The 57,671-nt window shown below is 29.7% G+C and carries 55 protein-coding genes and 2 tRNA genes (1 of these 57 running past the window's edge); 17 read left to right on the forward strand and 40 right to left on the reverse strand.

What is annotated here, in order from left to right; all coding sequences use genetic code 11:
* Window positions 1–49: 49 nt before the first annotated feature.
* The 3 genes from B4A23_RS11830 to B4A23_RS11840 are packed head-to-tail and all read left to right on the forward strand — an operon-like array spanning window position 50 to window position 2,787.
* A complete protein-coding gene (locus B4A23_RS11830) occupies window positions 50–409 on the forward strand; it encodes an MBG domain-containing protein (protein ID WP_422653358.1) in 360 nt (119 codons plus the stop codon).
* Between the two features lie 35 nt (window positions 410–444).
* On the forward strand, window positions 445–1,464 hold the full coding sequence (locus B4A23_RS11835) for a T9SS type A sorting domain-containing protein (protein ID WP_414647089.1): 1,020 nt from the start codon (window positions 445–447) through the stop codon (window positions 1,462–1,464).
* An 18-nt stretch (window positions 1,465–1,482) separates the two neighbouring features.
* Window positions 1,483–2,787: an OmpA family protein gene (locus B4A23_RS11840; RefSeq protein WP_291120280.1), complete on the forward strand. Its 1,305-nt coding sequence runs from the start codon at window positions 1,483–1,485 to the stop codon at window positions 2,785–2,787.
* A 645-nt stretch (window positions 2,788–3,432) separates the two neighbouring features.
* On the opposite strand, the gene B4A23_RS11845 is transcribed toward B4A23_RS11840, so the two are convergent.
* The 4 genes from B4A23_RS11845 to B4A23_RS11860 are packed head-to-tail and all read right to left on the reverse strand — an operon-like array spanning window position 3,433 to window position 9,415.
* Window positions 3,433–5,319, reverse strand: coding sequence for an HsdM family class I SAM-dependent methyltransferase (locus B4A23_RS11845; RefSeq protein WP_291120283.1), 1,887 nt, complete (start codon window positions 5,317–5,319; stop codon window positions 3,433–3,435).
* A gap of 3 nt (window positions 5,320–5,322) precedes the next feature.
* Window positions 5,323–6,033 carry a hypothetical protein gene (locus tag B4A23_RS11850; RefSeq protein WP_291120286.1) on the reverse strand — a complete coding sequence of 237 codons (711 nt, stop codon included), beginning with the start codon at window positions 6,031–6,033 and terminating at the stop codon, window positions 5,323–5,325.
* 3 nt (window positions 6,034–6,036) lie between these two features.
* Window positions 6,037–7,089 (reverse strand): hypothetical protein, encoded by a 1,053-nt coding sequence (locus tag B4A23_RS11855; protein ID WP_291120289.1) that lies wholly within the window; start codon window positions 7,087–7,089, stop codon window positions 6,037–6,039.
* Window positions 7,079–9,415 carry a sensor histidine kinase gene (locus B4A23_RS11860; RefSeq protein WP_291120292.1) on the reverse strand — a complete coding sequence of 779 codons (2,337 nt, stop codon included), beginning with the start codon at window positions 9,413–9,415 and terminating at the stop codon, window positions 7,079–7,081. The genes B4A23_RS11855 and B4A23_RS11860 overlap by 11 nt, the downstream gene beginning before the upstream one ends.
* A 322-nt stretch (window positions 9,416–9,737) precedes the next feature.
* On the opposite strand from B4A23_RS11860, the gene B4A23_RS11865 reads away from it, so the two are divergent.
* Both B4A23_RS11865 and B4A23_RS11870 read left to right on the forward strand, forming a co-directional pair.
* Complete coding sequence (locus B4A23_RS11865) at window positions 9,738–10,247, forward strand: hypothetical protein (RefSeq protein ID WP_291120296.1); 510 nt, start codon at window positions 9,738–9,740, stop codon at window positions 10,245–10,247.
* Window positions 10,248–10,257: 10 nt separating this feature from the next.
* Window positions 10,258–10,812: a hypothetical protein gene (locus tag B4A23_RS11870; RefSeq protein WP_291120299.1), complete on the forward strand. Its 555-nt coding sequence runs from the start codon at window positions 10,258–10,260 to the stop codon at window positions 10,810–10,812.
* A gap of 27 nt (window positions 10,813–10,839) precedes the next feature.
* Here the strand turns inward: B4A23_RS11870 and B4A23_RS11875 are convergent, their stop codons facing one another.
* The 10 genes from B4A23_RS11875 to mce all read right to left on the reverse strand — a co-directional run bounded on the left by B4A23_RS11875 (window position 10,840) and on the right by mce (window position 18,842).
* Window positions 10,840–12,279: a relaxase/mobilization nuclease domain-containing protein gene (locus tag B4A23_RS11875; RefSeq protein WP_291120301.1), complete on the reverse strand. Its 1,440-nt coding sequence runs from the start codon at window positions 12,277–12,279 to the stop codon at window positions 10,840–10,842.
* Between the two features lie 37 nt (window positions 12,280–12,316).
* The gene (locus tag B4A23_RS11880; RefSeq protein ID WP_291091261.1) at window positions 12,317–12,613 is read right to left on the reverse strand and encodes a plasmid mobilization protein; all 297 of its coding nucleotides are present in this window, start codon (window positions 12,611–12,613) and stop codon (window positions 12,317–12,319) included.
* 210 nt (window positions 12,614–12,823) lie between these two features.
* Window positions 12,824–13,681, reverse strand: coding sequence for a toprim domain-containing protein (locus B4A23_RS11885; RefSeq protein ID WP_291120304.1), 858 nt, complete (start codon window positions 13,679–13,681; stop codon window positions 12,824–12,826).
* Window positions 13,682–13,932: 251 nt separating this feature from the next.
* Window positions 13,933–14,856 (reverse strand): AAA family ATPase, encoded by a 924-nt coding sequence (locus B4A23_RS11890; protein WP_291120306.1) that lies wholly within the window; start codon window positions 14,854–14,856, stop codon window positions 13,933–13,935.
* Between the two features lie 159 nt (window positions 14,857–15,015).
* Window positions 15,016–15,312: a helix-turn-helix transcriptional regulator gene (locus tag B4A23_RS11895; RefSeq protein WP_291120307.1), complete on the reverse strand. Its 297-nt coding sequence runs from the start codon at window positions 15,310–15,312 to the stop codon at window positions 15,016–15,018.
* 76 nt (window positions 15,313–15,388) lie between these two features.
* Window positions 15,389–16,087 carry a hypothetical protein gene (locus B4A23_RS11900; RefSeq protein ID WP_291120309.1) on the reverse strand — a complete coding sequence of 233 codons (699 nt, stop codon included), beginning with the start codon at window positions 16,085–16,087 and terminating at the stop codon, window positions 15,389–15,391.
* A gap of 30 nt (window positions 16,088–16,117) precedes the next feature.
* Entirely contained in the window at window positions 16,118–17,302 is a 1,185-nt protein-coding gene (locus B4A23_RS11905; RefSeq protein WP_291120311.1) for a site-specific integrase, read from the reverse strand.
* A gap of 256 nt (window positions 17,303–17,558) precedes the next feature.
* Window positions 17,559–17,632, reverse strand: a tRNA-Ile gene (locus B4A23_RS11910).
* Between the two features lie 661 nt (window positions 17,633–18,293).
* A tRNA-Ile gene (locus tag B4A23_RS11915) sits at window positions 18,294–18,367 on the reverse strand.
* 76 nt (window positions 18,368–18,443) lie between these two features.
* A complete protein-coding gene (gene mce, locus B4A23_RS11920) occupies window positions 18,444–18,842 on the reverse strand; it encodes a methylmalonyl-CoA epimerase (protein WP_180906086.1) in 399 nt (132 codons plus the stop codon).
* 78 nt (window positions 18,843–18,920) lie between these two features.
* Between mce and B4A23_RS11925 the strand changes: the two genes are divergently transcribed.
* Together B4A23_RS11925 and B4A23_RS11930 are read left to right on the forward strand one after the other, a co-directional pair.
* A complete protein-coding gene (locus B4A23_RS11925) occupies window positions 18,921–19,673 on the forward strand; it encodes a tetratricopeptide repeat protein (RefSeq protein ID WP_038337013.1) in 753 nt (250 codons plus the stop codon).
* Between the two features lie 114 nt (window positions 19,674–19,787).
* Window positions 19,788–20,126 carry a hypothetical protein gene (locus B4A23_RS11930; RefSeq protein ID WP_180906084.1) on the forward strand — a complete coding sequence of 113 codons (339 nt, stop codon included), beginning with the start codon at window positions 19,788–19,790 and terminating at the stop codon, window positions 20,124–20,126.
* Window positions 20,127–20,176: 50 nt separating this feature from the next.
* Here the strand turns inward: B4A23_RS11930 and B4A23_RS11935 are convergent, their stop codons facing one another.
* The 9 genes from B4A23_RS11935 to B4A23_RS11975 all read right to left on the reverse strand — a co-directional run bounded on the left by B4A23_RS11935 (window position 20,177) and on the right by B4A23_RS11975 (window position 28,055).
* Window positions 20,177–20,557, reverse strand: a complete 381-nt coding sequence (locus tag B4A23_RS11935; RefSeq protein WP_291120314.1) for a hypothetical protein — start codon at window positions 20,555–20,557, stop codon at window positions 20,177–20,179.
* A gap of 236 nt (window positions 20,558–20,793) precedes the next feature.
* Window positions 20,794–21,666 carry a tetratricopeptide repeat protein gene (locus B4A23_RS11940; RefSeq protein ID WP_291120316.1) on the reverse strand — a complete coding sequence of 291 codons (873 nt, stop codon included), beginning with the start codon at window positions 21,664–21,666 and terminating at the stop codon, window positions 20,794–20,796.
* Between the two features lie 60 nt (window positions 21,667–21,726).
* A complete protein-coding gene (locus tag B4A23_RS11945; RefSeq protein WP_291120318.1) occupies window positions 21,727–22,425 on the reverse strand; it encodes a LytR/AlgR family response regulator transcription factor in 699 nt (232 codons plus the stop codon).
* 2 nt (window positions 22,426–22,427) lie between these two features.
* Window positions 22,428–23,591, reverse strand: coding sequence for a sensor histidine kinase (locus B4A23_RS11950; protein WP_291120320.1), 1,164 nt, complete (start codon window positions 23,589–23,591; stop codon window positions 22,428–22,430).
* Window positions 23,592–23,604: 13 nt separating this feature from the next.
* Window positions 23,605–24,738 carry a DUF4932 domain-containing protein gene (locus tag B4A23_RS11955; RefSeq protein WP_291120322.1) on the reverse strand — a complete coding sequence of 378 codons (1,134 nt, stop codon included), beginning with the start codon at window positions 24,736–24,738 and terminating at the stop codon, window positions 23,605–23,607.
* Window positions 24,739–24,881: 143 nt separating this feature from the next.
* On the reverse strand, window positions 24,882–25,904 hold the full coding sequence (locus B4A23_RS11960) for an AMP-binding protein (RefSeq protein WP_291120324.1): 1,023 nt from the start codon (window positions 25,902–25,904) through the stop codon (window positions 24,882–24,884).
* Window position 25,905: 1 nt separating this feature from the next.
* Complete coding sequence (locus B4A23_RS11965; protein ID WP_286513176.1) at window positions 25,906–26,517, reverse strand: DUF1684 domain-containing protein; 612 nt, start codon at window positions 26,515–26,517, stop codon at window positions 25,906–25,908.
* Window positions 26,514–27,554, reverse strand: a complete 1,041-nt coding sequence (locus tag B4A23_RS11970) for an o-succinylbenzoate synthase (protein ID WP_291120326.1) — start codon at window positions 27,552–27,554, stop codon at window positions 26,514–26,516. Before B4A23_RS11970 ends, B4A23_RS11965 begins: the two co-directional genes overlap by 4 nt.
* A 75-nt stretch (window positions 27,555–27,629) precedes the next feature.
* Window positions 27,630–28,055 (reverse strand): VOC family protein, encoded by a 426-nt coding sequence (locus B4A23_RS11975; RefSeq protein ID WP_291120328.1) that lies wholly within the window; start codon window positions 28,053–28,055, stop codon window positions 27,630–27,632.
* Window positions 28,056–28,156: 101 nt separating this feature from the next.
* On the opposite strand from B4A23_RS11975, the gene B4A23_RS11980 reads away from it, so the two are divergent.
* From B4A23_RS11980 to B4A23_RS11990, 3 genes are all read left to right on the forward strand, one after another.
* Entirely contained in the window at window positions 28,157–29,398 is a 1,242-nt protein-coding gene (locus B4A23_RS11980; RefSeq protein WP_291120330.1) for a MutS-related protein, read from the forward strand.
* 54 nt (window positions 29,399–29,452) lie between these two features.
* Window positions 29,453–29,815, forward strand: a complete 363-nt coding sequence (locus tag B4A23_RS11985) for a hypothetical protein (RefSeq protein ID WP_286513164.1) — start codon at window positions 29,453–29,455, stop codon at window positions 29,813–29,815.
* Between the two features lie 128 nt (window positions 29,816–29,943).
* Window positions 29,944–32,346, forward strand: coding sequence for an outer membrane beta-barrel family protein (locus tag B4A23_RS11990; protein WP_291120333.1), 2,403 nt, complete (start codon window positions 29,944–29,946; stop codon window positions 32,344–32,346).
* Between the two features lie 58 nt (window positions 32,347–32,404).
* Here the strand turns inward: B4A23_RS11990 and B4A23_RS11995 are convergent, their stop codons facing one another.
* Window positions 32,405–32,902: a MarR family winged helix-turn-helix transcriptional regulator gene (locus B4A23_RS11995; RefSeq protein ID WP_291120335.1), complete on the reverse strand. Its 498-nt coding sequence runs from the start codon at window positions 32,900–32,902 to the stop codon at window positions 32,405–32,407.
* Window positions 32,903–33,007: 105 nt separating this feature from the next.
* Here B4A23_RS11995 and B4A23_RS12000 point away from each other — a divergent pair, with 105 nt between their 5' ends.
* The gene (locus B4A23_RS12000; RefSeq protein WP_291120338.1) at window positions 33,008–33,385 is read left to right on the forward strand and encodes a RidA family protein; all 378 of its coding nucleotides are present in this window, start codon (window positions 33,008–33,010) and stop codon (window positions 33,383–33,385) included.
* A gap of 2 nt (window positions 33,386–33,387) precedes the next feature.
* Window positions 33,388–34,323, forward strand: a complete 936-nt coding sequence (locus B4A23_RS12005) for a pyridoxal-phosphate dependent enzyme (RefSeq protein ID WP_291120341.1) — start codon at window positions 33,388–33,390, stop codon at window positions 34,321–34,323.
* Between the two features lie 77 nt (window positions 34,324–34,400).
* Here the strand turns inward: B4A23_RS12005 and B4A23_RS12010 are convergent, their stop codons facing one another.
* From B4A23_RS12010 to B4A23_RS12040, 7 genes are all read right to left on the reverse strand, one after another.
* Entirely contained in the window at window positions 34,401–35,060 is a 660-nt protein-coding gene (locus B4A23_RS12010) for a YggS family pyridoxal phosphate-dependent enzyme (RefSeq protein ID WP_291120344.1), read from the reverse strand.
* Between the two features lie 3 nt (window positions 35,061–35,063).
* On the reverse strand, window positions 35,064–36,311 hold the full coding sequence (locus B4A23_RS12015; RefSeq protein ID WP_291120347.1) for a DUF1015 domain-containing protein: 1,248 nt from the start codon (window positions 36,309–36,311) through the stop codon (window positions 35,064–35,066).
* A gap of 33 nt (window positions 36,312–36,344) precedes the next feature.
* Window positions 36,345–37,295: a D-2-hydroxyacid dehydrogenase gene (locus B4A23_RS12020; protein ID WP_291120352.1), complete on the reverse strand. Its 951-nt coding sequence runs from the start codon at window positions 37,293–37,295 to the stop codon at window positions 36,345–36,347.
* A 72-nt stretch (window positions 37,296–37,367) separates the two neighbouring features.
* On the reverse strand, window positions 37,368–38,438 hold the full coding sequence (serC, locus tag B4A23_RS12025) for a 3-phosphoserine/phosphohydroxythreonine transaminase (protein WP_291120356.1): 1,071 nt from the start codon (window positions 38,436–38,438) through the stop codon (window positions 37,368–37,370).
* Between the two features lie 162 nt (window positions 38,439–38,600).
* Window positions 38,601–39,860, reverse strand: a complete 1,260-nt coding sequence (locus B4A23_RS12030) for an aminotransferase class I/II-fold pyridoxal phosphate-dependent enzyme (protein WP_180906155.1) — start codon at window positions 39,858–39,860, stop codon at window positions 38,601–38,603.
* Between the two features lie 93 nt (window positions 39,861–39,953).
* Complete coding sequence (locus B4A23_RS12035) at window positions 39,954–40,991, reverse strand: PLP-dependent cysteine synthase family protein (RefSeq protein WP_038336998.1); 1,038 nt, start codon at window positions 40,989–40,991, stop codon at window positions 39,954–39,956.
* A gap of 129 nt (window positions 40,992–41,120) precedes the next feature.
* Window positions 41,121–42,275: a GlmU family protein gene (locus B4A23_RS12040; RefSeq protein WP_291120359.1), complete on the reverse strand. Its 1,155-nt coding sequence runs from the start codon at window positions 42,273–42,275 to the stop codon at window positions 41,121–41,123.
* A gap of 161 nt (window positions 42,276–42,436) precedes the next feature.
* On the opposite strand from B4A23_RS12040, the gene aroB reads away from it, so the two are divergent.
* The 5 genes from aroB to B4A23_RS12065 all read left to right on the forward strand — a co-directional run bounded on the left by aroB (window position 42,437) and on the right by B4A23_RS12065 (window position 46,496).
* On the forward strand, window positions 42,437–43,489 hold the full coding sequence (gene aroB, locus B4A23_RS12045; protein WP_084106957.1) for a 3-dehydroquinate synthase: 1,053 nt from the start codon (window positions 42,437–42,439) through the stop codon (window positions 43,487–43,489).
* Window positions 43,477–44,013, forward strand: coding sequence for a peptide-methionine (R)-S-oxide reductase MsrB (msrB, locus tag B4A23_RS12050; RefSeq protein ID WP_414647086.1), 537 nt, complete (start codon window positions 43,477–43,479; stop codon window positions 44,011–44,013). Before aroB ends, msrB begins: the two co-directional genes overlap by 13 nt.
* Before the next feature lie 45 nt (window positions 44,014–44,058).
* A complete protein-coding gene (locus tag B4A23_RS12055; protein ID WP_147279964.1) occupies window positions 44,059–44,445 on the forward strand; it encodes a hypothetical protein in 387 nt (128 codons plus the stop codon).
* Between the two features lie 9 nt (window positions 44,446–44,454).
* Window positions 44,455–45,789: an MATE family efflux transporter gene (locus B4A23_RS12060; protein ID WP_291120362.1), complete on the forward strand. Its 1,335-nt coding sequence runs from the start codon at window positions 44,455–44,457 to the stop codon at window positions 45,787–45,789.
* 95 nt (window positions 45,790–45,884) lie between these two features.
* Window positions 45,885–46,496 (forward strand): hypothetical protein, encoded by a 612-nt coding sequence (locus B4A23_RS12065; RefSeq protein WP_291120366.1) that lies wholly within the window; start codon window positions 45,885–45,887, stop codon window positions 46,494–46,496.
* Window positions 46,497–46,676: 180 nt separating this feature from the next.
* Here the strand turns inward: B4A23_RS12065 and B4A23_RS12070 are convergent, their stop codons facing one another.
* The 9 genes from B4A23_RS12070 to B4A23_RS12110 form a co-directional block, all read right to left on the reverse strand.
* Window positions 46,677–47,951, reverse strand: coding sequence for a TolC family protein (locus tag B4A23_RS12070; protein ID WP_291120369.1), 1,275 nt, complete (start codon window positions 47,949–47,951; stop codon window positions 46,677–46,679).
* A gap of 1 nt (window position 47,952) precedes the next feature.
* Window positions 47,953–51,060, reverse strand: coding sequence for an efflux RND transporter permease subunit (locus B4A23_RS12075; protein WP_291120372.1), 3,108 nt, complete (start codon window positions 51,058–51,060; stop codon window positions 47,953–47,955).
* A 13-nt stretch (window positions 51,061–51,073) separates the two neighbouring features.
* Window positions 51,074–52,204, reverse strand: a complete 1,131-nt coding sequence (locus tag B4A23_RS12080; protein ID WP_291120375.1) for an efflux RND transporter periplasmic adaptor subunit — start codon at window positions 52,202–52,204, stop codon at window positions 51,074–51,076.
* Window positions 52,205–52,245: 41 nt separating this feature from the next.
* On the reverse strand, window positions 52,246–52,923 hold the full coding sequence (locus B4A23_RS12085) for an MgtC/SapB family protein (protein ID WP_260392420.1): 678 nt from the start codon (window positions 52,921–52,923) through the stop codon (window positions 52,246–52,248).
* Between the two features lie 265 nt (window positions 52,924–53,188).
* Entirely contained in the window at window positions 53,189–54,556 is a 1,368-nt protein-coding gene (locus B4A23_RS12090) for a HAMP domain-containing sensor histidine kinase (RefSeq protein WP_291067970.1), read from the reverse strand.
* Window positions 54,540–55,229, reverse strand: a complete 690-nt coding sequence (locus B4A23_RS12095) for a response regulator transcription factor (protein WP_114999365.1) — start codon at window positions 55,227–55,229, stop codon at window positions 54,540–54,542. Before B4A23_RS12095 ends, B4A23_RS12090 begins: the two co-directional genes overlap by 17 nt.
* A 120-nt stretch (window positions 55,230–55,349) precedes the next feature.
* Complete coding sequence (locus B4A23_RS12100) at window positions 55,350–56,039, reverse strand: SDR family NAD(P)-dependent oxidoreductase (RefSeq protein ID WP_114999363.1); 690 nt, start codon at window positions 56,037–56,039, stop codon at window positions 55,350–55,352.
* On the reverse strand, window positions 56,008–56,997 hold the full coding sequence (locus B4A23_RS12105; protein ID WP_291120378.1) for an ABC transporter ATP-binding protein: 990 nt from the start codon (window positions 56,995–56,997) through the stop codon (window positions 56,008–56,010). The genes B4A23_RS12100 and B4A23_RS12105 overlap by 32 nt, the downstream gene beginning before the upstream one ends.
* Window positions 56,994–57,671, reverse strand: the 3' portion of a protein-coding gene (locus tag B4A23_RS12110; protein WP_291120381.1) for a FecCD family ABC transporter permease. 327 nt of this gene lie beyond the right edge of the window; only the last 678 of its 1,005 coding nucleotides appear in the window; its start codon lies beyond the right edge, outside the window; its stop codon occupies window positions 56,994–56,996. Before B4A23_RS12110 ends, B4A23_RS12105 begins: the two co-directional genes overlap by 4 nt.

Genomic DNA, 57,671 nt, shown 5'->3' on the forward strand with positions numbered 1-57,671 from the left:
AACAGGTGCATTAACACGTGACGCCGGAGAAAACGTTGGGAACTATACAATAAATCAAGGGACTTTAGCTGCTTCCACAAACTATGACTTTACATATCAAAAAGCGGACTTTGAAATTACTAAAGCTAATTTAACTGTAACTGCTGATCCACAATCTAAAGTTTATGGAACAAATGATCCAACATTAACTTATCAAATTACATCAGGAAAATTAATCGGAAATGATAAATTAACAGGTGCGTTAACACGTGATGCCGGAGAAAACGTTGGGAACTACACAATAAATCAAGGGACATTACTTGCTTCAACAAACTATGACTTTACATATCAAAAAGCAGACTTTGAAATTACTAAAGCTAATTTAACTGTAACTGCTGATCCACAATCTAAAGTNNAACAGGTGCATTAACACGTGATGCCGGAGAAAACGTTGGGAACTATACAATAAATCAAGGGACATTACTTGCTTCAACAAACTATGACTTTACATATCAAAAAGCGGACTTTGAAATTACTAAAGCAACGATTGCTGGAATTACTTTCAGTAACGACAGTTTTGTATATGACGGAAGCGTGAAATCACTTTCTATAGCAGGAACACCACCAACAGGAGTAAGTGTATCTTATGTAGGAAATAATAAAACTGAAGTAGGCAATTACACTGTTACAGCTACTATTAATGGAGGTAATAATTATGAGAATAATACGCTAACAGCACTATTAGAAATTACCAAAGCTACACAATCCATTTCATGGGACCAAACGTTGACAGTAGGTTGTGACGGTGTGACAACAATACAATTAACTGCAAAATCATCAAGTGGTTTACCAATTGTCTACCATTCTTCAAACGAGTCGGTCGCTAAAATCAGTGGAAACGAAGTTGTTCTTTTCTCAAGTGGTTATACAGAAATAACAGCTTCAATAGCTTCAAACCCTAATTTCATAGATGCTGCTACAGTTTCCAAAGTATTGAACCATAAACTAACAGGTATGGTAAAACAAAAATGGGATGATGTCTTGATTTTCGACAACTCATCAGATGAATTTGTGAACTGGCAGTGGTACAAAGATGGACAAGCAATTGTAGGAGCTCAAGGACAATATTATACATCACCTACTCCGCTTAATGGCAGCTATATGGTAGTTGTAAAAGACAAAAATGGAAACACAATGGAAACATGTCCATTGGTTATTGTTGCAGGACAACACAAAGGAGGTGTAAAAGTAATTCCAAATCCAGCTCGACAAGGAACAACATTTACAATTAAAGCAGATTATCCATCAGAAGAATTGAAAGGTGCTAAAATTATGATAACGGATATCACAGGTAAATTGTACAAAGAGATCAACCAAGTATCACCAGAAGTGGTGACTCAAGTACCTATGGTACCAGGGGTTTATATCATTTATTTGTTTTTAGAAAATGGTAAACGTGAATCTGTAAAATTATTAGTGAATTAACTTTTGAACCTCAAAATAATGAAGAAAAAACAATTTATATTAGGCCTTGTAATGGCTGTAATAGGAAATATCGTACAAGCCCAAGAATGGAGTATTACTTTGAATGGTGGACCTCAAGGGTTAAATTATAATGTTTCTAATGGAAAAACGATATTAAAAACAAGTGGAAAAGTAGGTGTTGGTTACACCTACTTTCTCCACCCAAATTGGAGTCTGATAACAGGAGCAGAACTTTCGCTCTTTCGTAATACAACTCGCTTAAATGATGAAATAACCCGTACATATCAAGTCGATAGTGAGGGAGATGCTTTCGAATACCGAGTTCAAACAAAAGGTTATAAAGAAAAAAGTAGATTTTATGGCGTAAGTATCCCATTAATGATACAATACCATACCAATGGAACAACACAGTTTTATATCAATGCAGGAGGAAAAGTAGTGTTTCCTTTTAGTCAAAAATCTACAATTAATATAAATGAAATTAAAACAAGTGGTTATTATGAAGACATTAATGTAGAGTTAATAAACTTACCACAACATGGCTTTGGAACATTAAATAATTGGAAAGCTGAAAACTCAACAAAGCTAAAAACAGGCTTTACTTTGAGCACTGAAATAGGCATTAGTTTCAAATTGTCGAACAAGACTAGACTTTATACAGGAGTTTATGTAGATTATGGATTGAATGATATGGTTAAGCCAGTTTCAGCTAATAGTCCATTAGTAAACTACGAAATAGAAAGAGTTACTCAACTTGCAAATGGTGTTTTAAGCTCATCAAACATGATTGATCAATCGAAACTATTGGCATATGGTATACAAATCAAATTTGGTATTGGAAAGCCTAAAATACAATCACTTTCACCACCTCAAATAGAAGAAGCTAGTTTGGAAGAAGAGGTTTCTACTTCAATAGTTAAATCGCAAAAAGAACCGATAATAGAAAAAATACCAGAATTAAAACCTTTATCAAATAGTGATAAAAAAGAAATAGAAAAGCCGATAATTTTTGATCATTTAGGTGTTACAACTATTTCTGTAAATCAAGAAGAACAATTGAGTAGAATTGCTGAGTTACTAAAAAAATATGATTGGCAATCTATTCAAATAATTGGGCATACGTGTGATATAGGTACTGAAGATAGAAATATACAAGTTGGGATGAAACGCGCGCAAGCTGTTTCAAATTACCTTATTGATAAAGGTATTCCAATAGAAAAGATAGAAACAATTTCGAAAGGTAAAACATCTCCGCTTTATCCAAATGTAAACAATACTAATCGTCAGAAAAATAGACGAGTTGAAATCAATTTAAAAGAATAATCTTGTATTGTATTTTATTCATAAATTATAGATATAATTCAAATAAATCCCTTTGTCTTTTTTAGATAAAGGGATTATTTTTAAATATAGATTTTGTCAAAATATATTTATTGTTTATTAGCCATTATGAAAGCATAAACTGAACTTATCAAAATTATTTCTATTACTTTTTATTTACAAGAAACGCTTGTCTTTGATTTTCACCGATCAAAATAAGCTTCAGCCATTCAATATTATAAATCTTTTTCTACACAAACAGTAAAATATTTTAACCATGACTTTCAGTTTTTTGACACTTATCTACAAATCATTTGACATTTTTAAAATCTTTTTTTAATACATATTTCTGAAAACCTCAAAAACTACTAATAGGCTCATCGTTAAATAAAATAAGAAAATAAAATTAGTATTACTTTATAAATGAAAACCTTTCAAGTCTACTTAAAAAAAAAGAAAAACTTGATTTTTAATCAATTATAAAAAATAAAGGACACTAAAAATTGTAGACATAAAAAAGCACCTTTTAAAAAGGTGCTTTTGTGGTCCCACTTGGTCCAATTATATTTTTAATAAATGCTTATGTATAAAGCTTTTGAAAAGAAAATGAAAATTTGGGTATCAAAATAGTATCAAAATTAAGTATATTTAAAATTCTATATCTGTAATATTATATTTATTCATTAGAAATCGATTAATACTATTTTTAGAAGTTAATCTCATAAATTGTCTTTTTTCAATATTTGTAAAATGAGGGATACTAAAATTTTTTATATAATTTTTTGCAAGAGCAAAGTAATTACTGGCATATGGTTTACTAGTCTTTTTGATATAATACCAGAAAATATCACTTTTTAAAATCTTTTGGATAAACAAAAGATCCTCTTCATTATTAGAAACTATAGCATATCCATTGTAGAATAATAAATCTTCATTATTTGTAAATACAAAATATGGAGCATCCGACATATAAGGAAATAATAATTTTAATCCTTGAATATTAATTGCTTGTGAACGACCATATGCATACCATTTTTCATATAATCTATTCCCTTTATCTCTTTTAGATAACTCTATTCTACAATTAGATAAATAATCATAAGCTCGTGGGAAATTATTTTCAAAAAACTCTTCATCTATAATTCGAACTGATCTAATCAATTGATCATTGAATAAACCACTATTATTTTCAAAATAATATTCATAGGGAAAAATTATCTTTTCAGAAATTACCTCGATTTCATCCTCTGTTTTTAAAATGTTAGGTTTTATAGCATCTCTACAAATTAATCTTTCAATATGAAATTCTTGACCATCTTTAGTGAAATAATAATACAGTTCATCCTCTCTAGTTGGTTGAAATAAATATATTTTATTTCTTAGCGTTGCAAATCCATTTTTAATATTATAAATATTACCTAACTTATCTCCAGAGTTTTCTAACTTATTAATGTTTAATTTAACTCTTACCTCTTCTAAATGCCAACCATCTTTATGATTTAAACTTGAATAATTAAAACTTATGAAATCTTCATTTTGAATATCCTGAATATGCAAAGGATTTGAATTTGTATAATTTAATAAACCACGATATTTATTAATTAAACATATACAAGTATAAGTTAGTCTAGACTTAAATACTTGTTCTCCTCCAAAATCAATAAGCTTAAATGCAAAACCATTATCGGATAAATATGATCTTAATGCTCTACCATTAAGACTTCTATAAAAATTATTTACCGTTATATAACCCAGAATACCATTTGGATTAATTAATTCTAAACCTATTTGAAAAAATGGGATATATAAATCTAATTTACCAGTGGAAGAAACTGACCAACTTTTCATTTTTAGTTTTGTTTCTTTATCTAAATTTACTGAACCTACATATGGAGGGTTACCAACTATTGCATCAAACCCAGCATTTAATTCTATTTGTGGAATATTATTCCAATTAAAATTCAATGCATCACCGACAAATAAATTAAATATGAATTCCTCTCTATCTTCTCCATTTAATATAGCGTGTAAGGACAACAAAATTTTAGTACGAATAATGCTATATTCCTGAATATCTAAACCGAATATATTTTCACGGTAAATATCATAATATGTTTTATTAAAATTATTCGATAATTTATCTGCAATTGTTTTAAAAAAGCCACCACATCCACAAGCTATATCCCCAAATTTTAAATTATATATTTCAATATTCCTATCCGTGAAATTTCTAAAAACATTTTCAATAATAAAATCTCTAATATTTACAGGAGTAAAAACAGCACCATTAACTTCTTTATCTTCAGGAGAAATTACAAACTCAAATAATTCAAGTAATAATTCTATAGTAAATTTTTCATCAAAATAAGAAATAAATTTTTCTAGTTGAATATCATCGATAATAAATTGATTAATAAATATATTATTAACTTTATTTATATTATTAAGTTTTAAAAAAGACGAAACTAAAAGATTATTAATGTCATTTTCAGCATACGAGTATTCTTTAAGAAATTTATATATTTTTTGATTCATTATTTAAGAGTATAAAGGAAAAAGTCTTTCAATCTTATAATCATTGTGTTGAGTAGAAAATGATAAGCCTTTAAAATAAGAAAGCCAAAGTCTTTCCTTAGAATTGGCGATTATTTTTTTATACCTAACGTCTTCTTTAATTTTATCAACGTATTCAAACCTTTTTCTGTCTACAAAATTATTAATTATAAAATGAAATGCCAATATTACATCCATAGGAGGGTGAGGTATTCTAGGACTATTTAAAATAGCCATATCAGGATCTAAATATTCGTGCTTTTTGCCTCCAAACTGAAAATGATAGTAGGGATGTACATAAGCAAAATTAGCTTCATTAGCTTCTCTATCTAGATGCCAGGTTGAACAATATTCTTTTTTGTTATTAACCTCAGACTTAAATAAACTGATCTGTAAATCTAAACTATATATACGTAGTGGATCAAAATTTTCATTTAAAGTTTCTTTTGTTATGCAAGTATTTTGTAGATCAATTTTACAAAAATGCATATCTTTTGGAAAAGCACGAGCTACCGCACCTTTTATATGAATACTAAAATTATTTAAGTTGTATGCTAAAATATCTGACTGATTAGATTCAATTTCTTCTATCATATCAGATAATCCCTTGAATTCTCCTTTAATATTAAATTCAGAAATTAGTTCTATTAAAATTTTGATATCTTTAATATAATTTCTTCTTTTCCAAATTTCCATAACTTAACAATATTCGCGCATTTCTTTTCTGTCTAACTCACTTACTAGCTTGCTATATTTTTCTATATTATTTAAATAACCATCTATTGAAATATAGTCTTTATCTTGCCATGGTTTAAATTCTTCTTCAAGTAACTCCAATCCATCATAAGGATCTAATGGTAATCTTGTTTCTTTACAAATTGTCCAATAATAAGTACTCATATTTTTCTCACTTGATAATACTACACTTAAATCAAGATTTAATTTTGACTTAATTATCTCAACTCTTTCATTAGCTGTATAACTCCTTAGGGATAACTTTTCTTCTATTACTTCACTCCACCAATTCTCGATTTTAACCATCCACCATCGGTTATACACATTTGAGAAAATACCCGAATATTTATAATCAATAAGCAATGTTTTCAGTTTTTCCCAATCATATGAATCCTTACTTACTCCCAATCTTGCAGAGAGAATATCTTCTCCTATAAGTAATCCAGAACATCTTAATAAGTGCTCAAAAATAAATCTACTATATTCATATGTTGATTTATTTGAACTATTTAAATAAAAATTTATTTTCGAGTGAATTAATTCATCTTCAATATTTAATATTTTAGATAAATTGTAATCATTTGATTCTATATTTTTATATGCTTCTATAATTGAAATTGATTTATCTATAAATTTATCTGTACAATTTTTAGTTGCATTTTCCTTAGTAATAGCATAATCGAACAAATCGTGACTTGTATAGTCTTTTCTATACATTTCTACAATATTATCTTTATTTGACATTAAGATTATAGGAGTCTCCTTAAAATCTTTAGTTGCAACTAAAGATCTCAAAGTTGATGCTATCGTAGGTGCATTACAATATTTCAACTCAGACCCTTCGGTTAATATATAATCTAAAATCACTAAATCAGGATTCGTTTCTTTTATATCATTTATGATAATATCTACATTATCTGAAGGTTTTATCTGAGTTAAAATAAAATTTTCCCTTTTTAGAGTTAACATTCTCGTTTCTCCTTCTAAATCTTCAATATATAATACTTTATAATCCATATTTATCTAATTCTTTATCTGTAGCTTTTGGAACTTCAATATATATTGTTGTAGAAAATCCTTCTATAGGTTCATCTACAAAAATCTTTCCTTTATAGCTTGTTATTATATCTTTTACAATTTTTAAACCTAAACCAGTACCTACATTTTCGTTTACTGTGTTAATCTCATCTATAGTTTTGGGAGAAGAAGTTGTAAAAAACTCATCAAAAATCTTATCCTTAATTTTCTCATTAATTCCATCTCCGTTATCTGAAAATTTCAAAAATATTTTACTTTCTGTTTTTCCTACTTCAATAAATAATTTACCTTTATTACTTGTACGTTTAATTGCTTTTTTAGCATTTGTAAATAGGTTAAACAAAATACTTGACCACTCGGATGGATGCATTGGGCAAGTAAATAAATAATGTCCCTCTATTTTAGAATCTAATAGCGTAATATTATTTTTAAGAATATCATTCTCTATTGCATTTGAAAATTTTTCAATTGTCTTTTTTAAGTCTATTGGTTTTAAATCTCTGATAACATTTTGTGATACTACTGAGTCAAAATAAGAAGTATACGAATTAAAGGACTCTATATTAGATTGTAAAAGATTAAGGCGATGAAGCATTACTTCTTCATTTTTTAATTTTTCTACTAAGTAAGTAACATTATTGTCCATATTTAGAATAAAATCTCTAATCTCATGGATAAAAAGACCAATTGTTAAACCAACACTACTTAATACTCGTAACATTGATCTTTCTTTTAAAAATTGATCTTTCTCTTCCTCTTGTGCCTTTTTTAATTCTTCTATTTCCTTTTTAGCTTGCTCTATTTTTTTCTTTCTTCTTTTCTTTACTTCAATATTACCTGTTTCTTTTTCTAATTCGCGATCTAACTCTTCTAATGTAAAAGCAATATTTTTTATACGCACTTCTATTGTTTCGTAGATTTTATCTACCATTTTTTGATTAGATACTATTTTAACATTTCTCACTTCTGCTATTTTAATAACAGCTGTCATTATGGTTCTGTAAACAAAATTTCTTAATTCAATTAATGCTTCATTTTCAAGTAACCCTTCTCTACTTGAAGTTTCATTAAACTCATTATTTGTATCTAATAGTTCAACAAACCCAAAAAAATTAATATTCGAATGAACAGGTAAAATCGATCTTTTAGCTGTTGAAGCATCTAAACCTAACCAATCATTATTTCTTTCACCATAAGGTAGTACTCTAAAATTATTCCTATATAGTCTAATACCTCCTTGCTTTCTTGCTAAATTTCTAATACTAGATTCTTGCATTTTTGGTACTAGTCCAGAATTGTATATGAAATAATATGCTTTGAATTTTACATTTCTTAATTTCTTAAATGGAATACCTTCTTTATCTGGATCACTACTGATTTCGCCAATATCTGAATAATCCAATTTTGAACTATCTATAGCATATAAACCTATGCCATTATTATCAATTTCACCATCAATTTCAGCCGTTGCATGATTATAGACCATTGTTTTTTCATCCGCTATATTTATTGATTTACCATTAATTATTTTTGAAAAATATACTTTAAAACCTGGATCTGGAGATAAATATTCACCTTTTAATAAATCTAAATTATCGTCTAATTTTTCTTTGATTGATGATAAGGAAAAAGGTTGAAGTATATCAGCAACATAATTGTATATTCTTTTAATTGATGCTTCTGACCATTTATCTTTAAGAAATTCTATTTTAAGGGTAGTTCCTTCTTCTCTATCCTTATTTTCTTTTACGTAAATTTTGTTGTTAACTGCTAATAATTCTGTATCACTTGCATAATCATCCCAATTTATACTTAAAACTAGTGCTTGTGAACTATTTACAGTTTGTGTAGTAATTGTTAATTTTTGACCTAGTCTTTGTACTGCAAATCGACCTATCCCTTTTTGTCCCGCTCTTTTTCTTTTATATTTCTCAGATAAAGGTTGATGAATTTTAGACGTAGATGAAATTCTCATAAAGCCATTAATCAATTGCTCTCGATTCATTCCTGTACCATTATCTTCTATATATAGAGTACCACCTACATTATCTGAGTTTTCAAACTTAATCTTAACTTTGGTTGCATCTGCATCATAAGAATTTTTAACCAACTCGGATACAGCAGTTTCTTGTCTTGCTACTAATTCACTACCAAGTCGATCAATTACTCCAGCATCTACACTAAAACGGATATTATCATTATCAAAAGTTGATAATTTTGATGATAACTCAATAATTCTACTATAATTATTAGGGTCTTCATTTAAAACCCTAGCTAATTCTTCTCTAATTTGATTTTCATCCATCCTATTTCGGTTTAAGAATAATTTAGTGCTAAATTAAATATATTTAATAATAAGTATTGTTGAATTTAAATTTAATTACAAAAGCATCTAATTTTTTTATAATTTTACTCCATTATAAAATAATAATTACGTACGCGTAAGCTTTCGAAATTTGGTTACAGAAAACTGCGAATCTTCTATAAACCTAAAATCTTCGATAGGCTTACGCCCATGTCTATATATGGCGTGGGCTGAGTCTTTCTGGGTTTAGGGTTCTTCGCAGTACCTCTGTAACGGATTGTATTTAGTTCCACGCTACTTTATTTCTAAAAACAATCTAGACATGGAAAATCAATTAACACTACAAGAGAAAAAAAAAATCATTTGTCAATTTTTAAACACTTCTTTTTTCGGAAATATTAATTCACCAGAATTTAAACGATTAAATGAAATTGAAGTGAAAGAGTTTTCTGATTCTTTTAAATCAGGGATTCTTAATAAAACTGATGATTTTAAACCATTTATCGTAAATTCTATTTCAGAATATGTTTCAAATTTGAATGAATCCGAAAGAAATAAGTTGTTTTGGATGATCATTTCAACTGCAAATTTTACAGCGGATGCTTTTTTATACAACAGAAATGATGCTTCTATAGAAGAAATCCATATTAAGATTCTTGATGCAATTGAAAAAAATCAAACTAATTTATTTGTTAATTTATTTTTTGCTCGAATTCTTACTATAAAAGGAGGAATTAAAGCTTATAAAGAACATTATGCGACAAAAGAATGGTATGATTCAGCGATTGAAAATCAATTGAAAGAGTATAATGAATTTTGTTTAACAACTTAAAATTGGGACTATGAAGACAAAATTTATAACATTCATCTTATTCTATACGATTTTAAATTCTTTTTCTTTTGCTCAACAAAAATGCTCTGATTTAGAAAACGAACTTAAATTTCAAAAGGCTAAAAATGAAGAATTATCAAAGGAAAATCGTTATTACAAAGAAACGTTAGATTTATTGAAACCAATTCAATCTATTAAAATTGATGGTTTACAACTTGATATTACAAGTATTGTAGGTTCTAAAGCTGATAAGACCGTTACAGTAACTTTTATGTACAGAAATATAGAAGCTGAAACACGAAATTTTTTCCAATGTGAACAATCTTATTTTATAGATCCACAAGGAAATCAAGCTCAGACTTATGAAGTTTTTGTTTCGTTTAATAATGGAATTCGAGCCGAAAATATCAAACCTAACATCCCAACCAAAGCTACTATCACATTCAAAACAACCGAAACAACCTACCCAATCATAAGACAACTTAAAATAATTGTTTTTCCAAAAGAAATAATGGCGAAACAAATAGAAGCAATTTTTGAAAATCTAGACGTTGTTTGGAAATAATATAAAGGGATCAAATGATCCCTTTTTCTATCTTTTACGAGTATTTTTACGTTTACGTTTATATTCATCATAATCATCATTTATAGAATTAGACCTCATAATAGAATCCATAACATCATTTGATTTAGAACTAATTTTATCTATATAACTATCATCAATCATCTTTTTCACTACACTTTCATCAATCTTATAAACAGATTCACGATTTAATTCTTCATTTCTAATTTTATTAGACTCTTCATTTAAAAAATTAATAACTGGATTCTCAAATGAATCTGCTTTTATATTCATTTTTAATTCAGGTCTGTTATTTTGAAATTTTAAATTTCTCAACTCTTCATTATATTTCTTTTGACTAGGCAATAAAACTCCTAAAATAGGCATCTTGTATTCTGCATTATTAATTTCAATGTATTTCTTTTTTTCTCTTTCAAATTGTTTTAGTGCATCATTATACTGCCTATCACATTCGTTTTTAAACTTTTCAATATTATTAACCGTAATAGCACATTTTTTATATTCGAAACGTTCTTTTCCATTATACTCAATACCATTATTAGCGAAAACTTTCTTAAAATTTGGAATTTTGTTGCTATTATATTGATTAATAATTGAATCAATACTTTCTTTAAAACTTGTAGAAAAGTCTTTCAAAACATCTGCTCGATTATCTCTATTAGACCGTTTTACATTATAAACATTATTTGCTTCTAGTTTATCCCTAATTAAATTCCCTTTAAGTTTAATCTGGCTTCCTTTAACTGAAAGCTTATCATATTTAAAAGAAACAGCAACTTGATTTCTAGAATCAACAGTGTATTTAAATTCAATTTTATGAACTGCTAATTCATTTCTTAAACTTTTAAGCGAATTAATCTTATAATTACTCAAAATATCCAAAACTTTTAATTGTATAAAGTCCTTTTTTTCTTTGATTCCAACCTGTTTATCTCGATTTGTTTTGATTAAGTTTTCATTCGATATATACTTATCATTTTTTTTATATCCTTTTTCATTTGTAGGATCATAAACAAACTTCCTCGTTTTTTCAAGATAATTATCAAGACCTAATTCTTTTTCAATTTTATCAACCGCAGTTCCAATTCTTAGTTTAGAATTTTTATCAGAAAGTGTTATTCCATCTAAGCCAACACGATTTACAATGATATGATAGTGTGGATGTTTATCATTATGCCGAACAACTAAATATTGATGATTTTGTTTATCGATTCCCATTTCCTTTAAAAGTCGTTTCAAAAAGTTTAGTTGAACGTGATTTTTTATATTATCCTTTTCACTAAAATTTAAAGTAAGATGCATTACAGGTTTAATAACTTTTTTATTTTCATTTGCTTGAAATCGAAATTCTTTTCCTAAACTTTTGTAATCACTTTCTAAAGAAAAATTTTGTAAAACAATCTCAGGCTTCTTTGTTATGTTTTCATTTTTATAATTTCCTTGAGCCAAAATATATTCAAAAATTCCTGTGAAAGAATTTCCTGTTTTATGTGCTTCTCCTATAGGCATCTTTCAAAATATTTATAAGGTTAGTTAATTCTATTTGTAAAGCTTGAGGCTCTTTTTGATTTATATGATAAAGTTTTGTAAGTTGATTTATATTGTTTGACAACCCTCCAATAATTCTTTTTTCTTCAGGAGAAATCGAAATTATCTCTCCATTTACTAACATCTTTCTAGCATATTCACTGAAAGATTTATTTGTATTTTTAGCTCGTTCTAAAATGATTTTTTTTTCAGTTTCTGTAACTCGAAACTTTAGAATCGTTTTTTTATTTTCCATTGAATTGTTTTTAAAATTTAGCGTAGCGTTAATAATTTTGATAGATTTTTTATTGAAAACTTTCAATAAAAAATCAACCTCGTAGAGCAAGCCTGTCTTTTTGGGATATGTACATAGTAAAATGTGTCCCAAAAAGGCACCGCTTGCTATCTTTTTAATATTAAATAACCTCCTATTCGATTATACTTTCATAATTTTCAAACAGAAGAATTACTTTATAGAATTAATCAAAAAATCGTTCAGATCATTGAAATTTCTGTATTCAATTCTATGATCAATTACACTAGAATTATATCTCGATATAATTTCATTTGTACAATTATTTCCACTCAAATCATTATCTAAATAGAGGTGAATTTCTTCAAAATCCCCATTAAATAAATAGTCAAATAATTTTGAAAGATTAGCAGTTGAATTTAAAATTATGTAATTGAAATTTGGATAATTATTGATCTCTAAAAAAGATAAAAAATCAAAAAACCCTTCAAAAATAAAAACTCTTTTGTCATCAAAATTTGATAGAATGATTGATAAATTTTTCCCACTCGATCCTTTAAAAATTAAATTCCTGAGTTCAAAATTCCCATCTAAATTTTTAAATCCTAATGCAAATTGTGGTTTACAATTTTTTATTTTAAATGTAACTTCTACTAAATATTGATAAGCATTTCTCGAAATTATACCACGTCGTTTCAGATAAGATTTCAAAACATAACTATATACGGGTTTACGTTCTAAAATTTCTATTCTACTATATTCAACTATACTTTGAATTTTAATTTGGTCAAGCTTCTGAAAAGAAAAAGAATTATTAGAATATCTATAAACTATTTCCTTAATAGAAATCTTCTCTAATCTTTTAATAAGTGTAACTAAACTTCCTCCATTTCCTTCACCAAAATCGTAGTATTTATTAATTCTCATATCCACTTTGAAAGATGAAGTTTTTTCCTCTCTGAAAGGACTGAAATAAAAATAAATCTCATTTCGAATCTTTGCTGGTTGAATACCTATTTTAGATAAATATTCAACGATACTATAATTTTCATTGATTTCTTTACAAGTCATAACTACTCTATTTAGGTTCGAGTTAGTTCGAGAAAAGTTCGAGGCTAAAATCACTCAGAAGTCAATCTATCATTGGATTTCTATGCAAAAAACCTCTAATTCGAACCTCGAACCTTACTTTTCAATTCTATATAGATTTTCAAAAGTTTGGAAAATGTGGTTCGAGGTTCGAATTTGTTAAAAAATCTTCTGAAAGGCTTTTGTATAAAGGGTTTATTTATAAAAACTACCTCGAACCAATTCGAACCATTTTACTCTTGCAACTTTTTTAAAATTTTACGCACAGCTGTTTCAGAAATTTTGAACTCCTCTCCAATCTTGACGTTTGAAACACCTCTGTTTTTCATTTCTAAAATCTTCATATTTCTTTCATCACTTGGATTGAATTCTATCATATTATTTTCTGAATCGAATCTGACGTAATCAAATGTTAGAAAGTTGTCTTTTTTTATTCTCTCGAGTACCATAACATTATTCTCATGATAAATAATCTCTCGATTACGATTTTTAAGTTCTTTTAAATAGATTAAACCCCATATACTTGATTTACCAAGAGCAAAGATTGTATCAGCAAAATTTGATAATGCTTTTGAACCTGCTAGTCGATTAAGAGTTATTTTATTGGAAAATTTATCTTCTTTAGGTTCGTGTGCTAATACGAGTATTGATAATCCATTCTTTCTAGTTAATTGCAACAATCCTTTCATTAGTTGTGTTGCAAAACGAGATTTTTCATTATCTGTAGCTATAAACGAAATATTGTCAATACAAACTACTTCTGCGTTTTGTTTGATGATCTCGCCTTCAATGTATTTTAATATATTATTCCCAGAGGATGAATTTGCCAAATTAATACTATCTAAATTAATCTCTGCTCGTATAAAATTAGAGTTAAAAGGATATATCGTATCATTGGATGAATTTGAATATCTGTTATAAATAGATTGACTACTTAATTCAAAATCAAAATAAAGTCCTTTTTTAAAGGTTGTAGCAAGATTAAGAAAGTTACAATTTGAAGTAATTGCATCAAATAAGCTATAAATTAATACTGATTTACCTAATCCTGTATCTGCAAATACTATAGCAAGTTCACCTGTATGCCATATAGAACCGAATAAAGGCTGAGTTTTATTAAGAGATTTTGCAGCTACTAGCCAATCTGTTAATTGCATAGTTTTGAAATAGGATTTCCCATGCGATTCAGATATTGAATCGCCAAAGTTACTTTTGGACATAAAAATTGTTTTTTAATTATTAAAAAATGCCCTAACTTTGATTTGCTAGAATGTCCATTAGGGCAAAATAATAAAAAGTGTTATCCTCTTTTGGATTTAACGCTTTTTATTTTCTTTGTGCATAAGGTCTGTTATTTGAGAATACTTAATGTAACCTCTTTTCCCTTTGTCTAATTTTACTTCTGTCAATATACCTTCATCGATATAACGATCCAAAGTTGTTCTTCCGATTTTCAATAATTGCATCACTTCTTTTTTAGTAAGCAACTCCTTGTCATGCTTAGTAACAAGTTTTGAAACCTTTTCGTTTAACACATCCATTGTGTTTAATAATTTGTCCCATTCCATCTTAGGAACAGTAACTGTAGTAATTTGTAGTTCATTTAATGACATAATATTTAAATTATTGTACAGTAAATATATAAAAAAAGGGGCAAGAATAAAAATATCTTGCCCCTTTTTTTATTATTTAACATTCATAATCTTTATCAAAGATATCTTTATATATTATTTTACAGAATGTATCTAGAAGATTAAAACTTGATTTACTATATTTTTTTTGATAATCTAGTCTTTGGAATTCAAAAAACCATTTATATACATTTGTCTTATTTTTACTAGAAAATTCAAGAATATTATTACAAGAATTAACAAAATCCTTAATATTTTTATCTTCAATAAATTCCACAGGAATTTCATTTTTATATAAATTTATAATAGTACCAAAACTATTAATAGAATAGAATAAAAATTTTTTATTAAGATTAGAAGTTTTAATTAAATATGAAACTAAATTATTAATATATAAATCTCCATAAATATTTATAGGTTTTTTATATTTGATAATACTATTTTTTAAAAATAATTCATCTTCTGATATGTAATAATCAAACAAATTTGTGTTTAAATTATAAACATCATTCTCGAAATTTTTAAACTTATAATTTTCTCCATATTCATTTAATAGAGTATTTACATATTTAGTTTCTAAAACAATTAGGTTTTCAAGATTTTCAAGATCTTCTGTCTTCTCAAGATAATTAATCATTTGTGATTTTACTCTATGATTGACACCATTTAAATTAAACCTAAAATAAACTTTATAGAATTTATTGTTAATTGGCTTTACATCTCTATTTAAATAATATTTCGATTTAACTTCTATCATACTACATTACTATAATGTAAATATAACTATTTACCCAAAATCTATCTTATCTAAATCATTTAATAATGTTACGTCCAAAACTTTTGCATATAACTGCGTAACATCAACCTTTTCATGTCCAAGAATTTTCTGCACTGTAGTAATAGGTACTCCATGATAAATTAGATTTGTAGCACAGGTATGTCGTGCAACGTGGAAAGTAATTTTTTTATCCAATTTAAGCTTTTTGTTAATCGTTTTTAAATGCTCATTTATTTCTGTATTTGAAAAGTCATCAAATAGATATTTCTTTTCATCTTTATATTTCTCATATATATTAATGGCTTTTCCATTAAATAATTTATCTAACGGTAGCTTAATATTTTTTCTTGTTGTTATATCATTATTAATTTGAGATTTTAATAAATCAGTATCAAGCCAAATAATATTATTTATACTTTTAAAAAAATTCTTTTCTAATCTTACAATATCAGAAAACCTAAGTCCAGTATAACATGAGAAAAGAAAAATATCTTTAGCCTTTTCTAATATTGGATCATTAGATAAATCCAGATTTTCTAATTTTATTAATTCATCGGGTGTTAGAAAATCTCGATTTCCATTCACTTGCTTTAATTTAAATTTTTTGAATGGATAATCATTATTCTCCATAAAATCCATTACTATCGCTAAATTTACATATGTTCTAATATTCTTAAAATACTTGTAAACTGAATTAGTTTTCAAACCTTTTAGCTCTATATATCTTTGAAAATTCATCAAAAAAATTACATCTATGTCTTTAAATAATAATTCTTTTTTAAATTCCTTTAATACACTTAATGTTCTTCGTTGAGTTTTTTTTGTTGCTTCATTTAAATTTCTCTTTTCAATTTGATCTTCCATAAAATCATAAAAAGAAGTATAAATCTTTTCATCCTTTACTTCCTTTAACTTTTTTAGGGTAACAGATTCTCCTTTTTGCTTTTTGAATTTAATTGATTCTTTTAACTCAGAAATCTGTCGATCAATTTCTTCATTCAATTCTTCATAATCACCATTTTTATTGTTAACAATAGAATACTTCTGATCCCATTCATCAGGTTTTACATGTACTCCAGTTGAAAAATAAGTTCGTTTTCCATCTAAGTAACAACAAATCTGTATTAAACCCTTTCCATTTTGATTTAGTCTTTTAATTCTGTTAAAAACTAAACTGATTTTCATTTGTGCCATAGTTTTTTTCAAAACTAATTGTTGAAATAGGTATAAATCGTTATTTAGAATTGGGCTAAGAAAAATGGGGTAAAATAGTGAATTTTAATATTTTTTATGAATCTTTTTATAAAATTCAGTGATATAAATTATAAAATCAGTGATATCAAAATAATTATATCAAAAGAAATGGTAATTTTAAAATGTGGTAAAAATGATAAGTCATTAATTATCAGTATAATTAAATAAAAAAAGCACCTTTAAAAAGGTGCTTTTGTGGTCCCAGTTGGGCTCGAACCAACGACTTGCTGATTATGAGTCAGCTACTCTAACCAGCTGAGTTATAGGACCAAAATAAAAGAATAATTCCCTTTATTGTGAATGCAAATATATAAAATCTAAAACATAAAAAACAAGTTAAAAATAAAAGAATTTTGATATTTTTTACAACAAATTCAATTACAATATAATAATGGTGTAATTATTCTTAACACGCTATTTATATTACTAAAAATTAGCACATTTAGTTTTAAAACAAGCATAAATAATATTCTATTTGAAACTTGTTTAGATTAAATATTAAAACATTAAAAGAATAAATTAATCGAAATTGGAGTGACAATACAATTCTAGATACATGGAGACAATCCTCATTCATTTAATTAGAATGATTTTAGCCATTTTAGAATAAATTAGAGGATTCATAGTTTCAAAGCATATTAGGAAAGATAAGGAAGAGAATTGTCTAAATAATAGTAGAATATAATTTATCATCAAAAACTTAATATCCATTTACTTTTTTGTCCTACTAAATATTATTAATACCAAAAATTATATAAGCAGCTTTAAAGATTAAAGATAAATTATGACAAGATTTATATAGTGATTATTTATATCAAAATTATATCAAAACAATAGTGAAAAATGGTGATTTCAAAATGTAACAAAAACTATAAATCATTAATTATCAGCATAATTAAATAAAAAAAGCACCTTTAAAAAGGTGCTTTTGTGGTCCCACTTGGGCTCGAACCAAGGACTTGCTGATTATGAGTCAGCTACTCTAACCAGCTGAGTTATAGGACCAGAGAATTAAGCAATAAAAAGGAAGCTATCACCTAATTCGTTTGCAATATTAAAGCTATTTTTTTGAACTTCAAAATTATTTTACATCTTCGCAAAGCTCTACCAATACGCCATTTGTTGTTTTAGGATGTAAAAAAACAATACGCTTATTATCTGCTCCCAATTTTGGTGTTTCATTAATAAAAGTAAACCCTTGATTTTTAAGACGCTCTATTTCGACTTCGATATCATCTACGCCAAAAGCAATATGGTGAATTCCTTCGCGATTTTTTTCTAAATATTTTTCAATAGCACTATCATTTTTTTCAGAACCGACCAATTCGATCTTCGATTCACCTACTTCAAAAAAAGAGGTTCTCACACCTTCCGACTCCACTGCTTCTTCTTTATAAGGCGCTTTTCCCAATAATTTTTCGAATAATTCGTTCGATAATCCCAAATCTTTTACGGCAATCCCTAAATGTTCTATTTTCATGTGTGTTGTTTTGCGTAAAGATAAACTTTTCTAAAATTTTTTATTTAAAATTTAAAGAGTTTGTTGTAATATTGAACTATGAGTTTTTATGAAGATGGGAGTCAATATCTCCGCAAAGGTCAGTATAGAAAAGCGATTGATTATTTTACATTATCGATTAAGCGTCAAATAGAAGTGGCAAATTCATATTTCGGTCGTGGATTGAGCCAATATTACATGAAACAAAATACAGATGCAATCAAAGATTTTGATAAAGCAATTGAATTAGATGATAAAAATCCTAACTTCTATTTCTACAGAGGAATGGCAAATTTCAATCAATATAATCCAACAAAAGCAGCCGAAAACTTTGATAAAGTGATCGAAATTGATCCAGCAAGCTTTGTAGCTTATCACCAAAAAGGTTATGTGTTGATGAATTTGAACAAATACGATGAGGCTATCGAATGTTTCAATAAAGCTTTAGAAATTAATCCAGATTACGAATCATGTTACCACAACCGTGCATTTTGTTACGATCAATTGCAACAATTGGATAAAGCAATCGAAGATTATTCGAAAGTGATCGAAATGAAACCACATTTCTTATCGTATTACAACAGAGGAAATACTTATTTTGTGTTGAATGATTTAGAAAATGCATTAAACGATTTTAATCAATCAATCGAATTAAATCCAAATCATTTCTTGTCATATTACAATAAAGGCGCAATCTTAGAAAAATTTGAGAAACAAGCCGAAGCTGTAGAAGAATACAAAAAAGCATTGCAGTTGAATCCTGAATTTTATTTGGCTGCCGAAAGATTAGCGCAATTAGAAAATCAACAATAAAACATAGAAATCGTTTCGAATTGGAACGATTTTTTTTATGTCTTTTCATTTCTTATCGTAAATCAATGTTAGACCATGCGTTGTGTCGTTACTTTGCTTTAAAATTAATCTGATATGCAAGTACAAATCGCCGTTTATGGTAAAAACAAAGAAATTGTAGACACTTTGGAACGTGTCATCAACAAGAATGAAAACTGGAAGGCATTTTGTACCTGCTCACAAGAAGAATTAAAAGGATATGTATCAACAAACAATATCCAAATAATATTATACAGTAGTGGAATTGGTGCTTCGGAGGTAGAGAAAATGGAGGAATGGATAAGCACTTATTTCCCTACGATAAAGCAAATTCATCATTATGGTGGCGGAAGCGGATTATTAAAGTGCGAAATTGATGGCGCTTTGGCTGGAATAAAACCCATTTGCAAAGCAGAAATCAATGTTATTCTTTAGCCTTTTAAGAAAAAAGAGCTTTTCAGTTGTAGATGAAAAGCTCTTTTTTTTTACATATCTTTTATAATCCAATAGTCGCGCGAAAGCCCAACATCATTGCGATTAATTTCTATTTCATCACAAAAATCTAAAAATAATTCGTCCAAAGTTTTATCAATTTTCGGTGTAGAACCAAACAATTTCGTGAGAACAGGATTGGTTTCGTGCTCCAATAACTTCCCTGTAAACTGCTGAATGTTATTTTCTTTAATTCCAATAAACGTACTTGGCACAAAAACCATCACCTCATCCGCATCAATCACCAAAAATGTTTTCGATTTTTTGATTAACTGAATCGATTTCTTTTTTTCTTCATCCGTTCCAACCTCTAGACTTTCCAAAAACAACTCGACATTATCAAAAACTTCTTCCTTATCCTGAACAAATTCCATCTTATAAATTTTGGCAAAATTAAAGTTTTTTTCTGATTGTCCACTTTTATTCATGTTACCTATTTATCATTTCAATAGAAAATCTTCCTCAACACATGCGAAACTGAACTAAATCTAGCTTGACAAATACGTTATTTTCTAACTTAATTGCATTTACTAAATTGTCATCTTGAACTCGTTTCAAGATCGCATCATAACAAAATATCACCTTGAGGGGATTATAAAAGTGTTAAAAACTAATCTTCTTTCAATAAAATTTCGACTTCTAAATATTCATGGTAATTTTTGACAAAATCATGTTCAAAATCAATGTCTTCTAAGCGCATTTGCACGCCTTTTTTATCAACATCAATGTAATCTAAAATCGTTTGAACATTATAAAGTTCAAGATTATGAAACGTAGGATACAACGTAATTTGCTTTAAGGTAAGTGCCATAATAAAACAATTGATTCCATTAAAATTAACCCCGATATCAGCGAAATTTTTATAAAAAGCAATCAAATTTGTTTTAAGCTGAAGATTATAATTAAAACTTCTCAACTTGAAGTTTTTTAAGACCAGTCGATTTGTGGTTTTCAAGACAATTTCTTCGGTAATCTGAAGGTTTTTACTCAATAATTCTAAAACTTGTTTGTCTTCGACCAATTGATATAAAATATTTAAATATCGTTTAGCTTCTTCAAACTCAAACAATTCCAAACTCACTAAAATCGATAAGAAAAGAAAACGTTGATTTGTAGGATACACAATTTCAATCTCTTTCAAATATTTTTGTGCTTCCTCAAATTTCAATTTATGAATATAATATTCGGCAATGTAAAAATTAGTCGCATACAAGTAATAATCTTCCTTTTTCGCTTCTAAAAGATACAAAATCGATTCTTCGTTGAAGTTTAAATTGCGCTGAACAACTCCTTTCAGAAAAAGTGCTTTTTTATCTTTTGGATATTCGTGAAGCAACTGATTTAATAAATCTTGTGCTTTAATTAATTGCTGAATCGGATTGTGAATAAACGAAAAACTTTTCCAAATTGGATATTGATTTTCATCCATTTCATCATCAAAAATCAAGAAAAAAATATCATTAAAAAGTCGATTGTAATCCACAGTATAAGTTTTAGTAGTGCTAAAATTAAGCTATTTTTAGTAGTTAACAAAGTTCGTTTTCTAAACACCCAGAATTTTAAATAATTCGTCTTTCTTTGAACCTGAAATAGTAATCAGTTTTCCATTTTCCAATTCTATTATATGACCTGAAAAAGATTGTATCATCAATACATTAACGATAAATGATCGTTGAACACGTAAAAATCTAGAAGAATCTAAATCTTTTTCGAATGATTTCATCGTCGACAAAGTAGTTAAAATCTCTTTTTTTGTAACAATTTTCAAGTAGTCACCTTGTGCTTCAATGTAAATGATATCATTAAAAATAATTTTCTCTAATTTTCCATTTGCTTTAATAAATACAAAATCACGAACAGATGTTTTATAATCTTCAATATCTTTTTGTCGTTCCTTCACTCGATTTACAGCTGTTAAAAAACGTTCAAAACGAACAGGTTTCACCAAATAATCTATAGCGCCAGAGTCAAAACCAGCTAATGCAAAATCACGATGAGCTGTTACAAAAATAATTGAAGGTGGATAACGAAGAGACTGCACCAATTCAATTCCATTTAGATGAGGCATATTGATATCGGTAATCAGTAAATCAATTGGATTGTCTTGTAGAAACAACATAGCTTCTATCGGATCATCAAATGATTTTTTAACATCTAAAAAAGAGATTCTCGAAGAAAAACTCTCCATAATTTCTCTTCCAAGCGGTTCATCATCAAGAATGATACAAGCTAATTTTTTCATAATTAATTCAAATCGATCATTAATTTCACCTTAAATATAGTTTCTTTATCATGAATTGTTAGATGGTGCATAGATGGATAAAGAAGTTGCAAACGTTTTTTAGCATTTTCAGTTCCAATACCTCCAGCTTTATGACTCATCTCTTCAATCATTTTATCATTCTGAAGATGAAAAACAAATACGTTGTTTTTTAGTTCAATTTTTAAATGTAAAAAAGGATTCTTTTTGTTTTTTAATCCATATTTAAAAGCATTTTCGATAAAAGTAAATGTTAATAAAGGGGCTATCATAAAACTTGAACAATCATAATTTGGTAATTCTAAAGTGATATTCTCTTTATTTGGATAACGCATTTTTTCTAATTCAAAATAATTTTGCACAAAAGTTAACTCTTTCGATAATTGCACTTTATCAGTATCAGATTCATACAATGTATAACTCATTATTTCGGAAAGATTTAGAATCATTTCGGGGGCAGTATCATCTTTTTTGATGGTTAATCCATATAAATTATTTAGCGTATTGAACAAAAAATGGGGATTCAACTGTGCTTTCAAAAAATCTCTTTCAATATTGATTTTTTCTATTTCTAAACTCGCTTTCTGTTTCTGAATTTTCAACACTCTATTGTAAACTCTAAAAATTTCGAACAACAATTTAAAAAAGAAAAAGGGAGATAAATTTGCAAAAATAATCATTGCTTGAGAAAGCAGACGTTTGGGAGAAATAGCTTCTCTTAATGGTTGATTAGCACTCATAGAAATTACTCCTTTTAATTCTCCACTGCTAATATCTATTCCTAAAAGCACATATAATTTAGAAAAAAAATAAGTCACAAAAAGCCATAAAAATCCACAAAATATACAACTTAATAACAGGTATATAATCGAATTGAATCGATTTAAGTAAATAAATTTTGGAAAAATAAGGTAGAAAAAAATGTAAAACACACTCATATTAACAGACGTCATTCGAACCGTCATCATTAAAGCTTCAAAAAAAGTTAAATGATAGGCCAATTGATAGGTAATCATCAATAAAATGCCAAAAACACTCCACATCAAAAAATGCAAACTAAAACGCATCTTTTTAGTATAAAACTTTTCGAAATCGAAGTGTTCTATTTTGGTATAAAAATAACCTTTTGACGTTTCTTTTCGTGTCATAAAATTGCTCAAATTATAATTGTTTAGATGACCATTCTAACAATAGCGGATACAACGTTTCAATCTTTTTTCCTTTGTTTTTCTGATAAAGGTTTAATAAAAACTCATTGAACTCTTTAAACTTGATAAATCCTCTCTTATTTACCATCACATCATTTACATTTTGTATCGATTGTTCTAAAACTTCGCTATTATTTTCAAATGTATCATATGCATACAACACAAACAATCCCCACGTCAAATATTCATCAAAAATCTTAATAGGAGTTGGATAATGAGCTGTTCCTTTATTTGTCTCATCAACCCAAATATGACGTTTATCAAAAATTGAATTGATTTTATCACTATTTTTTTCACTTACTGGGCCAACATAATTATGGTCAATTTCAGTAAAAATAATGCGTGTATTCATAGCTTTTTGGAATAATGCTGACCAATCTTTGTCTGAACGAATAGTAGGTAAAAAAAGTAAAATCTCTTTAAAGCCATTATCTTGAAAAGTATGTGTTGCATTTATACTTCCAATTAATGGAGAAGTTAAAACACGATAACTATTAATAGATGTATCAAATTTCTGTTCTAACCAATTTTTCTGATTTTCAATGGCTGCAAAATTCTTATATGCTGTTTTCAAAGAATCATAATAAGCTTGATGAGTTTTATAAAAAGATCTAAATTTTGTTTTCTTCGAAAAATCTTCTAATTGATCAATATAACCTAAAATTGGATTTTCTTTCACTTCAAATTTACCAATTCCCTTAGCTGGGAAAATATACACATTTGTCGCAACTATTTTTTCTCCCTCAAACTTGAATCCATATGCATTTGCTGGTAGTAAAATAAAATTAACAAGATTTATTTTCAGTTCTTTGTCAAAAGCTTGTACAATTTCATGAGAAGAAAATGATTTAAAATCTGTCAAAATTTCTTGATAATAAGGAGTTGTTTGATTAATGATATTGGGATTATTAGCTGTTTCAGTTAAAGCAAGTATCAAATATACTAACTCTTGCATTTCATTAATTTCAATTGTCGTTTGTCCATTATTTGCTTGAATGTAGCTTTGATCAAAGTTCACTTCTTTATCTTGAGATAAAGCAATCTGAAAACAACATAAAAACATAAAAATTACACTTACTTTTTTCATATTCTATACATTTTTAACCAAATCTAAGTTGTTAAAAAAGTAAATGAAATTATTATCGATGAAGTCTATTTCTTATCGGATAGAAACTTATTTTTTCCCGATAAACAAAAAAATCACCAATTGCTTGATGATTTTATTTATGCTTAAAACTGTTGTCTTTTTATTTTACCACTTTCCGTTCGAGGAAATGTAGGAATAAAAATAATTTCTTTCGGAACTTGATATTTGGTTAAATCTGCCAAAGAAAAATCCAAGCTCCTCTCCTCTCCTTCTACCACTAAAATTAATTTCTGACCTAATAATTCATCCGTTTTTGAAGTGATATAAAAATCAGAATCAATGAACGGTTTCAGCTTATTTTCTATTTGTTCTGGAAATAATTTTATTCCGCCCGAATTAATCACATTATCCGCTCGTCCAATCCAGTTAAATTTACGCGAATCAACGATTTCAACGATATCATTCGTTACAACTTGCAATCCATCATAAGGGGTATCAATCACCAAACAGCTGCGTTCATCTTGCGAAATCGTTACCTCATCAAATGCTTCAAAAACTTGTTCTGCATTAGGATATTTTTGATTCGCAACTTGTTTAAACGCAATATGCGTAATCGTCTCCGTCATTGCATACGTTTCGTAGACTTCATTCTCAAAAGCAAACAATTCTTGTTTCACTTTCCCTGAAAGAGGCGCTCCACCGATAATTAACTTTTGACATTTCGAAACAAAATCAATCGAATTTTCGACTTGCATAGGCGTTAACGCAACAAAATCAATCGAAGTAAAACCTTGCAAAATTTCACGGTTAATTTCATCCAGAGAAATATGCGAAGTTGGTTGCATACAAATCAATTTCAAACCGATTTCTACTGAACGAACCAACATTAATTTTCCGGCAATATAAGTAACAGGCATCACCAATAAAGCCGAATTCCCTTTCTCTAAATGCAAATATTTTCCCGTCATATTCGCACTTTTACGCATATTTTCTTTGGTCAAGATAATCTCTTTCGGAGTTCCAGTAGAACCCGAAGTATGCGCAATCATCACCTCAGAATCAGAAAACCATTCAACCAAAAAATCTTTAACCGACTGCTCAAATTCATTGGTAACTTCAATAGCGTTGACATCAAAATTAGGTTGAGAAAAATCTAAATACAACATTCTATTTATGATAACTTACACCTGCATTAATTTCTACATCTAACACATTATTTGCTGGCGGAATCGGACAATTGTAATGTTTGCTGTATGCACAATATGGATTATACACTTGGTTAAAATCTAACGTAATTTCATTGGCTGTCGTACCCAAATCTTTTGTAGTCAAATCCAAATAACGTCCACCTCCATAAGACGTCACGCCGTTTGTTTCGTCCATAAAAGGTAAAAACAAGCTGTCTGCATATTTCTCCATAATTGGTGAAGATTGATAAACCGTCAGCGTTTGCTCAACATTATCCAACATAAACGTCACCGTTCCGTATTCTTTGTAATTTTTGATTTTCTTCGCAGAAGTAGGAAACGGAATCACCTTTCCATCTTTGATTGGCGTAAATTTCGCTTTCACAATATATTTTTCACTGATCGGAAAAAATGTAATCCCTTTGAAATTCGTTTTTTCTTCGTCTACCAATGGCGTCGTTTTAGGATCAGTATAAAAAGTCGCCAATTCGGTTTGATATTTTTGAATTGTAACTAAATCAATTGTTTTTTTTGTCGTGTGACAACTCATTAAAACGATTGTTGCAAAAAATGCGATAATTAATTTATTCATGCTAATTTGTTTCGAAATAAATATTCTCCTCTTAATTCTAATCGACTTGGGAAATTGTTTGTAAACAAACCTCCTGTTCCCAATCCTTGTGGCATTTCTGGGTATAAAATCGCTGTCCATTGTGCAATAGCATTTAAGCCTATATTACTTTCCAAAGCAGACGTTATCCAAAACGGGATTTCGTAAGTATCTGCCGCATTAATCCATTCCAACGAACCTCTAATTCCACCAACTAAACTTGGTTTTAGAATAATATATTGCGGTTTGATTTTTTCTAATAATTTGAATTTATCTTCTTGATGAACAATTCCAATTAATTCTTCGTCTAAGGCAATTGGGGTTGGTGTTTTAGCACATAATTCCGTCATCAAATCGATTTGTCCAGCTTTGATAGGTTGTTCAATCGAATGTATTTTTAATTCAGCCAATTGTTGCAACACTACTTTTACTTCCTCAAACGTAAAACCTCCATTCGCGTCTACTCTCAACTCCAATTGATCTGCAGAAAAATCTTGTCTTAATTGTTGAATAATCTTGTGTTCATTTCCCCAATCAACACCGATTTTCAGCTTGATACAGTTGAAACCAATCGCTAATTTTTCTTTGATTTGTTCGCGCATAAAATCAATCGAACCCATCCAAATTAAACCATTAGTCTGAATACCTTGATCCCCTGTCGAAAAAGCCGATTCGTACAAATCTGGATTCAATTTATCTGTATAATTTTCATTGTAACGATTCGCAAACATACTCTGAAAAGCCTGCTCTACACCAAACTGAATCGAAGGCCATTCACGCAATTCACGCCACAATTCATCAACTCCTAAGTCAATATTGTCACAAACCCATTGCAATTTTTCTTCATAATCAGGACGATCATCAAAGCTCAATCCTTTAAACAATCCACATTCACCAACATATTCTTTCCCATCTTCTTCTAATGTAAAAAGATAGGTCAATTTCTCTGTCAAAACGCCGCGCGAAGTACCGCTTGGATTTTTGAATTTCAAAATATAAGGTTCAAAACTTGCTTTCATACTTCAAATTTAGTCAAATATGATGAGCTCCGAAAGTAGTTTTAGGAGAAATAATTAGCAAAATTTTCCTACCAATTAAGCATTTTCCAATGCAGCGATATCAAACTTTTTCATTTTCATAAACGCTTGCATCACGCTTTGAGCTTTTTCTGGATTGCTCAAAAGTTTTGGTAAAACAGTTGGCACAACTTGCCAAGAAAGACCAAATTTATCTTTTAACCAGCCACAATTCCCTTCTTCTCCTCCATCCAAAGTAAGATTATTCCAATAAAAATCAATTTCTTCTTGCGTTTCACAATCAATAACAAATGAAGTCGCTTCATTAAACTTAAAATTTGGACCTCCATTCAATCCCATAAACTTTTTCCCATTCAACTCAAAAATAACCACCATCTGATTATTTGTTATAATTTTTGAATTAGGAAAAATCGAACAATAAAAATTTGCAGCTTCTTGCGCTTGTCCATCAAACCAGAGACACGGATAAATTTCATTTTTCATATTGTGTAGTTTTTAAATTGATGTTAAATCCTATTTTGTTCAGTAATTTAATCAAATATGATTATCTTGAAAAATAGTTTCAATAGAAATAGTTGCCAACCATGATGAACATTGATAATTTGAATGTAGATAAAGATATTCTACCTCTTTTTAATATGACGTTGAATTATAATTCACGTTCGACGTTACTCCAATTATTGAATACAAAACCGAAAACATTACAAGAGGTGATGGATAGGCAAAATATTATCAAAGGTTTTACACAACAAGTGAAAGGAAAATCACTTTACAATTATTCTAAAACGGAATACAACGAGGTTTTGAATACAATAAATAACGTTGAATCAGTCGATTTTCTAAAGATAAAATTCTATTCATCTGTTAAATCTACGCTCGAAAGTTCGCTAACACAACTTTATATTTTCTTCAATAAAATTTATACGTTTTTGCAATCGTTAGAAGTACAATTGTTTCCAACTAAATTTCGAAATCTATTAGACAATATGATTGCTACATTGATGTCAATTGAAACGGAAAAAAATTATCAATTCATTCGAAATAGAAAATTTAAGAGCAAGGAAATTCTAAATGCAAACGATTTATTGATTGAAAACAAAGCACAAATCAATTCATTTTTCGAGCAACTTCATCTCTTCGAAGCATATTTATCTATTAGTTTAAAAGTAATTGAACATCAATTTATTTTCCCGACTATTTCACCACAAAACGAACTCGATTTAGTTGATTTTTATTATCCATTACTCAAAAATCCTGTCAAAAATAATTTCAAAACTTCTAAAAATGTTGTTGTATTAACAGGTGCAAATATGTCAGGAAAATCAACTTTTTTTCGTGCAATTGCTTTTTGTAGTTATTTGGGAAATCTTGGACTTCCAGTTCCATGCAAATCAGCAACAATTCCTTTTTATCAAACTATAAGTATCAATATCGATCATACAGACAATGTGTTGAAAGGATATAGTCATTTTATGAATGAAATTATGAACCTAAAAAATTATCTCATTTCGAGTAAAGAAGCAGGTTATAGTTTCGCTATTTTCGATGAATTGTTTAGTGGAACAAATTCGATTGATGCGACAAATTTGTTAACAAAAACAATAAAAGGTCTAGATTCACATCAAAATACCTTGACATTTATTTCAACACATCTCAATGAAATTCTGGACGAATTACAACAACTTGATAACACAGAATTTCTGCATTTGGAATGTATTATTGAAGATAATTTGCCAATTTATACCTACAAAATAAAAAATGGTTCTTCCGACATTCGAGTTGGACAATTAATTTTTGAAAAAGAAGGATTAGAAAAATTATTATAAAATATGTTTTAAAATTAATAAATAACTTTTTACTTTGTTTTTCAAAGCACTTTTATGAAACAAAATCTCAAATTAATAATATTATTGTTTTTAATTACATCTTGTACGTATAAAAAAGGAATCAAGATTAAAATAATAAATGATTCTAGTTTTAAAATAGAAAACGTAAAATTTTCTGCTGAAAATTCATTTATATATGTAAAAAAAATTGAAAAAGGGAAAAATTTCAATAATGTACTTGATATGAACAATATTTCTCATGGTGATGGATCCTATCAATTAACATATAAAATTAATAATCTAACTAAATCTATTAATACTGGATATTTTACAAATGGTAAACCTTTAGATAAAAATATGCAAATAATTATTAAAAATGATACCGTTTTTGTTGATTATAAAATTAACAGTTTTTAAATTTTTATCAATCATACTTCACATTAAATATATTTAAGAATTATTTAACATTTAGCCATGTAACTTTTCAAATGTTGTTGCGCCTTATTAATAACTTAATAACTTAATAACTTAATAACTTAATAACTATGAAAAAATACTTTTTTCCTATTGTTTGCATTGCAGTAATTCAAACGTATGCACAACAAGATGTAAAAGGAATTATTCAATTCACCAATCAAACACCTGTAGCTTTAGCAGATGTTGTGATTTCGCAGGGTGATAAAATTGTAGATGAAATCTCTACAGACGAAAATGGACATTTCTCAGTAGTTTTAGATGAAGGTTCGTATACTTTCAAAATAGAAGAAGCTGGTGTTACGTTACATTCAGTTACGCTACAAGTTACTAAAAATACTGATTTAGGTGTTATTTTAGTTCCAAAAAATGAAAATGTAACGTTAACGGAAGCCGTTGTAACAGGACAAAAAAAATTAGTTGAAAAGAAAGTAGACCGATTAATTTTCAATGTCGATCAAGCAGAAGGTGCAAAAGGAGGAAATGCCTTGGATGCGTTGAAACTTGCTCCTCGTATTAAGGTGGAAGAAGCGACAGACGCTATTTCTATTATTGGAAAAGGCTCGGTTAGCGTCATGATTAATGACCGATTAATGCAAATGAGTAGTGAACAATTGGCAAATTATCTGAAAACCATTCGAACAGAAGATATTGATAAAATTGAAGTCATTACAAATCCTCCAGCCAAATACGATGCGACAGGAAACAGTGGAATCATCAACATTGTATTGAAAAATGCAAAACAAGATAGCATGAATGGTTCTATTTCTACTTCGTACAATCAGCAAAAATACGGTGGATTTAATTTGAGTGGAAATATCAATTACCGCAAAGGAAAATGGACCTTAACTTCTAATATTTACAACGGTGCAGGAAATTGGTATGATAAAAGTAAAAATACGACTTTGTATCCCGACGAAAAATGGAGTTCGGATGACATCAATAAAAATAAAAATAATTATTATGGCGGTCGAATTGGAGTCGATTATCAAATTAATGACAATTTAATCACAGGTTTCAATTTTAATATTTCGAAGAGTGAAGGAAAAAATAAAGGAGGTTCGATCTTTGATATTTTCGATTTAGAAAATAACACAACAAATCGTTATATGACAACGAATAGAGATGGTGGAAAGTGGAATTGGAATTATCTAGGATTGAATTACCATATCATTAAAAAATTCAAAACGGATGGACAAAAGTTAACCTTCGATTTTGATTATTCGAACAATGAAAATGACATGAATCTCAAAAATATCAGCAATGAATTTAATCCTAATTGGACAGAAATTCCTGGTAAATACCAAAATAATTACAGCTTAAATAATGGTTCTTCAAACCGATTCAATGCAAGTATCGATATGGAGCATCCTATTAATTCGTGGAAGATGAATTATGGAACACGTTTACGTTGGGCAACAGATGAAGCAGAAAATCAACGATTTTTAAAACTTAATCCGAATAATGATTTCCATGAAGATACTGATTTTGCAAGCAAATACAAATACAAGGAAAATGTCTATGCCTTATACTATTCGATAGAAAAAAAATTGAGCGAAAAGTTAACAGGAAAAGTTGGTTTACGTTATGAGCATGCACAAGTGAAAAGTATTATGGAAGATCCGAAAGATAATTACGAAAAAACTTACGATGGCTTATATCCAACTGCTTATTTAATGTATCAATCTTCAGAAAATCATTCATTTACTTTAAACTATAGTCGTCGTGTGGATCGTCCATATATTTGGTTTTTAAATCCGAGAAGAACGAAACAAAATGAATATAGTTATTCGGAAGGTAATCCAAGTTTAACACCTTCTAATTCAAATAATTTTGAGTTAGAACATGCTTACAAAGATTTATTGGTAACGAGTTTGTATTACCGTAATGCGAACGATCTTTTTGAGCAAGTAAGCATAAAAGATCCTGATACAAAGATTACACTTTCTAAGCCTTATAATATTGGAAAAACATATAGTATTGGTCTAAGTGAAAACATTAATATAAAACCTTATAAATGGTGGAAAATAAATGCCTCGGCAGATGTTTTCTATCGTAAAACAACAAGTAAAATTCCGGAAATGAATTATACATTGGATGGAATGAATGGGGAATTTAGAATTACAAATAATTTAGATTTAAATAAAAAGAAAACACTTTTTGCGAATTATACATATTCATATTACACTAAAAGTACAGATGGTTTGGAGAAATCTGGAGATTTTATGCGCCATAATATAGGATTAAGAGCAATGGTATTTAATAAGAAATTGCAACTTTCGGCAAATATCTCTAACCTTTTCGAAAATAGAAATGGAACTTACACAAATGTATCAAACGACGTAGTCAGCACAAGTATTAGTCAACCATTCAGAATGTATCGTATTGGAATTAGTTACAATTTCGGAAAACAGTTTAATATAGAACGTTCAAAATCTAACCAAGAACAAAGCAGTGGTGGAGGAAATGGTTAAAATTTATTCCTGAATGAATAAAACCTGAACAAATCTGTTCAGGTTTTTTTTATAATAATTATTGATCCAATTCTATCAAAAGCTTTTTTAATAAAATAGATAAATCTTCTTGTTCTTTTTTATTCAAAATTTGAATTGAATTTTTAGCTTCATCAAATCTTTTTTTGATAGCTTCATCAATAATTTTCTTTCCTTTTTCTGTAAGTCCAGCCAAACTTATTCTTCCATCATTTTCATCTGCCGCACGATAAATTAATTCTAATTTTGTTAAGCGATTCAAAAGCGCTGTCATCGCTCCAGAAGTAATTACAACAGATTCCATCAATTGTTTTGGCGTTAATTGATAAGGTTTTCCTGAACGACGAAGCGTTGCTAAAACATCTAAATCAGTATAATAGATTCCATTTTCCTTTAAAGCCAAACTTGCTCTATTCTCGAAAATCTTACCCAATTTCATCACTCTACCTACAATCTGCATTGCATCAACATCCAAATCTGGACGTTCTATATTCCAATCAGCAATTAATGCATCAATTAAATCTTTATCTTTTTTCATCACAATTAATTGAAAAACAAATGTACAAATTATCTTGATGTAAAGATAATTTGATATATTTGTAATATATCTTGATATAAAGATATATTTAAAATCAATAAGAAAATGAAAATTATTCAAACCGAAAATATGCCAATTGCAAATGGACATTACTCACAATGCATAGAACATAATGGAATTCTATATCTTTCTGGTCAATTACCAATTGACCGCAAAACCAAGAAAATTCCAACAACAATTTCAGAGCAAACGATCTTAGTTTTAAAAAATATCGAAACGATATTACATGAAGCTAATAGCGATAAAAACCATATATTACAGGTTCGAATTTACATTCCGAATATTCAATTGTGGGATGAAGTAAATGCCGTTTATAGTGATTTTTTCGGAACGCATAAACCAACGCGATGTGTTATTCCAACAAATGAATTGCACTATGGCGCATTAATCGAAGTTGAAGTAACCGCAATCAAAAAATCCTAACGATGCACAAACAAGCTATTATAGAAACTCATCAACGAATTTCACCTTTTATTCACAATACACCAATCTTAACGTCAAGTTTATTGAACGAAATAGTTGGAGCGAAGTTGTTTTTTAAATGCGAAAACTTTCAAAAAATGGGTGCCTTCAAAATGCGTGGTGCAACAAATGCTATCATGCAACTTACAGACGAACAAAAGCAAAAAGGAGTTGTGACACATTCTTCTGGTAATTTTGCTCAAGCTTTAGCACTTGCAGCAAAAAGCTTGGGAATTGAAGCTTTTATTGTGATGCCCAAAACTGCTCCACAAGTTAAAAAAGACGCTGTAAAAGGATACAATGGGCAAATAATCGAGTGTGAACCAACTTTAGAAGCGAGAGAGAAAACAGCAAAACAAATCGAAATACAAAAAGGTGCAATGTTTATTCATCCTTCAAATGATCTCAATGTTATTCTTGGACAAGGAACTGCAGCGAAAGAATTATTAGAAATACATCCAGACCTGAATTATATATTTACTCCTGTTGGTGGTGGAGGTTTAATTGCGGGAACAGCTATTGCTGCGGAAAACTTTGGTAAAAATTGTAAAGTAATCGGTGGAGAACCTTTTGAAGCAGATGATGCCTATCGTTCGTTAGAAAGTGGAAAAATAGAATCTAACATTACAACAAATACAATTGCAGATGGTTTGAAAACAGAATTAGGTGATATTAATTTTCCCATCATCCAAAAAGGTGTAGAAAAAATAATACGTGTAACAGAACAAGAAATAATTGCAGCAATGAAATTAATTTGGGAACGTTTAAAAATTGTTTGCGAACCTTCTTCTGCTGTGGCTTTAGCTGCATTAATCAAAGAAAAAGAAAGTTATAAAAATATGAATATAGGAATAATCGTTTCTGGTGGAAATGTCAATTTAGACACTTTGCCTTTTTAAAAATCTTTCTATAAATAATAAAAAAATAAACCCCTAAAACATAAATTTTAGGGGTTTGGTATTGTAAAAATATTCTATTAAATCGAATAATTACGATGTCCAAAAATTGAACTTCCTATACGAACCATTGTGCTGCCTTCTTCTATCGCAATTTGATAATCTCCTGACATTCCCATTGATAAAATAGTTAGATTTTCGAAATTATTTTTCAACGAATCAAAGTTAGATTTTAAAGAACGAAACTCTTCTCGAATTTGATTTTCATCTTCCGTAAACGTTGCCATTCCCATCAATCCAACTACGTGAACATTTGGTAAATGTTGAATTTCTTCTTGCATAATTTGTTGAATTTCTTCTTGATCTAAACCAAATTTAGTTTCTTCATCTGCTATAAATTGTTGCAACAATACATTAATTACGCGATTATTTTTTTCGGCTTGTTTGTGAATTTCTTTCAACAATTTTAGACTATCAACTCCATGAATTAAATGCACAAAAGGCGCCATATACTTCACTTTGTTGGTTTGTACATGTCCAATCATATGCCAACGAATATCCTTTGGAAGAATTTCGTATTTATCGCACATTTCTTGAATTTTGTTTTCTCCAAAATCTCGCATTCCAGCCGCATAAGCTTCTTGCAAATCCTCCACAGGTTTTGTCTTAGAAACCGCTACCAATGTCACATGAGCAGGAATTGTAGCTTCGATTGTTTTTAAATTTTCTTGAATACTCATTTTTTATTCTTTCAAATCGAATACAGCAAAACCGCTTAAAGGTTTTGGTTCGATATATGTACTTTTTGGAGGCATTTTAAGCCCTAAATCTGCAATCAATTGCAAATCCTTCACATCCACTGGATAGAAAGCAAAAGCTGCAATATAATCGTGATGATCAACCTTGTTTTTAAGTGCTTCCACTCCTTCTCTATTACGCGTTCCACATTCGTAATGAACACGTTTATCCTTTTTAGAATCTTGAATATTAAGAATTGGTTTCATCACATTTTCTTCGAAAATATACGTATCCAACTCGCTTAATCCTTCGGTTGTCAATAAGTTATTTTTGACATATAAACTATAAAATTGACCATCTAAATACATCACAATATGATGTTTTTTTGTTGGCACAACTAATTCATCAACTTTCGGAATAATTTCAAAATCAACTTCTAAAGCAGTTAAAAACGCTTCTGGAGTTAAGCCATTTAAATCTTTAATTAATCGATTATAATCATTGATAATCAAATCTTCATTCGAAACTAAAAGTGCTAACGTATAATTAAACGCTTCATCACCATAGACTTCATCTTTCGAATTTTCAACCGCAAATTTTGTGTATCGTTCCGAACTTTCCATACGATGATGTCCATCAGCAATATACAATTCGTCCAATTTCTCGATCGAATCTTTTAATTGTTTTAAATTCAATCGATTATCAACTCTCCATAATAAATGTTGCGTTCCGTTTTCTTCTTCTATTTTCAGGATCGGCTTGCGTTTCATTTCCGTATCAATTAACAAATCTACACGTTGAGCAGGTTTATAAGTCAATAAAACAGGCTCCGCATGAAAGTGAGATTCCTTCAAATAATCAGCAAATAATTCCACACGACGTTCCAATGTTTCTTCATGCTTTTTAATTTTATTTTGACGATAATCATCAATATTCACCAAGCCCAAAAGTCCTTTTGTTTCGCGTCCATCAGGCTGTATCACTTGATAAATATAAAAAGAAGACTTGTCTTGCGTTAATATTTTTTTCGAAATAAAATCCTCGAAATTCTCGCGAACTTTTCTGAATTTCTCTTTCGGATCTTGAATCGTTTCGTCCCAAGTTGGCAAAATAATATGCAAAAAAGAGTTTTCTCTGTTATTGATATAATAATCCAATTCTTCTTTCGAATATTGATTAACGGCAAGCGTCACAAATTCTTGAGAAGTTTCTTCTGTAGGTCGAATTCCTTTGAATGGTTTAAATTGAGGCATTTTGAATAGTTTTAGATAGAATGAAACTCAAAATTATTTTCCGTAAATCTCAACGATTTGCGAAGCTAATTCAGTTCCAATTCTGTCCTGCGCTTCATTCGTAGAACCTGCAATATGAGGAGATAACGACAACGATTCGTTCATCAACAAGCCCATTTCTGGTGTTGGCTCATTCTCGAAAACATCTAATGCCGCACCTGCAACTTTACCATCTTCGATTGCATCAACTAACGCTTTTTCATCAACAACTCCTCCACGAGCCGTGTTAATTACAATCACGCCATCTTTCATTTTTTCAAATTCTTTCTCACCCAAAATATATCCCTCTTGCGCTGGAACGTGCAACGAAATGAAATCTGCTTTCGTAATTACTTCATCAAAATCAACAGAAGTGATTGTAAACGTTAATTTTTGACCATCAAAAAATTCTAATTCGATGTCACGTGTTGCAGGGAATTTATCATACACTAAAATATTCATTCCTAAACCAATCGCTTCACGAATCACTTCTACACCGATACGACCAAAACCGATCACACCCATTGTTTTCCCTCTCAATTCGATTGCTTTTGCATAAGCTTTTTTCAATCCATTGAAGTTAGAATCTCCTTCTAAAGGCATATTACGATTGGCTTGGTGCAAATTACGAACGATAGAAAACAAATGCGCAATCACAAATTCTGCTACCGATTGAGAAGAAGATGCTGGCGTATTAATCACCTGAATTCCTTTTTCGCGCGCATAAGCAACATCGATATTGTCCATACCAACTCCACCACGACCAATAATTTTAAGATTTGTCGCATCAATCAAAGGTTGACGAACTTTAGTCGCAGAACGTACTAAAAGTACTTCTATTCCGTTTTCGTTGATATAATTTTCTAATTGTTCTTGCGCTACGTGAGCAGTTATTACTTCGAAACCTTTTGCTTCTAAAGCTTCAATTCCTGCTTTAGAAATTCCGTCGTTTGCTAATATTTTCATGTTTTTATTGTAAAATGTAAATTGTAAAAAGTATTAAGTCTAGGTAGTACATAGTACCTAATACAAAAAGATTTATCCAAATTTTTGTTCAAATTGTTTCATTACTTCTACCAAAACTTGAACAGATTCTAATGGTAAAGCGTTGTACATTGACGCGCGGTATCCACCAACATCGCGGTGACCAGCTAAAGAAACAACTCCAGCTTCTTTTAACATTGCGTCAAAATCAGCTTTGAAATCTTCGTTATTTAAGACAAAAGTAGCATTCATTTGAGAACGGTCTTCTGTTGCAGCAGTTCCTGTAAATAATCCGTTACGATCAATTTCAGCATACATTGCATCCGCTTTTGCAGTATTAATTTTTGCAATCGCTTCTACTCCTCCTTGCTCTTTTAACCATTGTAAATTTAACATGACACCGTAAATTGCAATTACTGGCCAAGTGTTAAACGATGATTCTTTTTTGATATGTGTTTCGTAGTTTAAATAATCAGGAATATTACGCCCTGTTTTACCTAATAAATCTTTTTGAACGATTGCAACGGCAGAACCTGCAGGTCCCATATTTTTTTGAGCTCCAGCATAGATTACTCCAAATTTAGAAACATCAATTGTGCGAGATAAAATATCCGAAGACATATCGCAAACTATTGGAACTGGAGAGTTTGGAAACTCTTTCATTTGTGTTCCAAAAATAGTATTGTTTGATGTGCAGTGAAAATAATCTACATCTGAAGGAACAGTGTATCCTTTTGGAATATAATTATAGTTTTGATCTTTTGAAGAAGCTATAACTTCAATTTCTCCGAAACGCTTCGCTTCTTTGATAGCATTTTCTGCCCATTTTCCTGTTTGTGTATAAGCTGCTTTTCCGCCTTCTTTCAATAAATTGTAAGCTACAGTAGGAAATTGCAATGAAGCTCCGCCTTGCATAAAAACTACGTCATGCGTTTCTGGAACATTCATCAATTCTTTTACCAACGCTCTTGCTGTATCAATCACTTCTACCGCATCTTTGCGACGGTGAGAAATTTCTAAAATTGATGTTCCTGAATTGTTGAAATCTAAACAAGCTTGAGCCATTTTGTCAAAAACAACTTGCGGTAAAATGCATGGTCCTGCACTAAAATTGTGAATTTTCATAATTAAAATTGTTGTGTGTTTGTGTGTTTAATTTGTAAACAAATATAGTAAATCAAATGTGGAAAGAAGGGAATAATTACTTAACTTTTGAACAGAATACAAACAAAAAACCCTAAACTTATTCAGTTTAGGGTTTTTCTATTATTTGATTGAATATTTATTTTAGTATTGAACAAAATCAACATTCAATTCTTCTGCTTTGCGTTTGTAATATCCGTCAGCTAATTTATCTTTAATCTCAGCAAATGAGTTTAACGTATATTCGATGTGCTCGTCTTCGTGAGCAGCAGTTGGGATAATACGGAAAATAATCATTCCTTTTGGAATAACTGGATAAACTACTACAGAAACGAAAATACCATATTCTTCGCGCATTTCTTTCGCTAACACAGTCGCTTCGATAGGAGAACCATTCAATACGATTGGTGTAACACACGTGTTAGAACCTCCAATATCAAATCCTCTTTCTTCTAATCCTTTCTGAATTTTTTCTACATTGTGCCATAACTTATCTTTAAGTTCTGGTTGAGAACGTAACAATTCAAGACGTTTTAAACCTCCGATTACCATTGGCATGGTCAATGATTTAGCGAAAATTTGAGAACGTAAATTATATTTTAAAATACGGATAATATCTTTGTTACCAGCGATAAATGCTCCGAAACCTGCCATAGATTTTGCGAAAGTTGAGAAATAGATATCAATCTTATCTTGACAACCTTGCTCCTCTCCAGCTCCAGCTCCAGTTTTACCTAAAGTACCAAAACCATGTGCATCGTCTACCAATAAACGGAATTTGTATTCGTCTTTGTAAGCTGCAATCTCTTTCAAGATTCCTTGTTTACCTGTCATTCCGAAAACACCTTCTGTAATCACTAAAATTCCACCGCCTTGTTTGTCAGCTAATTTACGTGCACGAATAATTGTTTTTTCGAAACTCTCAATATTATTGTGTTGATAAATAAAACGTTTACCAAAGTGTAAACGAACACCATCAACAATACAAGCATGACATTCAGCATCATAAACGATTACATCATTTTTAGATACTAAAGCATCAATTGTAGATACCATACCTTGGTACCCGAAATTCATTAAATAAGCAGATTCTTTTTGAACGAAATCAGCCAATTCTTGCTCTAATTGAGCGTGATAATCTGTTTGACCAGACATTGCACGAGCTCCCATTGGATAAGCCATACCATATTGTGCCGCAGCATCAGCATCCGCTTTACGAACTTCTGGGTGATTAGCTAAACCTAAGTAGTTATTGATTGACCAAGTAATTACTTTTTTACCTTGGAATTCCATTACGGGTCCAATTTCTCCTTTTAACTGTGGAAAAACATAATAACCTTCACCATAATCAGCGAATTGACCTAATGGTCCAGGGTTCTGTTTTAAACGTTCAAAAATGTCCATTTTATTATAGTTTAATTTTTTATTAATTGAAAAAAAGTAGAAAGTGAACGAACACTACCTACTTTAAATATTTAATTTTTACAAATATACGTATTATTTGATTCTTTCGACTGTTGCTCGAGCTTCTAAACCATTGAGTCTGCTATTTGTAAAGCCTTGCTCTGCCATCCAATCATCACTAAAGACTTTTGTCATATAACGTGATCCGTGGTCTGGATACAAAATTACAACTAAAGAATTTTCGTCAAATTCTCCAGCTTCAGCCAATTGTTTATATGCTTGTGTAGCAGCACCAGAAGTATATCCTGCCATAATTCCTTCTTTCAAAGCAATTTCTCTTGTACGATAAGCAGCTTCTTCGTCTGTCACTTTGATAAAAGAATCAACCATTTCAAAATCTAAAGCTCCAGGAACCAAATTTTTTCCCATTCCTTCGATTCTGTATGGATAGATATCATTTTGATCAATTTTACCAGTTTCGTGATAACCTTTCAAGATCGATCCATAAGCATCAACTCCGATGATTTTCACATCTGGGTTTTGCTCTTTTATATAACGTGCACTACCTGTCAAAGTTCCTCCTGTACCTGTACAACCGATTAGGTGAGTAATTTTACCCTCTGTTTGATTCCAGATTTCAGGACCTGTTGTTAAATAGTGAGCTTCTGTATTCCCTTGATTAAAATATTGATTAATATAAAGAGAATTTGGCGTTTCCGCAGCAATACGTTTTGCTACTTCGTAATATGATCTTGGATCATCAGCAGGTACGTTCGCAGGACACAAAAATACTTTTGCTCCCATCGCTTTCAAGAATGAAATCTTTTCTGCCTTTGTTTTATCCGATACCGCTAAGATACATTTGTATCCTTTTACGATAGCTACCATAGCTACAGCAAATCCAGTGTTACCTGAAGTTGTTTCTACAATCGTAGCACCAGGTTTTAATAGACCATTTTTTTCAGCCTCTTCTATAATATGTAAAGCTATTCTGTCTTTTGTTGAATGTCCAGGATTGTAACATTCTAACTTTGCATAAACTTCGCCTGGAATGTCTTGGTTAATTCTGTTTAACTGAACTAATGGAGTATCTCCAATTAACTCTAAAACGTTTTTATATTTACCAGTCATTTCACAAATATTCTTTTCTAACAAAAAGCAAAATTAAGGATTTTTTAATTAATTGTTAAAAGATTAACACGTAAAATTAATCATATTACAATTTTAACCTAAAATTCTTATGATTTACTCGTTATTAAATTAGTTATTATTTAAATTAAAAATATGTTCTAAAATTCTTTTATCAGCAGGTGTAAAAGCAATTTTTCTTCGCTTCATCATTCGTTCTGCGGCTTCGCAAGCACGATCTAAATTATAAACTGGGGCATCCGAATTCCCTCCCCAACTATAATGTTTTATAACATTTGGAGGAAAACCTGCCTGAAAAATGTTGGCACAAACTCCAACAACTGTACCAGTATTTATTTGTGTATTTATAGCTGCTTTCCCATGATCGCCCATAATTACACCACAAAACTGTAAACCTGTTTTTACAAATCGTTGTTCTCTGTAACTCCAAATTTTTACAATGTCGTAATTATTTTTTAGGTTCGAATTATTTGTTCCAGCACCTAAATTACACCATTCGCCAAGAACAGAATTTCCTAAATACCCATCATGTCCTTTGTTTGTATAACCAATTAAGATAACATTACTCAACTCACCACAAACCTTACTATAAGGACCTATTGTAGTTCCTGGGTAAATTTTCGCACCCATTTTTACCGTTGCGTGTTCACACAAAGCTAATCCGCCACGAATCATAGAACCTTCCATAATTTCGGCATCTTTTCCAATATAAATTGGACCTTCTGATGCATTCAAAATAGAAAATTCAACTTTCGCACCTTCTTCAATAAATATTTTTTCGGGAGCTAAAACTTGGTTGGTTGCTGATATTGGTTGAGAAGTTCTTCCTTTTGTAACCAAATCAAAATCAAATTCAATTGCTTGAAAATTGTATGTAAACATATCCCAAGAATGTTGTAGATGTATTACTTCATCTTCTAATTGAATAATGTCTGATGTGATTTTTGGAGTTTCTTCAGTTGATTTAACTGCTACAAGTTGATTGTCAAAAAGTAGGGTTTGGTTTGGTTTTAAATTCTTTATCGCTTCAATTAATTTTTCATTCGGAAAAAAAGTTGGGTTGATAAATGTATTTTCTGTTTGAAGTTTAGCAGGAAATTTTTCTTGCAAATAAGGTTTCGTTTGATAAGAAACCTCTGTATTTAGTATTTTTTCCCAACGTTCTGCAAAACTCAATATTCCCATTCTAAGGGCAGCTACAGGTCTTGTAAATGTTAGGGGCAAAAAATCTTCCCATTCTTCGCCATCAAAAAGAACTATGTTCATTGATCTATGAATTTGTGCAAATTTAAAAATAATTATTTTATAAGTCGATAATATCAATATAGATTCTATCAACAGCTCTCCTAAAATAAATCATTCAAAATATTTGGTTGATGTAAAAAGGTCGTCGTAATTTTAGGCACATTTTAAAAACATTTTTCATTTTGAAATCAGCTCCGATTCATTTTGGTTCAATCGCATATATATTAGACGATTACCTTGCAAATAACACTTTTTCTTCTATCTTCTTTTTGGTAGATGAGAACACTCATGTGCATTGTTTACCGCTATTATTAGCCGATTTGGACAATATTTCTGCTTACGAAATCCTTGAAATTGACTCTGGAGAAGAAAATAAAAACATCGATACTGTAACTAATCTTTGGTTAGCGTTGAGCGAATTGGGTGCAGATCGTCATTCATTAGTTATTAATGTTGGTGGTGGAGTTTTAACGGATATGGGAGGTTTTATGGCCTCTACTTTCAAGCGTGGAATCAAATTTATTAACATTCCAACTACGTTATTATCGCAAGTCGATGCTTCTGCTGGCGGAAAAAATGGAATTGATTTGGAAGGAATGAAAAACATGATCGGGACATTTACACAGCCAGAAATGGTGTTAGTTGATCCTAAATTTTTGTTGACATTAGAGCAACGTCAAGTAAAATCTGGTTTGGCAGAAATGTTGAAACATGGTTTAATCAAAAATCGTGATCATTGGGATAATTTGGTACAATTACCTTCGCACGATGCCGAAGCTTTGGCCCCTTTTATCATGGATTCTATTCATATCAAAGAAAATGTAGTTGACAATGATCCGTATGAAAAAGGTGAACGCAAAATTTTAAATTTTGGTCATACAATTGGTCATGCTATCGAAAGTGAATCCTTAGAAACTGATTTTCCACTTTTACATGGTGAAGCAATTGTAATCGGAATGATTATTGAAACGTTCCTTAGTTATGATCAAGAATTAATTTCTAAAGCTGATGTAGAAGAAGTTTGTGAAAGTTTTTCGTCAATGTATGCTTTAAATACAATTGATATGAAAATTTTTCCGAACTTAATGGAATGGATGAAACACGACAAAAAAAATCAAAACAATTCTATCAACTTTAGCTTGATCAACAAGATTGGAAATTGTCGTTATGATGTAGTTTGTACTGAAGAAGAAATCAGACAAGCTTTTGAAAAATATAATCAATGGATTGCCTAAAAAAATATACTTCTTTTTTTGTTGTTGGATTAATATTGAGCCTTATGGTTGCTTGTACATCTCAACACAAGAAAGAAGATGCTAAAGTAGAACAACCTTCAAACACTGTTGCGATGAACGAAAAACCTGAATTCAATATCAATAAATCAGATGAAGAATGGAAAAAAGAGCTTTCTTCTGAAGAATATTACGTTTTAAGAGAAGCTGGTACAGAGCGTCCTTTTACAGGAAAATTCAACATGCATTTCGAGAACGGAATTTACACGTGTAATGCATGTGGAGAAGAATTGTTTTCTTCTTCTTCTAAATTTGACGGACATTGTGGTTGGCCAAGTTTCGACAAAGAAATTAAAGAAGGTAAAATCGTAGAACGCGTAGACACTTCGCACGGAATGAAGAGAACAGAAATTCTTTGCGGAAATTGCGGAAGCCACTTAGGACACGTTTTTGATGACGGACCTACTGAAACTGGTTTACGTTATTGTGTAAATTCGCTTTCGTTAGATTTCAAACTTGTAAAATAAAATCAAAAAGCTGTTTCGACAGCTTTTTTAATGCAAAAATACTTTATGAAAATACTTCGTATCATTATCGTTCTTATCTTATTGTTATTAATTTATAACGGTGTTTACAATTACAATTTAATGGTGAATATAAGAACAACCGATCGTCCGATTAATCCGTTGCGTTATATCTTTTTCGGTTTTTATTTCTTTTTAATTCTATTGAATTTGATTGAATATATTCGAGGAAAATTTACATACGGATCATTCAAAAAAGTAATTTATTATTTGATTTTCGCTGGATATTTAGCATGTATTTTCATGTTCAAATACAACGATTATCACATTCCTGGCTTACCACTTTTGGGTTATTTCACATTGGTCGGAACTACCTTATTTATGTTGAGTCAAATCATCAAAAACAAACCACCATATAAACGCGTAAAAAAATAATTTTTCGAAATGAGTTTGGTTTCGAATAGAATTACGTTCAAACAAATTAATCAATTAGCGATTCCTGCTATTTTTTCGGGAATTGCCGAATCTCTTATTACCTTAACCGATATTGCGATGGTGGGTAATGTAAAAGAATATTCGGTTGAAGCAATTGCTGCGACTGGTTTAGTTGGTTCTTTTCTTTCAGGAATTATCTGGATTGTTGCCCAAACCAAAACCTCTATTTCGTCTTTGGTTTCGCAAAGTTTTGGTGCAAATAAATTGGAAAGTCTCAAAACTTTAGTTCCGCAAGCGTTGTATTTCAATCTATTTTTGAGTTTACTTATTTTTGTTCCAACGTATTTTTTTGCACAAAATCTATTCGAATTGTACAATGCAAAAGATTTGGTTCTTCAATTTTCAGTAGATTATTACAAAATCAGAGCATTTGGTTTTCCATTAACACTTATTTCGCTCACTCTTTTTGGAGCATTTAGAGGAATGCAAAACACCGTTTGGGCAATGAAATGTAGTTTAACAGCTGCATTTGTTCATGTCTTTTTAGACTATATTCTAATCTTTGGAGTAAATGGGATAATTCCCGCTTATCATATTAAAGGCGCTGCTTATGCAAGTTTGATTGCACAATTGATTATGGTAATTATGGCGTTTTACTACTATTTCACGAAAACTTCATTTGGATTAAATCCAGGAAAAACCATTCATCCACTTTTTAAGAAATATATCAACTTAAGTTTCAATTTTATTTTACGAACAGCTTCGTTGAATGTTGCATTTTTTCTTGCGAATTCTTACGCCACCGATTACGGAAAAAATTATATCGCCGCGCAAAGTATTTTGATGAATATTTGGTTGTTCTTTTCATTCTTTATTGACGGATATGCAGGTGCTGGAAACGCGATGGCAGGTCGTTTACAAGGCGAACGAAACTATCCTAAACTTTGGATTTTAAGCAAAGATATTTCCAAATATTCAGTTTTAATTGCGTGTATTTTAATTGCGATTTGTTTCATTTTTTATAATCAAATTGGGCAAATTTTCAATCAAGATCCAAATGTTTTGATCATTTTCAATTCTGTATTTTGGATGGTTTTATTAATGCAACCAATCAACACATTGGCTTATATTTTTGATGGATTTTTCAAGGGAATGGGCGATGCAAAACTCTTGCGAAACAACTTAATTATCGCAACATTTCTTGGGTTTCTACCAACCATTTATCTTGCAGATTACTTTGGTTTAAATATTTATGGAATTTGGATTGCATTTGGAATTTGGATGTTTTTACGCAGTTTTCCATTGATGTATATTTTTAGAAAACGAGTTTTTGAATCGAATTAGATCTATTATTCAAGCACTTCAATCTATTTTTTTAGATAAATGCAACATTCATTTATTTTTTGCGTCATTTATAGTATATTATTAAAACTATAAAAATGAAGCAACTATTAAAATTTACTTTCTCTTTATTCTTAATTTCAAATTTTGCATTCAGTCAAAATACAATAAAAATGACTTATAAATACGGAAGCAATAATAATGAAATTCAAGATATCATTGATTTTGAAAATATTTATATCGAAACTTTAAGTTTTGAGGGAGATTTACTAAACGGAAAAAATTATCAAATTAATCTTGAAGAATATAAAAAAGGTAAATTAACTACTAAAAAGTTACTTTTTGACTCGTCAGAATCAGATTATTTCAAGATTAATTCAAATTCATTATCATTAAAATTCTTTTTCAAAATGAGTGATGGAAAACTTAAAACATATATTAGAAGCCATCTTTTTGGAACAAAAAAATCTTATTTCATTCTTATGAATGATTCAGATAAATATGCTTTAAAAGATTTTTTTGGAGAGAAAAAAGAAATAACAATCAATCCAAATAAGAAAAATGCAATATTTGCTATTCTCACTCCAACAATTCATCCAGATGGTTCGGGTTCATATTGTGAAGTTGCTCAATCAGATATTGCACCAGAAAAATTGGGCGAACATTTCAAAATTCCACATTATTTTTTAGTTACAATTAATTTTAAATAAATAGCATTAAAAAAATCCAACTCTTCACAAAGTTGGATTTTTTTATTTCATCTAAACTCTACTTTTTTTTAAGATGTAGAAATAGAAGCTTATTAAATTTTTCCGTTGAAATATGTCCTAGACATTTAATGGAAAAATCATCGCGAATATAATTCATAAATCTTTAGAATTAGCCAAGATTTAAAAATCAATATCCCAAATTCCTACTACTCTTTCTAAATCAATAAGACCTGAAGCACAGTTATAAAGAGTTTCCAAATATTGATTTTGAGTTTCATTATAAGTACGCTGAGCATCTAAAACCTCTAACAAAGACGAATTTCCTCTTTTGTAACTGTATTTTTTAGCCTCTAATATTAAATTCGCGTTTTTTAATATTTCAATATCAAATTGTTTCAACTGCTTTTTATAACCTTCATACAACTCATATGCTTCTTTTACTTGAGATTTAATCTCTAATTCTGTTTGTTTATAATTTAGCTCCTCTTGTTTAAATTGCATTTTAGCAACCTTCAATTCATTATTATATTTATTCGAAAATTTCAATGGAATACTTATTCCTCCTTTAATTTGTGTGAACTGAGGAGTTTCTGCTTCCAAATTTCTAACAGCTGTTGAATGCTCTAATCCTAAAATCAATCCCAAATCTATTGCACGATTTGCTTTAGCTAACTCAATCATTCTTTGACTAACATCTTTACTTTGCAAGGCAACTAATAAATCTGTTCGATTACTTAAGGCCATTTCAGTCAAATTGATTAAATCAAAATCACGTTGAAACGTTTTCAAATCTCCTACTGTAGAAAATAAATCTGCATATTGATCGATTCCCATAAAAGTTGATAATCGAATTTTTGATGTAGCAAAATCTGTTTCTGCTTGTATTATTTCATTTTTTAATGACTGAGTTTCTAATCGACTTTGTCTTGCATCAGTTTCAGAAATCTCTCCTAATTTGAATCTTATTTCATCCGAATTTGCTAACTGATTCATCATGTTATAAGAATTCTCTTTTACATTCAACATTTCTTTCTGATAGATTGTTTGAAGAAATCCTAACGTTGCGTCTGCTTTTAAATTTTTGAAATAATCTAAAAGAATTAATTTCGTTAATTCAAATTCACTTTTAGCTAAATTAATTCGAGCTTTTCTTTTTCCTCCTAATTCTAAAACCCATCCAACTTCCGCTGAATATCCAAGTCCCATTTTTCTTTTGGCTTCTCCATTATCAAAATATTCAAATTGAAGTTCGGGATCCGCAAATGCTTTTGCACTTAAAATTTCTGTTTCGGCAATATCTACATTAAAGCGCTCTGCTGTATAAGAAATATTGTTCGCTTGAACTGTTTCTATAAATTTTTTATAATCTAATTCGCTTTCATTTGTTGTTTGAGCAATTAATTTAGTATTTACTATAAATAAACTACACACAACTAATAACCAATATTTTTTCATTTTAATCTTGTTTTTGATTAACTGATTTTTCTACTGAATCTTTTCCCCATTTCTTTTCGATCATATAATACAAAGCTGGAAGGGCAAAAAGTGTAATGATTGTTGAAAATAATAATCCGTATACGATAACAGTTGCTAATGGACGTTGAACATCTGATCCTATTCCTGTTGCTAATGAAGCTGGTAATAATCCTAGAATCGCAACTGTAGCTGTCATCAAAACAGGTCTGAAACGATTTTTTGTACCTTCTATAACAGCTTGAGAAAGTTCCATTCCTTTATTTTTCAGTAAATTGATTTGAGAAATCATAATCACTCCATTCTGAATTGCAACTCCAAATAATGCAATAAAACCAACTGCTGAAGATACATTCAACGTCATTCCTCTTACATTTAAAGCTAACATTCCACCGAATATCGACAAAGGAATAATTCCTATTAAAAGCAAAGCTTGTCTCAATTTACCGAATGCTGCATATAAAAGTATAAACATGACTAATATTGCAATTGGAATAATAACTGAAAGTCTTTTATAAGCTCTGTCTTGATTTTCAAACTGTCCACTCCATTTAATATGATATTGACTATGGTCATAATCAATATTTTGTTCTATTTTATTTTGGGCTTCTTTTAGGAAAGAACTTAAATCGCGGTCTCTCAAATTCAGTTTTATTGTCAAATGACGTTTATTCATTTCACGTGTAATTGTACTTTCTCCTGTATTTAGTTTTACATCCGCAACTTGCGCTAATGGTATTTTTACACCATCTACATTTGTCAAAGTTAATTGTCTTATTTTTTCTGGTGTATTTCTACTATCTTCTTTATATCTACAAGTAAAATCATATACTCTATCATCTGAAAATATTTGAGAAATAGCTTTTCCTCCAATTGCGACTTCTATTAATTCTGAAACATCAGAAACATTCAATCCATATTGTGCAATTTTATCTCGATTAGCATGAATTTGAAGTTGAGGTAAAGGCGGTTCTTGATCTATTGATACATCAACAGCACCTTTTACCATTTTTAATTCTTTCATGATATTCTCAGTTATTTTGCGTGTTTCAGTAAAATCTTTCCCATATATTTTTACAGCCAACTCACTATGTGCTCCTGATATTTTATCCATAACGCCATCAATCATTGGTTGAGAAAAACCAACTGTATATCCTGGCATACTAGCATACTCTGATTCTAATTCTCGAATTAAATCATTCTTAGTTTTTCCACTAGGCCATTCTTTATATGGTTTCAGTCCTATTGAAACTTCAAAATGAGATGCTGTCCATGGATCTGTTCCATCATCATTTCTACCAGCTTGAACCATTACATAAGTAACTTCGTCATATTTCATTGTATGTTCTCTCAATACATCGCTCATTTCCTTTGACTTCTCTACCGATAATCCTGGAGGTAATTCTACTTGTAACCAAATAGAACCTTCGTCTAATGTTGGTAAAAAATCTTTTCCAACAGAAATAGATAATACTGTTGCACTAGCAAGAACTATAAGTAATGGTAGAATAACTTTTTTGGGTGTAGCAACTATTTTCTTGATAACCTTTGAATAAGAATTCGTCAGCTTTTCCAACCATTTATTATGATAAATTTTTCTTGGCTTTTTATACATTACAAATGCTAATCCTGGGATTAATAAAAGAGCAACTGATAAAGCTCCAAGTAATGCATAACCAACAGTAAAAGCCATCGGAGTAAAAAGTTTACGTTCTACTCTTTCAAAAGCGAACAATGGTAAATAAGCTGTTATAATAATTAGTGTTGCAAAAAATATTGGTTTTGCTACTTGTTTTGCAACCGTTGAAATAGTTTTCTCCTTTAATTCTTCTTTTGGATTTTCTTCTCTTTTTTTCAAAACGGTTTCCATCATCACAATAGCTCCATCTACAATAATTCCGAAATCTATAGCTCCTAACGAAAGTAGATTAGCTGGAATAGATGTAAAATGCATTAATATAAATGCAATAAGCAATGAAATAGGAATTGTTATAGCTACTAGAAGAGCTCCTCTCCAACTTCCAAGAAATACAATAAGTACAATAACGACTAAACAAATACCTTCCATTAATGTGTATGAAACAGTATTAAGTGTTGTATCGACTAAATCTGTACGATCTAAAAATGCATGTATTTTTACATCTTTTGGCAACAAATCATTATTCAATTCATCTACAGCTTCATGAATACCTTCTAAAACTACAGAAGTATCTTCTCCTTTTAACAATAAAACTATCCCTTCAATTCCGTCACTATGATTTCGGTTTTTATCGCTATAGCCTAAAATTCCTTTTCGTTCTAAGTTTCCATATTTTAATTCGCCTATATCTGATAATAAAACAGGTACACCTTTTTCTGATTTAATAACAATCTTACCAAAATCTTCTAAATCTTTTACAAGACCTATTCCTCTAATCACATATCCTATATCTCCTTGAGGTAATGTACTTCCTCCTGCATTAATGTTGTTTTTTTCTATTGTTTCTACAACATCATTTAGCGATACATCATACTGAGTTAATTTATTTGGATCTATTTCTATTTGATATTGCGTTGTGATTCCTCCAAAATTTGTTACTTCTGCAACTCCTGAAACTTGATTAATTCTTGGTACAATAACAAAGCGTTGTAAATCTGTTAATTCTCTTAAACTCTTTGTGTCACTTTCAATAATATAACGAAATACTTCTCCAATAGGAGATGTTAAAGGATCTAATCCTGGTTCAGCTCCATACGGCAACTCAATATCATTCAATCGTTCTTGAATTCTCATACGAGCCCAATAGTCATCTACTCCATCTTTAAATACAATCGTAATTATAGATAATCCAAATGTACTTTTGCTACGCATAACATGCATACCTGGTAAACCATTTAGCTCTCTTTCTATTGGAATTGTTATTTGTTGTTCTACTTCTTCCGCAGCCAACCCAGGAACTTGAGTTACAACTTGTGAAGTTACATCTGCGATATCAGGATAAGCTTCGATAGATAATTGTTTCCAAGAATAATATCCAAAGAATGCAGCCAAAGAAAACAAAGCTACCATTAACCATTTTTTGGCAATCGCCATTTCTATTAGTTTATTCATCTCAATAGCTTATTTATTTTGCTCCCATTAAAAAGATACCTCCTTCAATCACTACTCTTTCTCCTACTTTTAAACCATCTGTAACACGAACAAAATCGTTATTTTCTGAAGTTCTAATTGCTTTTACTTTTGCTTTTCGATATTTTCTATCACCTATTTTCACAAAAACATATTGATTTTCATTTTCTTGAAAAACAGCTTTAGGAGGAAGAATTATCTCTTCTTTATCTAAACTATTCAATGTTACGTTAACATACATTCCTGGTTTTAAAACAAATTGATTATTATCCGTTTCTATAAGCACATCAACACTCCTCGTTTCTTCATTTAGCAATTGTCCTATATTAATTACTTTTCCTTCGAATATTTTTGATGGAAAAGCATCAACTGTAAATGTTATATGTTTTAACTCTTCTAAGAAACCTAAATTATGTTCTTTTACTTGTGCCGAAATCCATACCTTTGATAATTCTGCTACTGTAACTAAAGCTTCATGATCTTCTTTTATGAATTGTCCAACAACTAAATCACTGCTTACAACTCGTCCAGAAATAGGAGACCGAACAATTAAAGATTGCCCCATTCCTACTCTAGAAGATGAATTAAAAACTTTTAATGATGCAGCAGTTTGATCTGTTGCTATTTTCTTTAACTTATAATCTGTCTCAGCCTCCTCTAATTCTCTTTTTACACCTACAGCATGATTGTATAAATCTTTTTGACGTTTCAAATTCATTTCTGCTTGTTTTAACTCTTGTTGAGCTGAAAAATATTCTTGTTGAGCTGAAAAATATTCTGAAGATTTTATTTCAAAAATGGGAGAGCCTTTTTTCACATACTGTCCCAATGTGACGAAAGATTTTACTATGCGTCCTGCAAAAGGCGATGCTACCTGAGCAAATCGTTCAGGAATTGCTTTTACAACTCCTGTCGAACTTAACTCCGATTCTATCGTTTGAAGTTTTGTTGTTTCTAATTTCAATTTAGACTCTATTGGAGAATTTTCTGATAATTCTATTTCATTATTTACCCAATAAAAATCTGGATTATCAGTTTGCTCTGTTTTATTTTTACAACTATTCGTCAAAAACATTGTACTTCCTACTAAAAGCAGTATAAAATGATTTAATCTTGTTATTTTCATGAGATATTTTTTCTGTATATTCTTATTACTGTTTATTATTTTTACACTTCGTTACTTATAATTTCCCAACGAATTTTCTGGACATCTTTTTCAATTGTTAATCGACTTGCTATTTTTTCTAAAAGACTATCTTGTTGATTTAAAGCTGATATTTCTGCTGAAATCATTACAGAATCATTTATTAAATCATCATCACTTGAAAGAGACTTCATCATAAGATTTTCATTATTCTCTATTGATCGCATTAGTAATACTCTCAAATGATTTTCTACATCATTTCTACATTTTATTACCAATAAATATTCAGTATCCTTGTGGTTTTTATTTTTGAAAGAATAACGATAAATGTGATTGCTAATTGGTCTTAATAGTAGATGCGCTAACATTATAATTGAAGTAAGTATAACTGCTTCTATTGAAAGTCCTGAACCGACAAATAACCCAATTGCTGCTGAACACCAAATCGTAGCGGCAGTATTCAATCCTCTTACACTTAATCCATCTTTCATGATTACTCCAGCGCCTAAAAAACCTATTCCGCTGATAACATATGAAGCTATTCGTCCTACTGCATCACCTCCGATAGAATAAGACATTAATATAAACGCTGCTGAACCTACACATACTAAAGTATTTGTTCTTAATCCAGCACTTTTTTGACGATATTCTCGCTCTAAACCTATTGCAGCTCCTAATAGGAAAGCTAATCCTAGCTGCATTGTAAAATTCATTAAATTCATTTTTTTCCTTTTTAAAGACAAACCAAAATTTCAATTATCTTAAAAGCAATAAATGAATCATAGGTTTATTGTTCGACAAACTGGGAATCTGTTTCCATTCTTATTTTTTCTGGTGCAAATTTACAATACATCAAAAGCTACTGCTGTTAGAAACCCTTTAGAAGAATATTAGAATTTTATTAGAACAAAAAAAGCCTGCTAAATTGCAGGCTTCCATTATATTTTTTTAATGATTTAAGTTTTATTATGACTTCTTCAATACGATCTGAAAAATAGTTTCTTTTCCTTCTTCGGAATATAATTCTAAACGAGCATCATGTAAATCGACAATTTTCTTTGTCAGAGGTAATCCTATTCCTTGTCCTTGAATATTTTTATGTTTATCACTTCTAAAAAAAGGTTTAAAAATCAATGCTAATTCTTCTTGATCAATTTTATCTCCTTTATTAATAAAATTAATTTTCACGTCTTTATCATCAAAATCAACTTGAACAATACAACTATTATTAATTGAATATTTGCAAGCATTTTCTATTAAATTAGTAAAAGCAACCCTTAATAAATACTCATTTCCTATAACTGCAACTTCGTTTTCTTCTTCTGGTATTCTAATAAAATTTAAATCTACTTTATACTCTTTATTATTTTTTTGAATTTGTGCAACAGAATCTAAAAGTATTTCATCAATCCGAATCGTTTTAAAATTTATTTCCGAAGGATCATAACTTGCTTTTGCCATATCAAGCAAACTATTTGAAAGACGAACAATTCTTTTCGTATCATTCAATGCAAATTGGATTAACTGTTGATATTCTTCGTTAGTATGCTCTTTATCTACAGCCATTTCTAACTCTGTTATAATTGCCGCCAAAGGTGTACGAAGTTCATGCGCAATATTAGAAACAAAGTTTTTTTGTGCATCAAAAGAGTTTTCTAATCGTTGCAACATTTGATTAATTGTTGTTGTTAATTCTGCTAATTCATCTCCTTTTGACTTCAATTCAATTCTCAAATCTAAATTCGAAGCAGAGATTTGTTTAGCTTTATTTGTTATTTCTTTAACTGGATTGATTGCTTTATTAGTAAAAAAGAAAGCAGACAAAATAATTAATAACAAAGAAAAAATATAAATCAGTATGATATTTTTCAATAAATTATTCATTTTACTGTATCCATATTCGTCTAAAGCGGCCGCTGTTACAATGTAATGATTGCCATCTACAACATAATTCATTCCAACCACTTGCCATTTATCTTGATAAAAAATTACAAATCCTTTTTGTTGTATTTCATCAAATAATTCGTCAGTTTCTTTTACAAAATCTATTTCAACTGCATCATGATAAAGTAGTTTTTTGTTTTGATTATAAACCGCAACTTCTACTTCATTGATTGTTTGTCTATTATTATGATAAATATTATGTAAAACTTCTGAAGGAACTTTAGCTTTAAGAAAAAGATTTGATTTTGTAATTGCTTCTTTTTTCAATAATTCAAAAAACTCTTTTTCTCTATCTTTTTTAGCTGAATAATAAATAATAAAAGCAAAAAAGAAAAGTATTGCAGCTGTAAGCAAAGTGAATAAAATAGTCAGTCTAACTCTTATTTTCATCTTTTTTAAATATAAATCCCTGACCTGTTTTTGTGTGAATTAGTTTTGTAGAAAAATGTTTATCTATTTTATTTCTTAAATAATTTATATAAACATCAATAAAATTAGTTCCTGTATCAAAATGTGTGTCCCAAACATTTTCTGCAATTTCATTTCTAGACAAAACTCGTTCTTTGTTTTCTAACATATATTGAAGCAATCGAAATTCTTTAGGAGTTAAATCAATTTCTTTTTCTTCTCTTTTTATAATTTTAGTATGAAGATTCATCTCTAAAGTATCATATTTTAATAAAAAGGATTGTGAATTATGATTAAAATTTCTTTTTGATAAAACCCCTATTCTAGCAACAAGTTCTCGCATTTCAAAAGGTTTCACCATATAATCATCTGCACCAGCATCAAATCCTTCTACTTTATCATCTGTTGTTCCAAGAGCTGTTAACATAATAATAGGAAGAAAAGGTTTCTGTTTTTTGATTTCTTGACAAAAATCTAATCCACTTAATTTAGGTAAAATTATGTCAGATACAATTAAATCATACTCTTCGCGAAGAGCTAATTTAAGTGCCATTTCACCATCATAAACTACAGTAACTTCGAATCCATTTTCTATTAATCCTCTTCGAATTAATTCAGACATTCTTTGATCATCTTCTACTACTAAAATATGCATACTACAAAAATAAGGTTTTAGTTTTAAGGATATTCCATTAATTTCAAATAAAAAAATCTGCATAAAAACTTATTTTTTTATGCAGATTATATCTTTTTTAAAGATTCTTATTACGTTTTTTTATGGCGTAGAAATAGAAGCTTGTTGAATTTTTCCGTTAAAATATTTCCAACCATTCAATCCAAAATCAACCAAATATTCGGCCATTTCATCTGGTTGTAAAGGCGCAATATATCCCGGAAACGCTTCTTCTAACATTTCTGTTTGCACCGCTCCTAACGCTACTGCGTTTATTCTTGGACCAAGTTCATTTAATTCTTCTGCTAACAATTCAGTCAAATTAACCGTTGCAGATTTTGAAGACGAATAAACAGACAAACCAGGAAATTTCACCGAACCTTGTACAGCTCCCATTGTCGAAATATTAACTACATGAGAAGATGTATCAAATTTTGGCATCAAAACTTGTATCAATCGGTATGGTGCCATAAAATTAATTTGCCAAGAAGTTAACAAATCCTCTTGTTGCATTTCTATAAATGGTTTGTTGATACAAACTCCCGCATTATTGTACAAAACATCTACTTTATTCCAAGATTCCACAGCTTTCAAAACATCTGAAATCTCATCAAAATTAGCCAAATCAACACCAATAAACTGATATTGATTTTCTTTTGCAAAAGCTGTTAATTCCTTCAATTTATCTACATTTCGAGAGACTGTCAACACTCGATTTCCTAATTCCAAATGTTGTTTTGCCAATTCAAAACCAATTCCTCTACTCGCTCCCGTTACAATTATATTTTTCATAGTGTTGTACAAAATTTACAATTTCTTCTATCGTTTCAAACTTTATTCCTTCAAAGATGATGTTATTTTCTGTGATTTCAATATGATTTTCCGCATTATTTTCTACAGAAATTCCATTTCGAATTAAGGCATTTTTCACCCAAAAAGCTAATTCCGAATTTCCTTTTACATCAATCGTTTTAAAAAATGATTTTTGTGTTGAAAAGCGATTATTTTTTTCATCATACGTTAAATTTTGATTGGATAATTTTTGAATAATTTGATGCTCAAAAGCCATTTGTTCTGGAATATTTTCAAAAAGGTTTCCATTTTCAATCCACCAAATTTTATCCGCTTTTTCCAATGCAAAATCAACTTCGTGTGTGATCATCAAAAACGATTTATCTGTTTTCAATTTTAATTCATTCAACAAATTGAAAATTCGATATTGATTCGCTAAATCTAAATTAGAAGTTGGTTCATCTAAAATCACCAATTTCGCATCTTGACACAACGCACGCGCAATCATCACCAATTGCAATTGACCTTCGCTAATTTCATTCACAAATTGATTTGCCAAATTCGAAATTCCAACCAATTCCAAAACCTCATCAATTAAGTTTTGTTCTTCAATAGAAATCTTTTTCAGAACCTTGTGATAAGGCAAACGTCCCATCGCAACCAATTCCGAAACTTTAATTTTTGGAACAATCGACAAACGTGGTAAAACAACTGCAATTTGCTGCGCAATTTCTTGAGAAGATAATTTTTTGATCGAATTATTTTCTAAATAAATTTCTCCATTCAGTGTTTTCTGAAAACCTAAAATCGAATTAATCAAGGTTGATTTTCCTGCACCATTTTTACCTAAAACAGCTATCAATTCATTCGAATTTATAGTCGCATTTATGGTTGAAACAATTTCTTTTGAACCATATCCAACCGAAACATTTTCTAATTTCAAAACGGTATTTTTCATCGCACTTCGTTTTTATTATTCAACAAAATACTAATGACAATTGGAGCTCCAAACAACGCTGTGATAATATTGATTGGTAAAGTTCCAAACGGAAAAACTTCGGTCAAAATCGAAAATAATAACATAAAAAATATACCTGAAACAAAAATCCATCGGTACAAAACTTTCAGATCTCCTGTTCGTAATAATGTTCTGCAAATATGTGGCACAGCCAATCCAATAAAACTAATCGGACCTGCAAAAGCAGTAGCTGACGCCGTTAATAATGCTGTCGAAACTAAAATCGTAAAACGTAATTTTTTGATATTAATTCCTAATGATTGTGCATATTTTTCGCCTAATAATAAGGCGGTAATTCCTCGTAAAGTAAATAATGAAACAATTATTCCACTCAAAACAAATAAACCAAAAACGCCTAATTGTTCCCACGATAAACCGCTCAACGAACCAAATCCCCAAACTAAATACGTTTTTATTTTATCGGAAGGAGCAAAATATTGCATCATGCCAATTAATGCGCCCGCTAAACCAGCAATCATAAATCCGATAATCACCAAAGATGCGGATGATTTAACACGAAATGATAACGAAATAACCAAAAATAACGCGATAATTGCGCCTAAAAATGATGCTATAATTGTAATCCAAGGATTGTTAAGAAATTCTTCTAAACC

It is taken from the genome of Empedobacter sp. UBA7248 (genome assembly GCF_002472945.1).
In the GTDB taxonomy this organism is placed as follows: domain Bacteria; phylum Bacteroidota; class Bacteroidia; order Flavobacteriales; family Weeksellaceae; genus Empedobacter; species Empedobacter falsenii_C.

Bases quoted from the DNA above. Each gene is read 5' to 3' on its own strand.
- B4A23_RS12085 (WP_260392420.1), bottom strand. From the start codon at position 52,923: ATGCAGCTAGGATTAGCTTTCCTATTAGGAGCTGCAATAGGTTTAGAG.
- B4A23_RS11970 (WP_291120326.1), bottom strand. From the start codon at position 27,554: ATGAAAGCAAGTTTTGAACCTTATATTTTGAAATTCAAAAATCCAAGC.
- B4A23_RS11905 (WP_291120311.1), bottom strand. From the start codon at position 17,302: ATGGCACAAATGAAAATCAGTTTAGTTTTTAACAGAATTAAAAGACTA.
- B4A23_RS11845 (WP_291120283.1), bottom strand. From the start codon at position 5,319: ATGAATCAAAAAATATATAAATTTCTTAAAGAATACTCGTATGCTGAA.
- serC (WP_291120356.1), bottom strand. From the start codon at position 38,438: ATGAAAATTCACAATTTTAGTGCAGGACCATGCATTTTACCGCAAGTT.
- B4A23_RS12015 (WP_291120347.1), bottom strand. From the start codon at position 36,311: ATGCCTCAATTTAAACCATTCAAAGGAATTCGACCTACAGAAGAAACT.
- B4A23_RS12005 (WP_291120341.1), top strand. From the start codon at position 33,388: ATGCACAAACAAGCTATTATAGAAACTCATCAACGAATTTCACCTTTT.
- B4A23_RS12040 (WP_291120359.1), bottom strand. From the start codon at position 42,275: ATGAACATAGTTCTTTTTGATGGCGAAGAATGGGAAGATTTTTTGCCC.
- B4A23_RS11865 (WP_291120296.1), top strand. From the start codon at position 9,738: ATGGAAAATCAATTAACACTACAAGAGAAAAAAAAAATCATTTGTCAA.
- B4A23_RS11930 (WP_180906084.1), top strand. From the start codon at position 19,788: ATGCAAGTACAAATCGCCGTTTATGGTAAAAACAAAGAAATTGTAGAC.
- B4A23_RS12000 (WP_291120338.1), top strand. From the start codon at position 33,008: ATGAAAATTATTCAAACCGAAAATATGCCAATTGCAAATGGACATTAC.
- B4A23_RS11985 (WP_286513164.1), top strand. From the start codon at position 29,453: ATGAAACAAAATCTCAAATTAATAATATTATTGTTTTTAATTACATCT.
- B4A23_RS11965 (WP_286513176.1), bottom strand. From the start codon at position 26,517: ATGAATAAATTAATTATCGCATTTTTTGCAACAATCGTTTTAATGAGT.
- B4A23_RS11900 (WP_291120309.1), bottom strand. From the start codon at position 16,087: ATGATAGAAGTTAAATCGAAATATTATTTAAATAGAGATGTAAAGCCA.
- B4A23_RS12070 (WP_291120369.1), bottom strand. From the start codon at position 47,951: ATGAAAAAATATTGGTTATTAGTTGTGTGTAGTTTATTTATAGTAAAT.
- B4A23_RS12035 (WP_038336998.1), bottom strand. From the start codon at position 40,991: ATGACTGGTAAATATAAAAACGTTTTAGAGTTAATTGGAGATACTCCA.
- B4A23_RS12100 (WP_114999363.1), bottom strand. From the start codon at position 56,039: ATGAAAAATATAATTGTAACGGGAGCGAGTAGAGGAATTGGTTTTGAA.
- B4A23_RS12095 (WP_114999365.1), bottom strand. From the start codon at position 55,229: ATGCATATTTTAGTAGTAGAAGATGATCAAAGAATGTCTGAATTAATT.
- B4A23_RS12055 (WP_147279964.1), top strand. From the start codon at position 44,059: ATGAAAATACTTCGTATCATTATCGTTCTTATCTTATTGTTATTAATT.
- B4A23_RS12090 (WP_291067970.1), bottom strand. From the start codon at position 54,556: ATGAAAATAAGAGTTAGACTGACTATTTTATTCACTTTGCTTACAGCT.
- B4A23_RS11885 (WP_291120304.1), bottom strand. From the start codon at position 13,681: ATGACTTGTAAAGAAATCAATGAAAATTATAGTATCGTTGAATATTTA.
- B4A23_RS11925 (WP_038337013.1), top strand. From the start codon at position 18,921: ATGAGTTTTTATGAAGATGGGAGTCAATATCTCCGCAAAGGTCAGTAT.
- mce (WP_180906086.1), bottom strand. From the start codon at position 18,842: ATGAAAATAGAACATTTAGGGATTGCCGTAAAAGATTTGGGATTATCG.
- B4A23_RS11990 (WP_291120333.1), top strand. From the start codon at position 29,944: ATGAAAAAATACTTTTTTCCTATTGTTTGCATTGCAGTAATTCAAACG.
- B4A23_RS12010 (WP_291120344.1), bottom strand. From the start codon at position 35,060: ATGAGTATTCAAGAAAATTTAAAAACAATCGAAGCTACAATTCCTGCT.
- B4A23_RS12060 (WP_291120362.1), top strand. From the start codon at position 44,455: ATGAGTTTGGTTTCGAATAGAATTACGTTCAAACAAATTAATCAATTA.
- B4A23_RS11935 (WP_291120314.1), bottom strand. From the start codon at position 20,557: ATGGAATTTGTTCAGGATAAGGAAGAAGTTTTTGATAATGTCGAGTTG.
- B4A23_RS11945 (WP_291120318.1), bottom strand. From the start codon at position 22,425: ATGAAAAAATTAGCTTGTATCATTCTTGATGATGAACCGCTTGGAAGA.
- B4A23_RS11995 (WP_291120335.1), bottom strand. From the start codon at position 32,902: ATGAAAAAAGATAAAGATTTAATTGATGCATTAATTGCTGATTGGAAT.
- B4A23_RS11955 (WP_291120322.1), bottom strand. From the start codon at position 24,738: ATGAAAAAAGTAAGTGTAATTTTTATGTTTTTATGTTGTTTTCAGATT.
- B4A23_RS11855 (WP_291120289.1), bottom strand. From the start codon at position 7,089: ATGGATTATAAAGTATTATATATTGAAGATTTAGAAGGAGAAACGAGA.
- B4A23_RS11950 (WP_291120320.1), bottom strand. From the start codon at position 23,591: ATGACACGAAAAGAAACGTCAAAAGGTTATTTTTATACCAAAATAGAA.
- B4A23_RS11960 (WP_291120324.1), bottom strand. From the start codon at position 25,904: ATGTTGTATTTAGATTTTTCTCAACCTAATTTTGATGTCAACGCTATT.
- B4A23_RS11975 (WP_291120328.1), bottom strand. From the start codon at position 28,055: ATGAAAAATGAAATTTATCCGTGTCTCTGGTTTGATGGACAAGCGCAA.
- B4A23_RS12105 (WP_291120378.1), bottom strand. From the start codon at position 56,997: ATGAAAAATACCGTTTTGAAATTAGAAAATGTTTCGGTTGGATATGGT.
- B4A23_RS11895 (WP_291120307.1), bottom strand. From the start codon at position 15,312: ATGTCATTAAATGAACTACAAATTACTACAGTTACTGTTCCTAAGATG.
- B4A23_RS11880 (WP_291091261.1), bottom strand. From the start codon at position 12,613: ATGGAAAATAAAAAAACGATTCTAAAGTTTCGAGTTACAGAAACTGAA.
- B4A23_RS11980 (WP_291120330.1), top strand. From the start codon at position 28,157: ATGATGAACATTGATAATTTGAATGTAGATAAAGATATTCTACCTCTT.
- B4A23_RS11850 (WP_291120286.1), bottom strand. From the start codon at position 6,033: ATGGAAATTTGGAAAAGAAGAAATTATATTAAAGATATCAAAATTTTA.
- B4A23_RS12020 (WP_291120352.1), bottom strand. From the start codon at position 37,295: ATGAAAATATTAGCAAACGACGGAATTTCTAAAGCAGGAATTGAAGCT.
- B4A23_RS12075 (WP_291120372.1), bottom strand. From the start codon at position 51,060: ATGAATAAACTAATAGAAATGGCGATTGCCAAAAAATGGTTAATGGTA.
- B4A23_RS12080 (WP_291120375.1), bottom strand. From the start codon at position 52,204: ATGAAAATAACAAGATTAAATCATTTTATACTGCTTTTAGTAGGAAGT.
- B4A23_RS12030 (WP_180906155.1), bottom strand. From the start codon at position 39,860: ATGGACATTTTTGAACGTTTAAAACAGAACCCTGGACCATTAGGTCAA.
- B4A23_RS11860 (WP_291120292.1), bottom strand. From the start codon at position 9,415: ATGGATGAAAATCAAATTAGAGAAGAATTAGCTAGGGTTTTAAATGAA.
- B4A23_RS11890 (WP_291120306.1), bottom strand. From the start codon at position 14,856: ATGCAATTAACAGATTGGCTAGTAGCTGCAAAATCTCTTAATAAAACT.
- msrB (WP_414647086.1), top strand. From the start codon at position 43,477: ATGGATTGCCTAAAAAAATATACTTCTTTTTTTGTTGTTGGATTAATA.
- B4A23_RS11840 (WP_291120280.1), top strand. From the start codon at position 1,483: ATGAAGAAAAAACAATTTATATTAGGCCTTGTAATGGCTGTAATAGGA.
- B4A23_RS12065 (WP_291120366.1), top strand. From the start codon at position 45,885: ATGAAGCAACTATTAAAATTTACTTTCTCTTTATTCTTAATTTCAAAT.
- B4A23_RS11870 (WP_291120299.1), top strand. From the start codon at position 10,258: ATGAAGACAAAATTTATAACATTCATCTTATTCTATACGATTTTAAAT.